The 57671-nt window shown below is 41.0% G+C and carries 56 protein-coding genes (2 of these 56 cut by a window edge); 29 read left to right on the plus strand and 27 right to left on the minus strand.

The window, feature by feature from the left end:
• From RH40_RS09175 to RH40_RS09185, 3 genes are all read left to right on the plus strand, one after another.
• Positions 1-1020, plus strand: the 3' portion of a protein-coding gene (locus tag RH40_RS09175) for an ATP-binding cassette domain-containing protein (RefSeq protein WP_009601182.1). The gene continues 636 nt to the left of window position 1, outside the view; the window shows 1020 of its 1656 coding nt (coding positions 637-1656); its start codon lies off the left edge, out of view; the stop codon is at positions 1018-1020.
• Positions 1017-2333, plus strand: a complete 1317-nt coding sequence (locus RH40_RS09180) for an HlyD family type I secretion periplasmic adaptor subunit (RefSeq protein WP_009601183.1) — start codon at positions 1017-1019, stop codon at positions 2331-2333. Before RH40_RS09175 ends, RH40_RS09180 begins: the two co-directional genes overlap by 4 nt.
• A 452-nt stretch (positions 2334-2785) precedes the next feature.
• A complete protein-coding gene (locus RH40_RS09185; protein WP_009601184.1) occupies positions 2786-3709 on the plus strand; it encodes a hypothetical protein in 924 nt (307 codons plus the stop codon).
• A 472-nt stretch (positions 3710-4181) separates the two neighbouring features.
• On the opposite strand, the gene RH40_RS09190 is transcribed toward RH40_RS09185, so the two are convergent.
• Positions 4182-5267: a mechanosensitive ion channel family protein gene (locus RH40_RS09190; RefSeq protein ID WP_009601185.1), complete on the minus strand. Its 1086-nt coding sequence runs from the start codon at positions 5265-5267 to the stop codon at positions 4182-4184.
• Between the two features lie 84 nt (positions 5268-5351).
• Positions 5352-5792: a DUF2850 domain-containing protein gene (locus RH40_RS09195; protein WP_009601186.1), complete on the minus strand. Its 441-nt coding sequence runs from the start codon at positions 5790-5792 to the stop codon at positions 5352-5354.
• Positions 5793-6084: 292 nt separating this feature from the next.
• On the opposite strand from RH40_RS09195, the gene RH40_RS09200 reads away from it, so the two are divergent.
• Positions 6085-6519, plus strand: a complete 435-nt coding sequence (locus RH40_RS09200) for an Mpo1 family 2-hydroxy fatty acid dioxygenase (RefSeq protein ID WP_009601187.1) — start codon at positions 6085-6087, stop codon at positions 6517-6519.
• Between the two features lie 70 nt (positions 6520-6589).
• Here the strand turns inward: RH40_RS09200 and RH40_RS09205 are convergent, their stop codons facing one another.
• Complete coding sequence (locus RH40_RS09205; protein WP_009601188.1) at positions 6590-8110, minus strand: DUF3612 domain-containing protein; 1521 nt, start codon at positions 8108-8110, stop codon at positions 6590-6592.
• A gap of 162 nt (positions 8111-8272) precedes the next feature.
• Here RH40_RS09205 and RH40_RS09210 point away from each other — a divergent pair, with 162 nt between their 5' ends.
• The gene (locus RH40_RS09210; protein ID WP_009601189.1) at positions 8273-8845 is read left to right on the plus strand and encodes an aldolase/citrate lyase/malate synthase family protein; all 573 of its coding nucleotides are present in this window, start codon (positions 8273-8275) and stop codon (positions 8843-8845) included.
• Positions 8846-8893: 48 nt separating this feature from the next.
• Here RH40_RS09210 and RH40_RS09215 read toward each other — a convergent pair whose 3' ends face one another.
• The 3 genes from RH40_RS09215 to RH40_RS09225 all read right to left on the minus strand — a co-directional run bounded on the left by RH40_RS09215 (position 8894) and on the right by RH40_RS09225 (position 11509).
• Positions 8894-9583, minus strand: coding sequence for a MaoC family dehydratase (locus RH40_RS09215; protein ID WP_009601190.1), 690 nt, complete (start codon positions 9581-9583; stop codon positions 8894-8896).
• Between the two features lie 381 nt (positions 9584-9964).
• A complete protein-coding gene (locus tag RH40_RS09220; protein ID WP_241209876.1) occupies positions 9965-10855 on the minus strand; it encodes a DMT family transporter in 891 nt (296 codons plus the stop codon).
• A gap of 30 nt (positions 10856-10885) precedes the next feature.
• Positions 10886-11509 carry a LysE family translocator gene (locus RH40_RS09225; RefSeq protein ID WP_009601192.1) on the minus strand — a complete coding sequence of 208 codons (624 nt, stop codon included), beginning with the start codon at positions 11507-11509 and terminating at the stop codon, positions 10886-10888.
• 340 nt (positions 11510-11849) lie between these two features.
• On the opposite strand from RH40_RS09225, the gene RH40_RS09230 reads away from it, so the two are divergent.
• The 5 genes from RH40_RS09230 (at position 11850) to RH40_RS09250 (ending at position 16746) form a co-directional block, all read left to right on the plus strand.
• Positions 11850-12899 (plus strand): hypothetical protein, encoded by a 1050-nt coding sequence (locus RH40_RS09230; protein WP_039954521.1) that lies wholly within the window; start codon positions 11850-11852, stop codon positions 12897-12899.
• Positions 12900-12948: 49 nt separating this feature from the next.
• The gene (locus RH40_RS09235) at positions 12949-13986 is read left to right on the plus strand and encodes a hypothetical protein (protein WP_009601194.1); all 1038 of its coding nucleotides are present in this window, start codon (positions 12949-12951) and stop codon (positions 13984-13986) included.
• A 395-nt stretch (positions 13987-14381) separates the two neighbouring features.
• Complete coding sequence (locus tag RH40_RS09240) at positions 14382-15431, plus strand: porin (protein WP_009601195.1); 1050 nt, start codon at positions 14382-14384, stop codon at positions 15429-15431.
• 166 nt (positions 15432-15597) lie between these two features.
• Positions 15598-16212: a fumarylacetoacetate hydrolase family protein gene (locus RH40_RS09245; protein WP_009601196.1), complete on the plus strand. Its 615-nt coding sequence runs from the start codon at positions 15598-15600 to the stop codon at positions 16210-16212.
• Between the two features lie 111 nt (positions 16213-16323).
• Positions 16324-16746 (plus strand): GNAT family N-acetyltransferase, encoded by a 423-nt coding sequence (locus tag RH40_RS09250; RefSeq protein ID WP_009601197.1) that lies wholly within the window; start codon positions 16324-16326, stop codon positions 16744-16746.
• A 40-nt stretch (positions 16747-16786) separates the two neighbouring features.
• On the opposite strand, the gene RH40_RS09255 is transcribed toward RH40_RS09250, so the two are convergent.
• Positions 16787-18496, minus strand: coding sequence for a phospho-sugar mutase (locus RH40_RS09255; RefSeq protein WP_009601198.1), 1710 nt, complete (start codon positions 18494-18496; stop codon positions 16787-16789).
• Positions 18497-19076: 580 nt separating this feature from the next.
• Between RH40_RS09255 and coxB the strand changes: the two genes are divergently transcribed.
• From coxB to RH40_RS09275, 4 genes are read left to right on the plus strand one after another with little or no spacing between them, the layout of a single operon-like run.
• On the plus strand, positions 19077-20180 hold the full coding sequence (gene coxB, locus RH40_RS09260; protein ID WP_241209880.1) for a cytochrome c oxidase subunit II: 1104 nt from the start codon (positions 19077-19079) through the stop codon (positions 20178-20180).
• Positions 20180-21838: a cytochrome c oxidase subunit I gene (gene ctaD / locus RH40_RS09265; RefSeq protein WP_039954496.1), complete on the plus strand. Its 1659-nt coding sequence runs from the start codon at positions 20180-20182 to the stop codon at positions 21836-21838. Before coxB ends, ctaD begins: the two co-directional genes overlap by 1 nt.
• A 9-nt stretch (positions 21839-21847) precedes the next feature.
• Positions 21848-22450: a cytochrome c oxidase assembly protein gene (locus RH40_RS09270; RefSeq protein ID WP_009601201.1), complete on the plus strand. Its 603-nt coding sequence runs from the start codon at positions 21848-21850 to the stop codon at positions 22448-22450.
• A complete protein-coding gene (locus tag RH40_RS09275) occupies positions 22447-23331 on the plus strand; it encodes a cytochrome c oxidase subunit 3 (protein WP_009601202.1) in 885 nt (294 codons plus the stop codon). The genes RH40_RS09270 and RH40_RS09275 overlap by 4 nt, the downstream gene beginning before the upstream one ends.
• On the opposite strand, the gene RH40_RS09280 is transcribed toward RH40_RS09275, so the two are convergent.
• Entirely contained in the window at positions 23332-23580 is a 249-nt protein-coding gene (locus RH40_RS09280) for a DUF2909 domain-containing protein (RefSeq protein WP_009601203.1), read from the minus strand.
• A gap of 16 nt (positions 23581-23596) precedes the next feature.
• On the opposite strand from RH40_RS09280, the gene RH40_RS09285 reads away from it, so the two are divergent.
• The 4 genes from RH40_RS09285 to cyoE are packed head-to-tail and all read left to right on the plus strand — an operon-like array spanning position 23597 to position 26807.
• Entirely contained in the window at positions 23597-24319 is a 723-nt protein-coding gene (locus RH40_RS09285) for an SURF1 family protein (RefSeq protein ID WP_139056869.1), read from the plus strand.
• Positions 24312-24857: a redox-active disulfide-containing membrane protein gene (locus tag RH40_RS09290; protein ID WP_009601205.1), complete on the plus strand. Its 546-nt coding sequence runs from the start codon at positions 24312-24314 to the stop codon at positions 24855-24857. The genes RH40_RS09285 and RH40_RS09290 overlap by 8 nt, the downstream gene beginning before the upstream one ends.
• 22 nt (positions 24858-24879) lie before the next feature.
• Positions 24880-25911 (plus strand): COX15/CtaA family protein, encoded by a 1032-nt coding sequence (locus RH40_RS09295; protein WP_009601206.1) that lies wholly within the window; start codon positions 24880-24882, stop codon positions 25909-25911.
• Positions 25908-26807, plus strand: a complete 900-nt coding sequence (gene cyoE / locus RH40_RS09300) for a heme o synthase (RefSeq protein WP_009601207.1) — start codon at positions 25908-25910, stop codon at positions 26805-26807. The genes RH40_RS09295 and cyoE overlap by 4 nt, the downstream gene beginning before the upstream one ends.
• A 103-nt stretch (positions 26808-26910) precedes the next feature.
• Here cyoE and RH40_RS09305 read toward each other — a convergent pair whose 3' ends face one another.
• From RH40_RS09305 to RH40_RS09320, 4 genes are read right to left on the minus strand one after another with little or no spacing between them, the layout of a single operon-like run.
• Positions 26911-27822 (minus strand): amino acid ABC transporter permease, encoded by a 912-nt coding sequence (locus tag RH40_RS09305; RefSeq protein WP_039954498.1) that lies wholly within the window; start codon positions 27820-27822, stop codon positions 26911-26913.
• A gap of 54 nt (positions 27823-27876) precedes the next feature.
• Positions 27877-28716, minus strand: coding sequence for a transporter substrate-binding domain-containing protein (locus tag RH40_RS09310; protein WP_009601209.1), 840 nt, complete (start codon positions 28714-28716; stop codon positions 27877-27879).
• A gap of 12 nt (positions 28717-28728) precedes the next feature.
• Complete coding sequence (locus RH40_RS09315) at positions 28729-29523, minus strand: amino acid ABC transporter permease (RefSeq protein ID WP_009601210.1); 795 nt, start codon at positions 29521-29523, stop codon at positions 28729-28731.
• A complete protein-coding gene (locus tag RH40_RS09320; RefSeq protein ID WP_009601211.1) occupies positions 29524-30240 on the minus strand; it encodes an amino acid ABC transporter ATP-binding protein in 717 nt (238 codons plus the stop codon).
• Between the two features lie 307 nt (positions 30241-30547).
• Between RH40_RS09320 and aroG the strand changes: the two genes are divergently transcribed.
• The gene (aroG, locus tag RH40_RS09325) at positions 30548-31603 is read left to right on the plus strand and encodes a 3-deoxy-7-phosphoheptulonate synthase AroG (protein ID WP_009601212.1); all 1056 of its coding nucleotides are present in this window, start codon (positions 30548-30550) and stop codon (positions 31601-31603) included.
• Positions 31604-31640: 37 nt separating this feature from the next.
• Here aroG and RH40_RS09330 read toward each other — a convergent pair whose 3' ends face one another.
• Both RH40_RS09330 and RH40_RS09335 read right to left on the minus strand, forming a co-directional pair.
• On the minus strand, positions 31641-32615 hold the full coding sequence (locus RH40_RS09330) for a porin (RefSeq protein WP_009601213.1): 975 nt from the start codon (positions 32613-32615) through the stop codon (positions 31641-31643).
• 434 nt (positions 32616-33049) lie between these two features.
• Positions 33050-34420, minus strand: a complete 1371-nt coding sequence (locus tag RH40_RS09335; protein ID WP_009601214.1) for a YjiH family protein — start codon at positions 34418-34420, stop codon at positions 33050-33052.
• 373 nt (positions 34421-34793) lie between these two features.
• On the opposite strand from RH40_RS09335, the gene RH40_RS09340 reads away from it, so the two are divergent.
• A complete protein-coding gene (locus RH40_RS09340) occupies positions 34794-35372 on the plus strand; it encodes a hypothetical protein (protein WP_009601215.1) in 579 nt (192 codons plus the stop codon).
• A 240-nt stretch (positions 35373-35612) separates the two neighbouring features.
• The gene (shyA, locus tag RH40_RS09345) at positions 35613-36923 is read left to right on the plus strand and encodes a peptidoglycan DD-endopeptidase ShyA (protein WP_500691344.1); all 1311 of its coding nucleotides are present in this window, start codon (positions 35613-35615) and stop codon (positions 36921-36923) included.
• A gap of 63 nt (positions 36924-36986) precedes the next feature.
• Here the strand turns inward: shyA and ppsA are convergent, their stop codons facing one another.
• Positions 36987-39377, minus strand: a complete 2391-nt coding sequence (ppsA, locus tag RH40_RS09350) for a phosphoenolpyruvate synthase (RefSeq protein ID WP_086009800.1) — start codon at positions 39375-39377, stop codon at positions 36987-36989.
• A gap of 155 nt (positions 39378-39532) precedes the next feature.
• Here ppsA and ppsR point away from each other — a divergent pair, with 155 nt between their 5' ends.
• Positions 39533-40366, plus strand: a complete 834-nt coding sequence (gene ppsR, locus RH40_RS09355) for a posphoenolpyruvate synthetase regulatory kinase/phosphorylase PpsR (RefSeq protein ID WP_009601220.1) — start codon at positions 39533-39535, stop codon at positions 40364-40366.
• Between the two features lie 17 nt (positions 40367-40383).
• Here ppsR and RH40_RS09360 read toward each other — a convergent pair whose 3' ends face one another.
• From RH40_RS09360 to RH40_RS09370, 3 genes are read right to left on the minus strand one after another with little or no spacing between them, the layout of a single operon-like run.
• Positions 40384-41166 carry a heme ABC transporter ATP-binding protein gene (locus RH40_RS09360; RefSeq protein ID WP_009601221.1) on the minus strand — a complete coding sequence of 261 codons (783 nt, stop codon included), beginning with the start codon at positions 41164-41166 and terminating at the stop codon, positions 40384-40386.
• Positions 41166-42203 carry a FecCD family ABC transporter permease gene (locus RH40_RS09365; RefSeq protein WP_009601222.1) on the minus strand — a complete coding sequence of 346 codons (1038 nt, stop codon included), beginning with the start codon at positions 42201-42203 and terminating at the stop codon, positions 41166-41168. Before RH40_RS09365 ends, RH40_RS09360 begins: the two co-directional genes overlap by 1 nt.
• A gap of 7 nt (positions 42204-42210) precedes the next feature.
• The gene (locus tag RH40_RS09370; RefSeq protein ID WP_422636335.1) at positions 42211-42999 is read right to left on the minus strand and encodes a heme/hemin ABC transporter substrate-binding protein; all 789 of its coding nucleotides are present in this window, start codon (positions 42997-42999) and stop codon (positions 42211-42213) included.
• A gap of 393 nt (positions 43000-43392) precedes the next feature.
• Here RH40_RS09370 and hutX point away from each other — a divergent pair, with 393 nt between their 5' ends.
• Both hutX and hutZ read left to right on the plus strand, forming a co-directional pair.
• Positions 43393-43917, plus strand: coding sequence for a heme utilization cystosolic carrier protein HutX (gene hutX, locus RH40_RS09375; RefSeq protein WP_009601224.1), 525 nt, complete (start codon positions 43393-43395; stop codon positions 43915-43917).
• Between the two features lie 12 nt (positions 43918-43929).
• Positions 43930-44460, plus strand: coding sequence for a heme utilization protein HutZ (hutZ, locus tag RH40_RS09380; RefSeq protein ID WP_009601225.1), 531 nt, complete (start codon positions 43930-43932; stop codon positions 44458-44460).
• A 5-nt stretch (positions 44461-44465) separates the two neighbouring features.
• On the opposite strand, the gene RH40_RS09385 is transcribed toward hutZ, so the two are convergent.
• On the minus strand, positions 44466-45887 hold the full coding sequence (locus RH40_RS09385) for an aminotransferase-like domain-containing protein (RefSeq protein WP_009601226.1): 1422 nt from the start codon (positions 45885-45887) through the stop codon (positions 44466-44468).
• Between the two features lie 93 nt (positions 45888-45980).
• Here RH40_RS09385 and RH40_RS09390 point away from each other — a divergent pair, with 93 nt between their 5' ends.
• On the plus strand, positions 45981-46898 hold the full coding sequence (locus RH40_RS09390) for a DMT family transporter (RefSeq protein ID WP_009601227.1): 918 nt from the start codon (positions 45981-45983) through the stop codon (positions 46896-46898).
• 182 nt (positions 46899-47080) lie between these two features.
• Here RH40_RS09390 and RH40_RS09395 read toward each other — a convergent pair whose 3' ends face one another.
• Together RH40_RS09395 and nadE are read right to left on the minus strand one after the other, a co-directional pair.
• Complete coding sequence (locus RH40_RS09395) at positions 47081-47629, minus strand: MSHA operon transcriptional regulator (RefSeq protein ID WP_009601228.1); 549 nt, start codon at positions 47627-47629, stop codon at positions 47081-47083.
• A gap of 232 nt (positions 47630-47861) precedes the next feature.
• Positions 47862-48689, minus strand: a complete 828-nt coding sequence (nadE, locus tag RH40_RS09400) for an NAD(+) synthase (protein ID WP_009601229.1) — start codon at positions 48687-48689, stop codon at positions 47862-47864.
• Positions 48690-48857: 168 nt separating this feature from the next.
• Between nadE and RH40_RS09405 the strand changes: the two genes are divergently transcribed.
• Positions 48858-49376 (plus strand): nicotinate-nicotinamide nucleotide adenylyltransferase, encoded by a 519-nt coding sequence (locus RH40_RS09405; protein WP_009601230.1) that lies wholly within the window; start codon positions 48858-48860, stop codon positions 49374-49376.
• Between the two features lie 30 nt (positions 49377-49406).
• Entirely contained in the window at positions 49407-49880 is a 474-nt protein-coding gene (locus tag RH40_RS20050) for a hypothetical protein (protein WP_009601231.1), read from the plus strand.
• On the opposite strand, the gene RH40_RS09415 is transcribed toward RH40_RS20050, so the two are convergent.
• A complete protein-coding gene (locus RH40_RS09415; protein ID WP_009601232.1) occupies positions 49877-51733 on the minus strand; it encodes a putative bifunctional diguanylate cyclase/phosphodiesterase in 1857 nt (618 codons plus the stop codon). The two genes, RH40_RS20050 and RH40_RS09415, sit on opposite strands and share 4 nt — an antisense overlap.
• A 110-nt stretch (positions 51734-51843) precedes the next feature.
• Positions 51844-52725: a LysR family transcriptional regulator gene (locus RH40_RS09420; RefSeq protein ID WP_009601233.1), complete on the minus strand. Its 882-nt coding sequence runs from the start codon at positions 52723-52725 to the stop codon at positions 51844-51846.
• Between the two features lie 112 nt (positions 52726-52837).
• On the opposite strand from RH40_RS09420, the gene RH40_RS09425 reads away from it, so the two are divergent.
• Both RH40_RS09425 and RH40_RS09430 read left to right on the plus strand, forming a co-directional pair.
• Positions 52838-54016: a multidrug effflux MFS transporter gene (locus RH40_RS09425; RefSeq protein WP_009601234.1), complete on the plus strand. Its 1179-nt coding sequence runs from the start codon at positions 52838-52840 to the stop codon at positions 54014-54016.
• A gap of 50 nt (positions 54017-54066) precedes the next feature.
• Positions 54067-54417 (plus strand): hypothetical protein, encoded by a 351-nt coding sequence (locus RH40_RS09430; protein ID WP_009601235.1) that lies wholly within the window; start codon positions 54067-54069, stop codon positions 54415-54417.
• A 48-nt stretch (positions 54418-54465) separates the two neighbouring features.
• On the opposite strand, the gene RH40_RS09435 is transcribed toward RH40_RS09430, so the two are convergent.
• The 4 genes from RH40_RS09435 to RH40_RS09450 form a co-directional block, all read right to left on the minus strand.
• The gene (locus RH40_RS09435) at positions 54466-55065 is read right to left on the minus strand and encodes a glutaredoxin (protein ID WP_009601236.1); all 600 of its coding nucleotides are present in this window, start codon (positions 55063-55065) and stop codon (positions 54466-54468) included.
• Positions 55066-55086: 21 nt separating this feature from the next.
• Positions 55087-56010 (minus strand): DMT family transporter, encoded by a 924-nt coding sequence (locus RH40_RS09440; RefSeq protein WP_009601237.1) that lies wholly within the window; start codon positions 56008-56010, stop codon positions 55087-55089.
• A 72-nt stretch (positions 56011-56082) separates the two neighbouring features.
• The gene (locus tag RH40_RS09445) at positions 56083-57417 is read right to left on the minus strand and encodes an MATE family efflux transporter (protein WP_009601238.1); all 1335 of its coding nucleotides are present in this window, start codon (positions 57415-57417) and stop codon (positions 56083-56085) included.
• A 135-nt stretch (positions 57418-57552) separates the two neighbouring features.
• Positions 57553-57671: the final stretch of an HAD family hydrolase gene (locus tag RH40_RS09450; protein WP_009601239.1), read on the minus strand. The gene runs 514 nt beyond the window's last position; 119 of the gene's 633 nt are visible here — the last part of the coding sequence; its start codon lies off the right edge, out of view; the stop codon is at positions 57553-57555.

Below are 57671 nucleotides of genomic sequence, written 5' to 3' on the forward strand. Positions count from 1 at the left end.
GACGAAACAACTTACTTAGAGGAAACCAGGCAAGAATACGCAGCATTATTTTCGTCGACCTTACTTTGGTTGAAGCAGGTACTTCAAGTAGGAATTTTGGCATTGGGTGCATGGTTAGTTATAGGACAAGAAATTAATATGGGGGCTATGCTCGCTGCCTCAATTCTTTTTTCGCGCGTCTTAGCTCCAATTGAACAGTGCTTCCAGTTATTACCTCAGTGGCAAAAGAAAAGACTTGCCCTAGAAAATATACTTGAGCTGTTAAAAGAACCTGATTTAGAGGCTCCCCCAGAGGTCATAGGGTCTTCGCATGACCTAATGTTAGAGCGAGTTTCGTCTTTGAATGGTGCTGGGAAAGTGTCAATGCGTAATGTTCATTTTGAATTGAAAGCTGGTCATTCGCTCGCTGTATTGGGGGAGGTTGCAAGCGGAAAGTCGACGCTTTTGAACGCCATAATAGTTCCCGAGTTGGTTCACTCAGGGAGGATAGTTCTTAATGGGGTTGAAACCAAGAATATTTCAAGAATAGAGCGAAGCAAAACGATAGGGTATATCCCACAGTCGGTCGATTTCTTTGAAACTTCAGTTTTAAACAATATCACTAGTTTCGATGTCCAAGAAAGCCGCTTCGATAGAGCTCTTGAGATATCTAGATCTTTGGGTCTACATGAAACAATCAGTCGTTTGCCACACGGCTATAATACCATGCTGACGAATCAAAACGACTTGCTTTCTCTAGGAGAGATGCAGCTTTTGTCAATCGCGCGCGCCATTTATCATCAACCTAAAATTCTTGTTGCCGATGAATTTGACTCTCACCTAGATGATATAAGTCTAGAGAAGGTACTCCACACTCTGAATCATCTCAAACAGCAAGGCACTTCTATTATTTTCGTGTGCCAGAAAAGGGCGAGTTTGTCTGTTGCGGATTGGGCCATTAATATACAAGAGGGTTCGATTAAATTTGCCGGAAGGCGTGAATCAGTGATACAAAAACTTGAGGCTGAGGTGTTGTCATGAGTAACTTAGTAAAAAAGCAAAAGTTGACTTCACGCTCATATATTGAGCTTGGTATTGTTGGGATGATACTTATCGTTTCTATAGTGACTTTTGTTCTGTTTGGCGTTGAGTTAGATTCAGCAGCTATCGCAAAAGGGCGAGTAAACGTAGAGGGTAACAGAAAACTTATTGAGCATCTTGAGGGAGGCATTGTTGACAATGTTTTGATTAAAGAAGGCCAAAAAGTAAATGCTGGAGATCAACTTATCCAACTTTCAGCAAATTCAATTCAAACACAAGTTACACAGTTAGAGTTTCGTTTACTCAGCATACAGGCACAGCGAGAAAGACTAGAATCAGAACGCGGAAATAGAGACACACTTAATTTTAGCGATGCTTTAAAGAACAAAGTCGAGCAATATCCGAATTTGATTGGAATTCTTGAGACTCAAAAATTATTATTTTTAAGCCGTTCCGAGTTGCATAACAGCGAACAGGCTGTTCTCAAGGCACGGTTTCAAAGAGTAGAGAGTCAGGAAGCGATGCTCGTTCAACAGATCGAAACGAAACAGAAAGCTTATGAACTTTTGTTACAAGAGTTTCGAATGCATGATCGACTTCTCGAAAAAGGACACTCCTCGCGCCTCAAAGCCATTGAGTTGAAGAGAAAACTTAATACTATTTCAGGCGATTTAATTAGAATTAAAGGCCAGAAAAAAGATACGCATCTTTCAAAGCTGGAGGTCTCACAGCAACAAAGTGCAAATCGAAATCGATTTATCACAGAGGTAGAAAAAGAACTTCAAGATCTTAATCGAGTAGTGGAAGAGCTATCTGAAGAACTTTCTAGGGTTAAGGAAATTCTATCTCGCACCTCAATCCGAAGCCCATATAGCGGAAAAATCTTGGGGCTTAAAGTATTCAGTAAGGGCGATGTAATTTCACCCGGGGAGACCTTGATGCAGATTGTCCCAGAAGATGGTCGGATGGTTATTAAAGCCAATCTTCATCCGGACTATATTGATGAAGTGGTACCCGGGCAAAAGTCTATGGTTCGTTTGTTATCATATAACCCACGTAGTGTACCAATGATTGAAGGTGAAGTGGTCCATATTGGGGCAGATAGATTGGAAAGTAGTGATTTATCTAGTGGTGAGTTGTCAGGATATGAAATTAAAGTGGTTCTTAATGCAGACGAGATTGCAGCACATCCCCAAATAGGCTTATATCCCGGAATGCCAGCTGAAGTATACATCACACTACGTAAGAGGACGCCATTTGAATATTTAATCGAACCCATATCTATTGGATTAATGAGATCGATGAAAAGATAAAAATTGGCTCAGAAAGAAAATCGCTCTAACTTTAGAGCGATTTTTTTATTAAAAAAAACAATTCTGAAATTTCTATTTTTATAAAAAATTATAGTTGTTATAAAATGTAAGTTCGTATTAATAAATATTTTACCTGACTTTGAGTTGCATATGCCGATATAGAAAATGTTGTAGAGTTTTTACTTTATAAAGGCCAAGTATATGCTTTTTTTATGATACATTACTCAAGTTATTATTATTTTTTATTTTTATGTTATTTTTTTAACAATAACCAGACAAACTGAATAAAATAAAAAGATAAAAAATATTTCGTAGCAATGTGAATTTTTGATTTGTATTAAAATCGAAACAAGATAACTGTAGATTATATTTAGATTTATCAGTAGCATTGTGTCGGGTCTTAAATGACTCAAAACTCTTAACTAATTATGGATATAAGTGAGATTAATAATATGACTATACTTTTCGGAACAACAAATCTCGATGGTTCAGGCAGCTCTTTGAATTTAAATGAGTCTAATGCAACTGAAGTAAATGAATTTGATTTTTTAAATACGAAAGTCTATCAGAGTCTGGATGGTGAGGTTTCGGCAACAACGTTAGATACATTTGGATCGACATATATTGAATCCTCAAAATGGAATAAAGAAGGATTTAAAGAAGTAAAGCTCGATGCTGATGAAAATAAAATAGCAATTAAAGATATTGTTGATGTAAATATTGTTAATCAATCAACTACGGGTGTATCAGATATTGAAATTACCAACGCTAAACGTGGTTTTATTGATACGTCTGGAGTATCTAGTAATGATAATATAGATATTACTGTCAAATCTAATTCAATTAACTGGTCAAATAAATTTGATATAGATACAGGAGCTGGTAATGACTCAGTAACTTTGAGAAATGGAGAGAACTCTCAGTTTACTAGTTTTGATATTAATATGGGAGAAGGTAACGACCGTGTTGATATTTCAAATATGAAAGATGCAGCTTTCTCAGGCCAAGAAAGAATCATAGATGGTGGAGAAGGCTTTGATTCAATCATTTTAAACAATGATGAGAGCAACAGTTTCTCAGGCTTTGAGGTTGTTGTTGCGGGTGATTCAGCGTCTTGTATCGAGCTTGGTAATGCGAGGTTAGAAAAAAATGGATCTGATATGGGTTTGATCGTATCCGGCTTTGAACACATTGACCTAGAGTCAGACATGCAGGTTGCCCAGGTCACTGAACTATCTGATTCTCAATCTGAATATCTTTCATCAAATGGTATTGCAACGGATAGTTTCCTCGCATACACGGTGACGGATACATCTTCTGGCAGTTCAGATAGCTATGTGGTATTCAGTGATACTGAATTTGGTTCTGTATGTTAATTACAATAGATGTGCTCAAGTACTTCAGAGGTTTAATTAGCGGAAGATGGACTGAGCTTATGGACAAAACTATGATTTTAAAAATTGAGTGCGATCCAATTAAAAGTCCATAGTAGAGCCCATAAGCTGAGGTAGCTAACCATATATAAGTCTATCATTGACACTATTTGATCGTCAAACAACTTGGCATAACTAGCTTATTTTTTGGGTGTTTTTCTGAATAGCGCACGGGGGTGTGCGTCTTTCGAGTGGACATCTTGAAGGTGAGCTAACAAAAGAAGTCTCATATTACGGATTTATTATTTCGTAATATGAGACTGATATTAAAGCAACCTTTAGTTGCCAGGTTAAGCGGGAAACAACTGGTCAGAATAAGCCCGCTAACGTTTGGTATTGGCTTCTTTTTTAAATATGACTCTATGACAACACTCTGAACCCTATATCTCTATGCCACCAGAGTATTTAATATATTTTATGTCTCAGAAGATTGAAAAAGGGTATTTGCCGAATCTATTTGGACGCTATGTGTAGGAAGTGCTATCTCTGCTCCATGTGAGTGAATTATTTTTCCTATATCCAATAGAACATTTTGTTTGACCTCATGATACTTGATCCAGTTCGTTGTTTTTGTAAACGTGTATATCAATAGCGTTAAAGAAGATGGAGCGTAACCATCAAAGTTAACGATAAGAGTTTGACGTTGATCAATTTCTGGGTTTTGACTTAACATATCTCTGATTTCAGAAACAATGCGATCCACTTTTCTCTCATCTTCATAGCGTAACCCAATGTTTTCCTTGATTCTTCGGTTGTGCATTCTGGAAGGGTTTTCTACAACGATACTACTGAAGACAGAATTTGGGACATAAAGTGGTCTTTTATCGAAGGTTCGAATTATCGTCATTCGCCAACCAATTCTCTCAACAGTTCCTTCAATCTGGCGATCCGGTGAGCGAACCCAATCCCCAACTTTAAAAGGGCGGTCGAAATAAATCATCATTCCACCAAAAAAGTTAGAAAGTAAGTCCTTCGCGGCAAGGCCGACTACCAAGCCCCCGACACCTCCGAAAGTGAGGAGGCCTGATAAACTCAGTCCCAAGGCCTGCATAGCCGTTAAGGCACCCAAAATGATAAAGAATAATCGTGATACTTTGGCAATTGCTTGAACCGTGGTTTCGTCACGATTACTACTTTTTAGTATGTATTGTTCAACATTGTTGATGAATCTCATCATAATCCAGATGAACGTAGCGATCATTATTAAGAGTTTGAGTGAACCAATCCAAGCTGTTTCGAGATGATCTTTTAGTAAAAAAGTGACCGAAATAGTTGCAGGCCACACCCATATGAGAGCGCTAATTGGCATTTTTAGTGCTTCTAGGATTAAATTATCCCAGTGGAATCGGGTTTTATCGACTAAGATTTCTAACCGGCTAAAAAGTATACGCCAAATGATCCAAGTTACTAAACTTGCAACAGTGATCATTAAAACATTGGAGTCCCAAGTCTTGACAGAGTCTAGGAGAGATTGAGGAAGAATATTGACCAGCTCGTTCATAATACGCTTTAAGATTATTCATTAAATCAACAAGTATACTTGTCGGCAAAACGTCAAACCAGTAGAAAGTCAGGTTTTTAAAGTTTATTTGTTGCCAAAGTGCTCGGCCAGCGCATTCCGGCGACTCGTTGTTGAGCCTGCGCTATGTGATTTAACAGTACCCTCATATCCCTCTTTAATAAAACTTTGGGTCATGTAGTCTGGTGCTATACGTTTTAATCTGGGTGAATTATGTGTGCCTGCTATTTTATAAATAGAGGAGCCATCTCCGGTTTCAATGGTTACTTGTTTGCCATCGAAGTCGAACTTTGTCGCGATCAGACGCTGATTACGAAAAACACCGTCTGAATTTAGCACTAATATTTCGGTTTGATAAGAAGGGACTCCAAGTTCGATCCACCGCCCATAAACATGTTTTGGGTGAGTATAGTCTTGATAGCCGAAATAGATTAAGGCACCAAATGCAATAGCGAGTGATGAAAAGGTAAAAATTGCTGCAGTTTTTAGAAAGTAATGTTGGGTCATAATTCTCTGCAACTCAGGAGTAGAAAAGTCTTAAGATTTGGAATTATCCTCTAGTTTGCGAGGGAATGTCAATATTGTTACCGAATGAAGTTCACAATAAAGAATGTAAAACTTGTTGCTTATATAAGTTCGCCAGAGGCCGTATATTTTTAAAATAATCATTAGCTGCCTAATCTACATATATTTGTATTACTTAAGCTAGCTTTATACCTCGATAAAGTGACCGTCACCGCAACATATAAGCAGCAGTCGTGCTATAGAAATAAAAACATCAAAAAAAAATGGTGGCACAATGAAAGATCTATCTCAATGGTTGGAAGAATATGGAGAGAGTCATCAAAATCCCATAAATCAAAAAATTCATAAAGTTGCGGTACCGGGTATTTATCTGTCAATTGTAGGGCTTTTTTGGTCTATACCAAGTGTTACAATGTTTGGAATTAGTGTAAATTGGGTGTGGCCTGCTGCTTTTCCTGTGCTCATTTTTTACTTGAGGCTCTCTCTGAGTGTTTTTCTCATGATGTTTGGTTTCACTTTGGCGTGTATATCGTTGATTTGGTGCTTAGAACTAATGGAAATACCAATTTTTACGGCATCATTAGGTTTTTTTATTTTCTTATGGTGCCTGCAGTTTATTGGTCATAAGATCGAGGGAAGAAAGCCTTCTTTTATTGAAGATGTTCAGTTTCTTCTTATCGGACCCATTTGGACCTTTCGTCAACACTGACCTTTAACAACTAGAGCCATCGGATACAATTGTTTGTGCTGGTCGGGTTATAAAGAAAATGTTTTCACTTCTAATCCACCTTACACTCTCCGTAGCAGCTTGGTTTTCTGGGGCAGACAATTCCTCTTGAGCATATTACTCGAGCATCTGTCATTACACCTCTTTCAATCCAGTTTATGTTAAGAATTTTAGCTACCGTAGTTAGCTCTTTTTGGATATGTGGGGGAATCTGAGCTCCTCCTCCATTAGAGACACATAGTGACTGAAGTTCTTCCGCTAATGTATTTGCATTTCCGCCCTGAGCGTCAATAGCAGGGTTGAGATCTATGCCAGCACACAAGACACGATTATTACCAGCAGGATCGGTGACATTGATTGACTCACAACAATAAATACGAGGTTCGTTGCCAACATTAAGTATGGATACCTGCGCAGAGCTGTCAGCTTGTGGTTGTGATAACTTTCGAAACACTGCCCAATGCTGACATGGATCGCTTACAGTTCGCATATTACCCCATGGCAGTGGAATACCATTTCCTCTATAAACCGCTTTTAACTTGTTTTGACCGTATGCATCAAAATAGTGCCAATGTGGATAAGGGGATACAACCGTCATTCTACGCATCGCGACCGAAGGTGAAACTCCCGCTTTTTTATGTACGCTGATCTCGTATCCATTTCTATCCAAGAGTTGACGAAAGGGGACTTTGGGGCAGAGCAGTGCACCTGCAAAAAAGCTCGATTCAAAGTCTCGCCATGCTTGTAAAATATCTTGCGAGTTTAGTTCAGAAGAATGTAAAGATAGTGGGCTGTTCTCCCAACTATTGGCATGGCCTACGGTCAATATGTTTTTCAAACCCTCCTTATTGTGCAGTACACAATGTCCAATATAGACGGCTAGGTCATATTTAAGTCTTGTCGGATAGTTCTTCAAAACATCGTTAAGAAATATACGTCCAGGGGGCTCAAAATAGGATGTTATGACTTGTTTAGCACTGATACCAAGTTCATCAGTGACATCTTTTGGAGCTTTGGACACCCAGCTAACACTGAGACCCAATGTCTTAGCAATATTTATGAGGTCTTCTGTAGAAAGATTTAAACGTTTGAGACCAATATCTTCGGCAGCACGTTCTAAATCTGGAAAGTGATTTTGGTTTTTTTCTTGATGGGCTCTGATGAGTAGGTGAGCAAATTGGCGCCCAGTAATGCCCGTCTGTGATAGCATCTCCGGGATAGCAATTTGTAGAATATCATCGGAAAAGAGGAAACTAGGTTCGAGCGCTATACCATTGATCCCTCCCCTGTTTCCCTTTAATGGGATGATATCTGCCTGTTCGGGCTCATCATCAAGAAACCATTCAGGTTCTTTCTGAAACACATCTGCAATAACCTCTAACATGTCGATACTAGGTACGCGTTTTCCCCTTTCAATCATAGATAAATAAGATACTGAGGGGGCATTTTCTGGATTGACTCGAATACATCTTGCTGACAAGTCCTCCATCGTAAGGTGATTACGTTTGCGCAAATTTCTGATTTTTGTACCTAGAAAATGGGATTGTCTGATTAAGCTTTTTGACACTGGCATTTTGTAAAATTCACATTGTAAAATTTTTGTTGTGAAATTGTAGTGAAAAAGGCGCTAGTATACAAAGTATGCAAGGTCACAATTTAATAAAATTGTGAAACTTAAGTGTGATTAAGTTGACGCTACATGTATCTATCTGCAAGCTACCATGAGGGATGACCAATGAATACGCTGACATTCGATAAGACAAAAATTCAAAATAAAGAACAGCCATTTATTGCAGACGCTGTCTTTGCAGTAGAAGCAATAAACTCCGATCATGTGATAGAAAAGCAAACGAAGGTTAAGCAGCTTTTAGATGAACTTTTTCCGTTGGAATCGGGGTCTCACGAAAATGTTACATCTTATGTCGTTGATTATCATCATGTTATGGCATATTTTAAAGACGGGTCACACAGTGGGTTAAAATATCCAAAGCAATTCATTGCTTATGAAGGTGAGAAAGAAGAACCTTGCTCACTATTGCTAAGAGATGGGGTAGGTAGTCACGTTGAAATCTCACTCGGTAAACATAAAGGTACTGGATGTATTGAACTGGTTGAAATAGAGGATATTCAACTTGAAACTTGTACTACATTATCCAGCGATGCACCTCATATCTCTGGCGTGAGACATTGGATAAGTTTATTGAAAGGCGATGGAAAAGGTTTATCCAATGCCTGTAATGAAGAAAAAGAATACACGGCTAAAAGTGGTGAGGACTATCAACTAGAGCGATATTACGTCGTAAAATAGTGGTTATAAAAAAGGATGCGTAGTCGCATCCTTTTTTGGAGACTCATTTTAAAAATGCAATTGAATGACGGAAGTGACGATTGCCGCAGGACGACGTACTCCTTCAATTTCGACTCGGATTTCTCTCTCAATTTCTAAGCCTTTCTTAATGGGAGAAACACTCTTCAAAGTGCTAACGGCACGCAAGCTATTATTTGCTTTGACCGGATATGGGAATCGCACTTGGTTAAGGCCAATATTTACAACCATCTTCGCCGTTGGAAAAAGACTCTTATCCGGATCTACGCTGTCTGTTAGTTTTGGAAGGAGTGCGAGTGTCAAGAAGCCGTGGGCAATAGTTGTCTTGAACGGTGACTCTTTTTCGGCTCTTGCTGGGTCTGTGTGGATCCACTGCATATCTTCAGTAACTTGACCAAATTGAGATATTCGATCTTGTGATACAAAAAGCCAATCACCTGTGTGGATAACTGTATCGATTTTATCTTGTAGCTCATCGAACACTCTTTGTGCCTCAGGCTTCAAGCTTATCTCTTGTGGAGCTTCATCATAATCTTGTACAGCATCATTCACTGCATCTGAATGAAAATCTCTCAAGCGTGTAAACAGGTGGCGGCTATTCGCTTTATTAACAATTTCTCCCCAATACTCACGCACGACGGGAGACATCCGCTGCATGAAGTCAGAAGAATACTTGTTATTAGGTTGACCACGATGTTTAAACAAGTCAGCGACTTTCATAAAAACCCCAGATTTAGTCGAATTAAAACAGATAACTATCCAATTTTGAATTAGTTCACAGAATAGTGCAATTACTTTCGGGCGTACACTTGTTGTCTGAGATGTGATTTTTAATTAAAAATCATGAGCTTATCAATAAAACACTATTTTATTTAATTGGAGCTTAGTAATTAATTAATGCTGCTTTTGTGAAGTATTCTTGTTCGATATACGTCGTTACCGATGTTCAATTGAGATAACTGGCCCTTCAAACCGCTGCCTTTCCTGTAGAGCAAGCCATCCTCGTTGAACCTAGCATCTTGAGGTTAATTGGATATACGCACAATTGCAGACTTTGTTTCGCTTTGTAGATGGAGCTATTGAGACGAGAAAATCTGGGTTCTAGCTTTTTACCGTGCTTTTACCCACAACATTGATAACCGCTCCTGCGATGATAAAACCCGCACCAATATAGGTCCAATAAGATGGAATTTCATTAAATACTAATACGCCGATCAAAGCGGAAAAAATAATTTGGATATAAGAGTAGCCAGATGCCTTTCCTGCCTCTTGTGTTTGCATTGATTTCGTGAGCCCATATTGCCCAATTTGTGTAAATATACCAACGAATAGCAATAAAATGGTGATATTGAAATTTGGCCAAACAAAGTCTGACCAAACTAAAAATAGCGATATTGGTAGAGCCACTAGAGGGAAATACATAATGATGACCGAGCTATCTTCGCTCTGACTGAGTTTTCTTACTATGACATAAGCAACGGAACTGCCTAAAGCGCCAATAAGTGCCATTAAAATACTGAATAATGGTAAGGCTGTGTTGGGGTCTAGACTTGGTTGCATGATTAATCCAAGCCCTATTAGGCATAATATTATGCACACCATAGTAGAAGTGTGGATTTTTTCTTTAAGAAACAATAGACCAAGAATGGCGGTAAATACTGGATGGGTATATTGTAAGAGTGTCGCTTCTGCAAGTGGTAAGGTGGTCACAGAGTAGTAAACACACATCAGAGCAAGTGTCCCGATAACCCCTCTCAGGAGTAAAAAAGGTTTGTTCTCGCCCCACATTGGGATACCTTTCCTCTTAACATCTACATAGCTAATAACAAAAGACACTAATGCTCTAGCTGCGACAATTTCCAATACAGGTATGCCGAATTGACTGACATATTTGACACAAGCAGACATCATGGCAAAGCCTAAAGCAGAAAGAACCATGAACTTTACGCCTTGTGGAATCATGTCGTTAGTGTGTTTCAGCTTCTGTATCATAGTTAACGCTTATTTTAACGTAAATTTCATTTATGGGTTGAGTGCGAGATAAGATCCTACCGCGATCATAATACTGCCAGAGCCAAAGTTAAGAGTACGGTAGGCTTTAGGCGTTTTTACTAACTTTGAAAGCCGTGCAGCCCCGAGTGCAACTCCCATCACACCTATAAAGAGTGCCAGACTTGCCATAACAGAGACTAAGGTAATGTCAGAATAGGATAAAGACGTTAAATCCATAAATGAGGGTAAAAATGAAATATAGAATAATATGACTTTTGGGTTGGATGCAGAAATCAAGAAGCCTTGCACAATACCGGAGAAAAACGCTGATTTTACGTTGGCGTCACCAGTCTCCAAGTCCTCAGGATCAAGTCGTGAATTTATTAATTTCCACCCTAAGAAAACCAAGTAAGCAGCGCCTAAGTAGCGAATAACGTTAAAGAGAGTTGCCCAATTGTCTGCAATGGTTGTTAGCCCAAAACAAGCCAACAAAAGATACAAAACATCACTTATTATCATTCCTAACGTTAAACCTATACAGCTTTTTGAGCCAGACACTAAAGCTCGCGAAATAATAGCAAATACTCCAGGTCCTGGAGTAATGCTAAAGATTAGCATCGCTATGAAAAACGAAAGTGCAGTCTCAAATGTCATCGATAGTACGTAAATTATTAAATAGTGAGCAAACACTATCACTATTTTATAAAATTTAAAAATTGTGTTTGATGAGTCCAAGCATACACATGTGCGCCGTAATTCATAATCGATAAAAATAATATCTATTTTTTGTATTAATTCATATGAAATCACATAACTGCCCAACAGAATATTATTTTTCTAATCAAGTGCAAAACGTAATACGAGATGATTTGATTAAATATTACCCTAACACCCACTCTATGTAGCAGGCAAAGCCGCTTTTTGATGTTTGAAGTTTTGCTTGTGGCTCTAAAGTTGACCAACAACATTTATGGAAGAAAAGGTTGATAACGTCATGAAAATAAACATAAGAGTATTTGTTTTACTGGTGGGTTTAGTATTTAGCTGCTTGAATTACGCTGCCATAGGAGACTACAAAGTCGTAGTTATTCATGGTCTCCAAGCCGACCAATTAAAATCTATGCCAGATGCAGATCAGGTTAAGGCTGAAGGAGAGGAATATTGGCAAGAATACTGGTTGCAGTACGCTGATGAACGTATAGACTGGCCTGCTTACGAAAGAGTTGAAGAAAAGATTGCTGTTGATTATATCTGGCCGAAATTACAACAATTCGCTCAAGATAGGTTATGCAATCCAGGGTGTATATTAGTGACTCACTCAGCTGGTGATCTTATTGCAAGGTACTTGCTCGACAATCAGGAGAACTGGCTCACTAACGCAGGCCTAGAGCCTCTAAATATTGTTGCAACTTACGACTTTGCAGGTGCAGGCGGTGGATCGGAGCTGGCTGACATTGTATTGAATATTATTGAAGGTGGCGGTGCCGCAAACAGTGCAATGCGCTTTGCTATTTCGCTCTGGCTCGGGCAAACGCCAACAAAAGAGAACTCTGGTGTCTTGAATGACTTGAGAGTAGCGAACGCTCGTCAGCTTGCAAAGTTATCGGAACACAGGATTCCAAGGATCCGTTTTGTTGGAAATGGCAGTGATTTCTTAAATGCTACTTCTCTCTTCTTACCTGGGAATGATGATGGTGTCGTTGCTGCACATTCTACTTGTGGTGCTGCCGTTCCTGACCAATATGACAGTTGCTCAGAAAATTTGGCGATGACAGGAAAAATTGGCAGCCAAAAGAAGGGAGTGACGAGTTTTATGCCTTACCATTATCCCTTAATAATGGGGGATAAATACAGTCATAGTGATGTAGTTCATGCCATTCATAAAGGAGTGGTGACTTCGGTTGTAAATAATGTTCAGCTAGGTAATGGAGAATCAGTTGGTGTAGAGACCTATCAAGAAAGTGGTTGGTGGGGTAAGAAATATTTGTTCGTAACGGATTCGGATAAACATACTATGTCAGAGTTGGTCACGACTCTTAATTGACAACAGGGCCCGGCCAAGGAACTCCTTGGCTTTCTTGAGGGAGTATTCAATGAATAAAAAAGCGGGTTTCTTTTGCTTGGCTAGTTTTTGTTTTGTGGTAGTGCTTCTTTCAGCAAACAGAGAGATAGAGTCTGAGCCGCAAGTGGAGAAGCGATTATTCGAAAAACTCGATATATCGTCACAGCCAGAAGTGGTAACTATCGAGCCTGAAAAAATTGCTGACCAAGCCGAGGGTGATAAGGCTGAGCAAGAACCTATTGCTAAAGCTATGGCACAGATGGCTCTAGTACATGAGCGGACATTTGAATATCCATCCTACTCAGAGCCAATTTCTGATCCAGACAGCCCGTACTTAAATTGGAATCAGTTTATTGAGGTGGCGATCCCCATTTTAAACGGTGAGTTTATCGCGAGTCTCAATATGGAAAAATATCGTTATTTTTATTCTGAGCCTATCAATCTTGAGCTGAAAACGAATGCAGATTTTATCCATGCAACGCTCGACGCTGTATCAGTCTCCACTCATGAGGTTTTAGGCTCCTATCTTTCCGATAAGGGTCAATGGCAAGTGTATCCTGATCGAGATTGGCCAGAGGAAGTACGTTTTATTGCACGGTTAGATTCAGAACAAGGCTCAGATATTGTTAGTGCTGATATTCGCATCTACAAGTCAATTGCTCAGTTGGTCTCTGTGGGACAAAGTTTTGCCGTTGGTCCTGATATGACAGTCCCTATAACATTAAATGTTGATGAGGCTGGTATCTATAGGTTAAGAGCAAACCTTTATAATGTCGACGGTCAGCCAATAGCCACCCTAGTGCAGAAGAAGAGGCTTGCCGTAGGTGAACAAATTGTAGAGTTAAAGGCATTCAAGGCAGTTTTACCAAATGGTGTATCTGATTTGGAATTGAGACATTTTATGATCGAGAGAATGTCTGGTTTTCCGGGGCAAAGAGCCGGGTATGGTAATTCTGGTTCAGGTCATTATCAAGTCGGGTCTTTTGATTCTGATTCTCTCACGGATGAGCCTTACCAACCTTCTTTACAAGAACAAAAACAAGCTGCTTTTTTGCGTAGCCTATTATAAGACTATCGATATTTTTGTCGCCTTGATTGCAAGAATATTGCATAAATCTTGCTCCAATATTGTTCGCATATCCTGATTAAATTAATGATAAAAAGATTATTTTATCAGACATATTTTCAATGCTTTATTAAAAAGTTCCGTCTAAAATTCCAAAAATGTGACAATTATCACACTGTTTTTTCTGGGTCAATAAATACAAAAGAAATATATTAGAATCAATGGCTTACTTTCCTAAAAAACCAGTTGGAGTGACGCTGTGACAGTTAAATTATTCACATAATGTGGAGAATTGCGTCCATTTTTAGTTTTTCCGTACTACGTTTTAATTATTCGTTCAGACTTTAATCTTTAACAGGTTAAATCGGACTTATATCAACCAAATACGGACGATGGATATGAACATTAAATTCTTGGCTGTCTCGATTGCGGCAGCAGCATGCAGTACTCACGTTTTCGCAGCAGAGATATATAACAGCGAAGGAACAACACTCGCTTTAGGTGGTTATGTAGATGTAGGGGTCGGTGAAAAAGGTGCCGATGATGACGTTGAAGTACATTCTTACTCGCCCCGTTTAAATATTTCAGGTATGAAAACGCTCGACAATGGTATGACGGTTGATGCTAAAGGCGAGTGGAGTATTAATTACTTGGACGGAGGTAAGAACACCTTCAGCACTCGTTTAGGGTACATCGGGGTCACCGATGAAATGCTGGGGCGTATGGTTGTCGGAACCCAGTGGTCACCTTATTACGATGTAGGTGGGGTGGCAGATATGCCGATCGCTTTTGCCAACGACTTCCTCTATGCGGACCACTACTTTGTTGGTTCGGCGAGAGCAGACAAAATGGTCAGCTATCGTAATAGCATGATGCTCACAGATGATGTAGAGGTCAGGCTCGGGCTCGGCTGGCAAGGTAAGAACACTGATAAAGGCAAAGCGGATGGTAAAGACAGCCGTATGCAAGCTGCACTCTCAATCGAGGCGATGGGAGTCACTTTAGGGGCTGCTTTTTCTGACGGCAAAGTTAATATCAACGCGAGTGAAAAAAAGTCTGCTGAGTCCACTATTTTCTCACTTAATTACGGCAGCTACGGGGAAGGTATTTACCTAGCTGGGGTTTACGGAACAAATGAATATTTTGGTAGTCTCGCTGCTACTGATCCTAACGCGGCTTTTACTAAGGTGTACTCTAAAGAAACCAAGCAAATGGAAGCGCTTGCTGCCTACGGTATGGATAATGGGTTAAACCTTAGTGTTCACTATGAAAGAGTGGACAATGAAGAAACCTCTAAGAAGGTCTACAGTAATACATCTATAAACGCCGAGTATGAGTTAGCCGCTGGTTTTGTTGCAGTCGCAGGCTATAAAATTGACTTAGGTGACGATGATCCTACCACTGAAGATGACAATAAGTGGACAGTTGGAATGAGATATTATTTCTAATAAAGAGTCATCGTAAAGTAGCGCCTACCTTTAAAACGGTGGGCGTTTTGCATTTTTCTGCTGATATTTTGGGCGATGCTTCAGAGTTTGAATGGTTTTTTTACCAACAAAATAGTAATTTATCATAAACTGAAATGCTCATTTGGCTCAGCTGCAGGGTATAACAATGTCATTGGTGAAAATTTTACAAGCTCATGTTGAACCAACAAAAATTTTATGTGTTGGTAGAAATTATCACGACCATATCAAAGAACTTTCAAATGCTGTTCCTGAGCAGATAGTGGTATTTTCTAAACCAAACAGCGCAATTTCGGACGTTCTTAACTCCTTTCACCAAGAACCTATCCACTACGAGGGCGAGATTTGTTTTATTGTGCAAAATGGTCAATTATCTGCGGTAGGCCTTGGGCTAGATCTTACTAAGCGAGAGCTACAGAGTAAGCTCAAGAGTCAGGGGCTTCCTTGGGAACGAGCCAAGGCATTTGATGGGAGCGTTTTATTCAGTCGTTTTATTCCACTAGATGGTATTGATATCCACAACCTGAGTATTGAAGTGTTTATTAACTGTGTGAGGGTGCAAAAAGGAGCAGTCAGCCAGATGATATACTCTCCACAAGTAATCCTCGAAGAATTAAAAAGCTTCACCACGCCATTTGACGGAGATATTATAATGACAGGAACCCCTAGTGGTGTTGGGGAAGTTCAATCAAAGGACGTGTTTTTGCTCCGTCTAAAAGAACATGATAACACTCTGATAGAAGTTGAGTGGGTTGCTAGATAAACTTAGTAAAGCAACGCTTCTGAGTGCCTTTGATTCTATTGAAAGTTCATATAAGAAGCTAGGATATTATTATCAAAAGGATTTTGGTTATTTAGGTAGGAGGCTTTTCACATGAATATTCAATTTGCATTAAACCCCCCTAAGAATATAAAAGATCTTATTTATAAAGGGCTGAGAAGGTTCAATCAGAAACACCTTCCCGATGAAGAGATTTCCAATTTTGCTTGTTTTGCGGAGAGCGAAATGGGAGAAATTGTAGGTGGCTTAACAGGAGAAGCTCTTTTTAATAAAACCCTATTTATCGAGTTTTTTTGGATTGAAGAAAGTTCCCGAGATACTGGTGTAGGTACCATGCTAATGGAAAAAGTAGAGCAGCAAGCCGAGTCCATGGGAATCACAGGCCTTTATCTGGATACCTATAGTTTTCAGGCACTTCCATTTTATTTGAAACTGGGTTTTGAAGAAGTCGGACGATACAAGAATTTTCCAGTGGATGGTGTAGATAAAATTTTTCTACAAAAAAAACTCAACTAATGGGTATCAGCCCCACAATGCTGGTGGGGCTAAGTTGTCATTAAAGCAGGCTATGTTGGTGCTCTGAGATAAGCATACTCATGGACTCGGATGCTTTATCCAAAACTGTGTTTAAGGCTTCATCAGGTGCAAATGGTTCTACAACTTGATAATAGCACTTTAGCTTGGGCTCAGTTCCTGAGGGTCGTACAATAACCCTAGCACCATCTGAGAGGTGATAAACCAGCACATCACTTACCGGAAGCTCGATCACTTCTGATCTCCCATCCGAGAAAGTTCGTTTTAAAGTCTTTAGATCTTCAATAACCTCAACTTTTCGACCAGCAATCGTCAATGGCGGACTGTTACGCAACTTTTCTCCAACAGCAGGCAACTCAGGATCGAGAGCAATGCTTCGCTGGGAATTTAAGTAAACACCATGCTCACGGTATAAAAGCTCCAGTTGATCCCATACGGTTTTATTTTGCCCTTTGAGTTCACTAGCTAATTGAACAAAAGCAAGTAATGCTGAGAGCCCATCCTTGTCCCAAACTGTTTCACCAATTGCATATCCAAGTGCTTCTTCATAGGCAAACAAGAAAGGCTTATTGTCCTCTTTTTTGCTCATTGCAACGTTAGTTAGCCATTTAAAACCTGTGAGAGTTTGATAATAATCTGCGTTATTTGACTGGGCAATTTTCTCGAGTAATGTTGATGAAACGATGGTATTACCAACGAGTGGGCTTGTTTTATCACATCGAGTAAGTAAATACTGCGCCAGTAGGCAGCCGACTTGATCTCCTGTTAGCATTTGGTAGTCGCCGTTAGGTGTGCGGGCAGCAACAGCGAAGCGGTCTGCATCAGGGTCATTAGCACATGCAAGATCGGCCTGGCGTTCTTTGGCTAGAGCAATAACCATATCCATCGCACCGGGCTCTTCGGGGTTGGGGAAGTTGACCGTCGGAAAGGTCCCATCGGGCATACTTTGTTCAGGCACGCTATATACTTGAGTAAATCCATTATCATTTAGCAACTGCTCAGCCATTTTTGCTCCAACACCATGCATTGCAGTGTAAGAGAGGCTTACAGCACGGTGATTTTCCGTCTGATTGACCAGTAAAGGTTGATTATTGATGGCTTGTCTATATTGATCGAAATAATCTTCTTTGAGCCACACCAAAAGATTTTTCTCTTCGGCAGTTTCTAGAGGCATCATGGTAATTGGAAGTTCAGAGGCATCCTCAATTTCCTTTGCGATCCCACTATCGTGTGGCGGTATAATCTGAGCACCGTTCTCCCAATACACTTTGAAACCGTTATATTCTGGTGGGTTGTGACTCGCTGTGACAACGATAGCCGCCGCGGCATTAAAATGCTTTATACCAAACGCTACTATGGGTGTTGCTGCTTCTGTTGCGGTTAGAAATACTTTAATTCCTTGCTGAGTAAGAACACTCGCCGCATCGTGGGCAAAACGTTTGGAGTCAGTTCGGCCGTCGTAACCAATAACAACGCCTCGTTGGGCTGCATTGGATAAGGTTTTTGTTAAATAGTGCCCCAATCCAGTTGCTGTTTCTTGAATCACTAAGCTATTCATCCGGTTTGGCCCACAGCCTACTTTACCACGCAGGCCCGCTGTACCAAACTCAAGACGTTGACTGAAGCAATCTTTGATCGTATCTACAGCATTTGAATCAATCAGCTGTTGTAACTGTGCTTTAGTCGCCGAATCTGGATCTCGTTGTAACCAGCGAGAAACTTGTTCCATCATTTCTACCTTCCTGTACTGAGAGTACTTTAAAACTAACTGCCCATTTGGGGTTGATGCAACCCCAGAGAATAAAGAGTAACTTTTTTATGACTTGATTTAGAGGCTCACAGGAATGCAGTGGGCTCTGAGCTATTACTCATACCAATCCTTGTGTCTCTGGATCTTGTAACTAATAAACCAATCTATATATTCAATGAGTGCGATATACCCAATCAACTTCAGGTTTACTTAGTTGAACTAAAAATCTAAGAGCTGCTCGGGCATCGTGTAGATTCTAATTTGAATTTTGCATCATTTGCGAGAGCGCAATCGCTAAACTTTATTTGTGTAGGCTACCCCCCCATTTTTAGTGTGCCTTTCTTGCACAATTTCCAAACTCAAACTACAAGTTATTAACATAACATAATCAAAATAAGTACTAATTTAACAATTCTTCAGTCCAACGACGCATTGATGTTTTTTTAATTTTTAAGCTTGGTTTCGGTAAAGGTATCAGCATCACCAGTGATGACTCTGAGAGAGGAGAGATCTTTTGAAAAACGAGCGAATATTATTCTGGCAATCAATCAGTTTCTCCGGCGTGTTTTTAACCAGTTCGGCTTGTGCTGAATCAAGTCAGTACAACCTCCCGGTGGGTGTTACAGACATAAGCCAGCAGGTTTACGACTTGCATATGCTTATCTTTTACATTTGTTGTGTGATTGCAATCATCGTTTTCGGTGTCATGTTTTATTCGATGTTCTATCATCGAAAATCTAGAGGTGCAGTTGCAGCGAACTTTCACGAGAGTACAAAAGTCGAAATCGTATGGACTGTCATTCCGATTCTCATCTTGGTTCTTATGGCCATACCAGCGACCAAAACTTTGGTTGCGATGGAAGACACTTCTCAATCCGACCTAACGATAAAAATAACAGGATCTCAATGGAAATGGCATTACAGTTATTTCGGTGAAGATGTTGAATTTTTCAGCTTGTTATCCACGAGTCAGGAAGAGATTGAGGGTAACGAGGTAAAAGGCGAAAACTATTTGCTAGAGGTGGACAATCCGTTAGTGCTACCAATAAACAGGAAAGTCAGGTTTTTAATGACTTCTGATGATGTTATTCATTCTTGGTGGGTCCCCGATTTTGCCGTTAAGAAGGATACTATTCCCGGCTTCATCAATGAAGCTTGGACTAAGATTGAAGAGCCAGGTATTTATCGAGGGCAATGTGCAGAGCTCTGTGGGCGCGCACACGGTTTCATGCCGGTTGTTGTTCAAGCATTAACTGAAGAGAATTATGAACGCTGGTTGAACGACAAGAAGCTTGAAATTGCACAGGCAAAGCGCGAGGCCACTGCGTCATTATCTGCATCACTTTCACTGGATGAGCTTATGGATGCGGGACAAAAAATCTATCTGGATCGTTGCGCTGTTTGTCATCAAGCTGAAGGGGGCGGTATACCTGGAGCTTTTCCAGCGATTACAGGCAGCAAAATCGCAACAGGAGACACTTCAAGCCACATAGATATCGTTGTAAATGGTCGTGCAGGTACCGCAATGCAAGCTTTTGCAAATCAGTTGACTGATAAAGAAATTGCGTCTGTTGTGACTTACCAGCGAAACGGGCTTGGGAACCAAGTTGGAGACCTTGTACAGGCGTCAGACGTTAACTCATTCAAAGCGTCTAAGGAGGAGTAATGAAGACATCAAAACCTGAATCTATCGTTGAAGACAAAGTGGTTTCTGCTCCTGCTTCTGATGCTGAAATTGGGCGAATGAATAGTACTATAGCCATAGAGGTAGATGATCACGATCATAAACCAAGTGGGATAACACGGTGGCTATACTCTACTAATCATAAAGACATAGGTACGCTGTACCTGTGGTTCAGCTTCATTATGTTTTTAACGGGTGGGGCGATGGCTATGATAATTCGCGCTGAGCTTTTTCAGCCCGGACTTCAGTTAGTCGAACCTCAGTTCTTTAACCAGATGACCACAGTTCATGGTCTGATTATGGTGTTTGGTGCAGTTATGCCAGCTTTCACTGGGCTGGCAAATTGGATGATACCTATGATGATCGGTGCGCCTGATATGGCGTTGCCTAGGATGAACAACTTAAGTTTCTGGATACTTCCCTTTGCATTTTTGATATTGCTGGCGTCCTTATTTACCGAAGGGGGAGGGCCTGACTTTGGCTGGACATTCTATGCGCCACTCTCCACAACCTACGCACCAGATAGTACAGCTTTATTCGTTTTTTCTGTTCATATTATGGGGATCAGCTCAATCATGGGAGCGATCAATGTCATAGTTACAATTGTGAATATGCGCGCACCCGGAATGACATGGTTTAAATTACCTATGTTTGTTTGGACTTGGCTGATCACTGCATTTTTGCTGATTGCCGTAATGCCTGTTTTAGCTGGTGCTGTCACCATGGTGCTAACAGACAAATATTTTGGTACTTCATTTTTCGATGCTGCTGGAGGTGGAGACCCTGTCATGTTTCAGCACATTTTTTGGTTTTTTGGTCATCCAGAAGTATACATTATGATATTACCATCTTTTGGTATTATTTCGGCCATTATACCCGCGTTTAGCGGCAAAAAGTTGTTTGGCTATCATTCAATGGTTTATGCAACCTGTAGTATAGCCTTGCTGTCTTTCCTGGTTTGGGCTCACCATATGTTCACCACGGGCATGCCTGTGTTTGCTGAACTGTTCTTTATGTATTGTACTATGCTCATTGCGGTACCTACTGGGGTTAAGGTGTTTAACTGGGTCGCGACAATGTGGCGAGGCGCAATGACCTTTGAAACGCCAATGCTGTTTGCTATTGCTTTCATTATTCTCTTTACCATCGGCGGATTATCCGGATTGATGTTAGCGATCGTGCCAGCCGATTTTCAATATCACGATACGTACTTTGTTGTCGCACACTTCCATTACGTCCTTGTGTCAGGTGCTGTGTTTTCAATAATGGCGGCGGCCTATTATTGGTTGCCTAAGTGGACCGGCCACATGTATGACCATAGGCTCAGTTTATGGCATTTCTGGTGTTCGATGATTTCGGTCAACCTACTGTTTTTTCCGATGCACTTTCTGGGTTTAGCCGGAATGCCGCGACGAATACCAGATTACGCTATTCAATTTGCAGATATAAACCAAATTGTATCAATCGGAGGCTTTGCATTTGGACTTTCCCAATTAATATTCCTCTGGGTTGTGATTAAATGCATCCGAGGGGGAGAACGAGTAGGTGAGAAACCATGGAAACGAGCGGATGGATTAGAGTGGACAGTTCCAAGTCCTGCGCCTCATCATACATTCTCTACACCTCCTAAGTTGGATTAGGAGGTCAGGATGCAAGACCAAAATACCATTAATCAAAAATTAAGTCTCAAGCTCTGTGCTGCGGCACTGGTGATGTTTGGTTTTGGCTTTGGTTTGGTCCCATTATACGATGTGATGTGTGATGCTCTGGGTATCAACGGTAAGACTAATAGTGAATCTGTTGCACAGCCACAAGGAATGATTGCCGACACATCAAGGACCATCACGGTTGAATTTATGGTTCACAATAATAAAGGTGTGCCGTGGAAATTTACCCCATCACAAACGACGATGGAAGTGCACCCAGGTGAGGTGATTCATACCTCGTATTACGCAAGAAACTTATCGCAACGGCAAATTGTTGGTCAAGCGGTGCCCTCTGTTTCCCCAGGAGAAGCAGCATCGTATTTTAACAAGATTGAATGCTTTTGTTTCAGCCAGCAACCCTTGGAAGCTAAGCAAGATGTAGAGATGCCTTTAATCTTTTACATCGAACCTACGATACCATCGACAATACATACGCTTACCTTGTCGTATACCCTCTACGATATCACTAAAGATGTCGACACCACCAAAACAGCAAACTTATCGCCCATCGATTTAGGTTCTAGTGTTGAAGGAGTCACCCAATGAGTTCAAAACACCAATCTTATTATGTACCTGCACAAAGCAGCTGGCCAATTGTTGGTGCCATATCTTTGTTCTTAATTGCCGTTGGTGCTGGACTAACAGTACAGGGAATGAATGAGGAAGGTGAGAGCAGTATTTTTGCCCATTTAATATTACTGGCGGGTTTTTTGTTTCTTTTGTACATGTTTGCAGGCTGGTTTAGTAATGTTGTATCTGAATCGATGAGTGGTGTGTACTCTGCTCAGTTGTCGCGCTCATTTCGTCAGGGAATGAGTTGGTTTATATTCTCTGAAATCATGTTTTTTGGAGCTTTTTTCGGGGCATTATTTTACGCGAGATTTATCAGCGTTCCTTGGTTAGGAGGAGCTGGGAATAATGCTATGACACACGAGGTCATATGGCCCGCCTTCGAAGCGTTGTGGCCTTTGACGGTAACACCAGGTGGAGAAACAACTACCGCGATGTCATGGAAGGGGATACCACTAATTAACACAATCTTACTATTGGCTTCGTCTATTACTTTACACTTGGCTCATGTGAATTTAGAAAAAAATCGACGTATGGCACTGATAGTATGGCTAGAGATTACCATTATCTTAGCGATGTTTTTTCTCTACTATCAGGGTGTTGAATATGCTCATGCCTATCAAGATTTAGGCCTGACGCTCCAGTCTGGTATTTATGGTAACACTTTCTTCCTATTAACAGGGTTCCACGGGATGCACGTTTTTTTAGGAACAACCATTCTTATTGTGCTGCTTGCACGAATAGCTAAAGACCATTTTACTCCCAAAGATCACTTTGCTTTTCAAGCGGGGAGTTGGTACTGGCATTTTGTTGATGTTGTTTGGCTATGTTTGTTTGTCTTTGTGTATGTCCTTTGACTAATAGGGCCTGACATTAGGCTCTAGGAAGCCACTCAGGAGAGCGACGATCATAAGGATTACGGCGAGTGCTGAAAGGAACACGCGCCTACCTAAGTAGTAGCTCATGGGTTTATTGTCTTGAGACTGTTCTTCATCGTTTTCGGTATCAGACCCATCATTTTTGACCATTTCGAACATCGCTCTGGCGAGATTGAAGATAATAAAGATGAGCATAAAGACTAGGAGTACTTTGAAAATTAATACCATGGTGAAGTCCTTTTTAATGCGATTTTATAATAGAAAACTTGCAGCGGGTGCACTAGTAACTGTGGTTGTGTTTTCCATATTGATCAAACTGGGACTGTGGCAGCTTTCAAGATCAGAAGAGAAAGTACAGATGGAACAGATGATGACACAAAGGGCGCAGCAACCTCCGATACAATTATCACATCTGACAGATGAGGCTATTGTAAATCCCAATGGTTTGATAGTTCAGTTGGAAGTTTTGCCCTTAAAAGAACACTATATTTTGCTCGATAATCAGAGCTTCAATGGACAAGTGGGTTATCTTGCACTTCAGTTGGTAAGGACAGAGGGCCATCGTTTTATTCTCTTTGAAGTTGGCTTTATCCCTGCACCTAGATTGCGCGACGTATTACCTGTTGTTCAATGGCTGGAACAGCCGTTTGCGTTTACAGGGAGGCTTTACCGTAAATCTGAGAACCCACTGAGTAAAGAGCTGCTCCTTGAGGAGGGGAGTCCGAGTCGCATACAAAATCTTAATATTACTCAGTTGTCTGCTCATTGGAACACTCCCATTGAACTTTTTGTCGTACAACCTATTGAGGAAAACTGGCGTTATCCTCAGCCATGGCAGCCTATACCCCTAGGCTCAGAGAAGCATTTGGGGTACGCGGTTCAGTGGTTTGGAATGGCAACAGCGTTGTTTTTTTTCAGTCTGTTTCTGTTATTCCGCTTACTGAAACAAGGAGGTATTCATGATTAGTGCTACTAACAAAGGAAGAGTGATCTTCCTTGGTATGGTATTACTGTTCGTATTGCCAGCAATCATTGCGAAAGTAGTCTTAGATAAAAATTGGTATCAAAGTGGCGTGACCAATTACGGTAAGCTTATCGTTCCTGCGGCTTCGTTTCATTCTATGGGCCTGAGTGATCCTTTCCAAAGTGAGTGGAAGTTGGGCTATGTGGTTCCAATTCGCTGTCAAAAGATGTGCGAGCAACAAATACACTTATTGCAGCAAAGTCATATCGCTTTGGGTAAAAACCAGAGCCGAGTGAGGCCGATTCTAATATTTACACCTTCGAGTGATGATTACGCTAAAAAGCATGAACAGCTTTCTAATGTGAGTGTTTCTTCCCAATTTGAAAATGTCGTCCAAAGTGGTGAGTTGGTGATTGTCGATCCATTGGGGCAACTCGTAATGCGTTACCCCAGAGTGTCTTCTCAAAATAATATGATCTCTCAGAGTAAAGGTGTACTGGCAGACTTACGTAAGTTACTCAAATTATCTCGAGTTGGTTAACCTTTACTAGGGAGAAAGTACTATGAATTTAGTCAATCTCGTAAGATTTAGCCTCGTACTAACGGTTGTTGTCATTGTCTTGGGCGCCTATACTCGGCTGGCTGATGCAGGACTCGGATGTCCCGATTGGCCGGGATGTTATGGCTCTTTGAGTGTACCGAATCAACACGATGAAATTGCCTTGGCTCAGGCTTTATACCCATCTCTTGTGATCGAGACAGATAAAGCTTGGTTAGAGATGATACATAGATATTTTGCAAGTTCATTGGGATTACTTGTTGTCTGTATTTCTCTCATGGGTATAGTTTCAAGACAGCTGTCCTTTGTCTGGGCAAGCATGTTAACAGGCATCGTTATCTTTCAAGCAGCATTAGGTATGTGGACCGTAACTATGAAGCTTATGCCAATAGTCGTCGTCGGGCATTTATTGGGTGGCTTTACGTTATTTACTTTGCTTGCATTAACTCAATGGAGACTATCATCACAATTTCCATTTAAGATGTCACCCTCGGGTTTAATTAGGACAAAATGTCTGGCTCTTGTGGCACTGTTTCTTGTTGTCATCCAAATCGCCCTCGGTGGCTGGACTTCCTCTAACTATGCTGCACTGATGTGCACCACTCTTCCGATATGTGAGGGTAACTGGCAAAGTTATTTAAACTTTGCACAAGCCTTTCAATTAATTCAACCTACAGCGGAAACCTATGAGTTTGGGACTCTAGACTACTCTTCACGTATGACCATCCATATTGTTCATCGAGTTGGCGCCTGTGTGGTTTCGCTATCTGTCATCCTGCTCGTATGGAGTTTATGGAAGCGACGGGAAGTAGCACTCAGAAATATGGCTAAATCCTTATTAATCGTACTTATTATTCAACTTTCTTTTGGAGTGGCGAATGTCGTTTTGAGCTTGCCAATGATCATTGCGGTTGCGCACAATATCGGCGCAGCGGTGTTGCTTCTTGTTATCTGTAGGACAAACTTTTTAATATGGGTAGCCGCCAAACCTTGTGCTTATCCAAGTGGTGAGATGGAAAAAGGAGTCAATCCATGAGTAAGTCAATCACGTTAGCACAAGAAGAAACAATGCCGCTATGGCGCTGTTATCTCGCATTAACTAAGCCTAAAGTTGTGGCGTTAATGTTATTAACTGCTCTTGTTGGCATGTGTCTGTCGAATCCAGACACTTTCTCTGTGGAAAAAGCATTGTTAGGACTTTTCGGAATTGGATTGATGGCTGGAGCGGCTGCATCACTCAATCATCTTATTGATGAGCGTATTGATGGAATAATGGAGCGTACGCATAAGCGGCCTCTGCCATCGGGTCGACTAAAAGCTAACCACGTCATTGTCTTTGCAACTATATTGGGTTTAACAGGCTTTATTACACTTTTCATTGGGGTTAACCAACTCACAGCCTGGCTTACATTTGCAAGTTTAGTGGGATACGCGCTTGTCTATACCATGTATTTAAAACGAGCCACGCCTCAAAATATTGTTATCGCTGGTATAGCAGGGGCGATGCCACCTCTTTTGGGTTGGACAGCATTGACTAATGAATTGCATGCTCATGCATGGATTTTGGTAATGATCATCTTTGTTTGGACTCCACCTCACTTTTGGGCTTTATCCATCCATCGTTATCAAGACTATGCAAAGGCAAAGATACCAATGTTGCCAGTCACACATGGCATCGAATATACCAAAACATCTATCTTACTTTATACGATCTTACTCGCTGTTGTATCTATGCTTCCATTCCTTATCGGTATGTCGGGTTCGCTTTATTTGTTTGGGTCAACATTACTCAGCGTGGGGTTTATTTATCACGCATACAAGTTGAAATACTTGCCCACGGATCGGTCGGCGATTGAGGCATTTAAATTCTCTATCTATCATCTAATGCTATTATTTCTCTTTTTGTTATTTGATAACTTTTTTGTTATCTAGGAAAATAGGCCACATAATGGATAGCTTTTGTTCAGGCTTTTGACTTTGCTGGTAGAGTAAGCAAGTCTCGCTGAAATTAATATCTTGTGGTTAATTGGGTTTATTAACTTTTTAAATAACGACGACTCTTTTTCTCTAGCGATTTAAAAGTAACCGACAAAGAGAGACACAGCAGAAAATAGAATAGGCCAATGATCAACCAAATTTCGAAAATAAGCCCAGATGAATTGGCAATTTCAGTACCAACGAACGTCATCTCTTGAATCGAAATAAGTGAGACGATGGAAGTATCCTTAACTAAAGAAATCGCTTGTCCTGCAAGCGTTGGAGTGACAGAAGCAATGACTTGGGGTGCTATTATGTAGCGGTATTTGACCCAATTAGATAAACCAAGTGAGTCCGCTGCTTCCCATTGGCCTTTTGCAACCCCATCGAGTCCAGCGCGAATAATTTCGGCAATATAAGCTGAGGATAGAAAGCCCACACAAAGCACCCCTGAAAGCAGGTTTTCCCAAAGGTTTGGAGGGCCGAAAAATATGAGTTGCCAAGAACTTACTTCATCAGTGTTATCCCTCAATAAGCTATCTAGCCCTAATGCTGGGACAAGTTGGCTTGATACAAAGAAATAAAATATGAATATGAACACCAGTGGTGGAATGTTACGTATGAGATGAACAAATATACTCGCAGGTATTCTTAAAAATGATAGGGACGAGCGACGAGCGACACCAATTATAATGCCTAAAGTGAATGCGAGTAGTATGCCGAAGATACTGATACGAATAGTGGAAATTAAGCCTTGAAAGAAATAAGGCAAACTTCCGTTTGAGCTAGAAACAAAGATCAGATCAAAGGCCTCATGCCAGCGCCAATGATAATTAATACCGACCGAAGATCGATAATAGAGCCAACTGACAAAGGTAGCTATTACGGCTATCAGTATTATATCGAGCCGATTAAACAGTGGATTTTTTAGTGAAGTCTTATGCCTATTCATGAAGCTGACTTTTCTCATTATCAAAGTAAAATTTGTAAAAGGATGCCTCGCGGTATTGGCGAGGCAGTAAACTTATTGGCTTGCGGTCATTTGGTTCTGCCAATCTAAGGTTGAAAACCAATATTCATAACGTTCTTCTAACCAACCGTCTTTGGTTCGCTCAGCAATCCATTGATTGAAAAAATTTTGTTTATCGCTTTCTCCAAGCCGCACAGCGAAAGCTTCATTGCCTTTTGAAAGACGCTGCCCAAAAGGAAGGAAAAGCTGGTCCTTGTGCCTGATTGTTTCGAATTCAGGCTTCGGGCTTGAGGCAATTACAGCGTGCGCATTCCCGTTTAGGACTTCTTGGAACGCTTGTGAGTCATCATCAAACTGAAGAATTTTAGCTTTTGGGAATGTCTCTCTTGCCACTTGAACCGTATATGCACCTCTTCGAGCTGCTATTTTTATCCGTCGAGAATTAAAATCAGCCATTGATGAAAATCCATTCGCAAGTGCTTTGTTTGCCGCTAACTGTACCCCAGAATGTGAATAGGGGACTGAGAAAAGGATGCTTTTAGAACGCTCAGGGGTAACACTCATTCCGCCGATTATGACATCAAACTTTTTAGCCAAAAGAGCAGGTATGATACCGTCCCAAGCTGTCGGCACGAATTCCACTTTCCAGCCAGAATCTTTTGCAAGCCTCTTGGCAACATCAATTTCGAAACCGATAAGGTCGCCTTGTTTGTTGCGCATTGCCCAAGGTACAAAGGTAGACATGCCAACTCTTATGGTTCCACGTTCATTTATTTTATCTAGGTTGGGTGTTGTCGTCGCGAAACTAGGAGAACAGACCAATACGGACACTGTTGCTGCAAGAAAGGCTAATTTTCGTATAAGAGCATTAAGTTTGATTCTGAAATTTTTCATTCTAGATCCCTATTATTGCGCGCGCCAATGAGAGCCGAGCTTTGTTTCTAAAATTGATGATACGGCTGAAAGCGTTAATGTTAGCCCTAGATAGATTGCAGCAACAGTGAACCATATCTCAAATGGCATTGCTGTTTCTGATACGATGTTTCGTGCTTCGGTAGTCAGGTCAAAAATAGCCATTACGCTTACTATTGAAGAATTCTTTACCAAAGAAACAACTTCATTAGCCAAAGGAGGTAATGTACGTTGAATGACTTGGGGTAGGATCACATCATAGAAGGTAAAAAATCGATTGAGTCCAAGAGATTTCGCTGCTTCGTATTGACCCTTAGGAATGCTGTTGAGGCCTGCTCTAAAAACTTCGGCCGTATAAGCACCTTGGAATAAAGCCAGCGCTACAATTGCTGTAGTAAAGCGGTCGAGCCCAATGATCGGGCCAAAAACAAAATAGAGTAGGTATATTTGTACCAGTAGGGGAGTATTTCTTATTAATTCAACGTAAAGCAATGCGATCCCTCTGCCAACTCGTGAGCTGGAGAGTCTTAAAAGCGCCGTAACCATACCGATAAGAAGTGTAAATAAAAGACTTATCATAGATATTTTAATTGTCACGGTCAGACCATCGATGAGCTCGGCGGGCCACCACTGTCCATCTTCATAAAATGCGATGAAGTCTGGGACGCGCTCCCATTGCCATTGATAGCCCATTGAGTTTGCTCCAGAAGACAAAAGCCAAGCTAAGCCAGCGAAAAGCACGAATATTTGCAAGGCTGCAGATAATACAGGTTTGATTAACTTTTTCATTTAGTGGCTCAAAACCTGATCTAGGAAGGCACGAGTTCTCGGGCTTTGCGGGTGTTCAAATATTTCACTCGGGGTACCGACTTCAATAATTTCACCTTGGTCCATGAACACGACTCTATGCGCCACTCTCTTGGCAAAGCCCATTTCATGAGTGACGCACATCATAGTAATGCCATCTTGTGCAAGGTCGGTCATAACGTCTAATACTTCCTTAATTGTTTCTGGATCGAGAGCTGATGTTGGCTCATCGAATAAGAGAATGGATGGCTTCATGCACAAGGAACGTGCAATTGCGACTCTTTGTTGTTGTCCTCCCGAAAGCTGTGAAGGGTATTTATCTGCTTGATCTTTAATATTAACTTTGGCTAAAAAGTGCAGAGCTATATCCGTGGCCTCTTCTTTTGAAAGGCCTAAGGTTCTTATGGGAGATAGCGTTAAGTTTTCAAGCACTGTTAGGTGGGGGAACAGGTTGAAGTGTTGGAATACCATCCCAACTTCACCTTGGTTTTGCTTTTTAGGAAGGCGGCCTAGTACATGTATATGCCCTTGTTCGACCTCCTCCAATTGATTGATGGTTCTAATTAATGTTGATTTACCTGAACCAGAAGGACCACATATGACAAAGATTTCGCCTTTCTTAACATTAAGATTGATATTCTTTAAGGCGTGATAGTTTCCGTACCACTTCTCGACATTGTTAAACTCTATGGCATTCATATCCAATCGTTCAATTCATTATTTTTTATTGTCATGCACTAAAGATATCATAGAGGAGTAAGTCGTTGCGACGGAAAAATATTTTCTCTGAGACTGATCCATTAGTAATTGATTATAGGTGTTAATTTTTTTTTACAGAGGTTGTAAATTGTAAAGTTAGGTGAAATATTGCCTTTTGATTAAAAAAGTGCTTGCAACCTTGGTTTTTGATAGATAAGTTACATGGAAAGAGACAATCGTGTTCGTAGGTTTTTAACTTACTCACCAATACGTCGTTGAGCTGTAGATAGATAGGAAGAAGTAAGCAATGTTTCAAACTGATGATGTAAGAATTAATAAATCCAAAGAGTTGTTACCCCCAGTCGCTGTTTTAGAGAAGTTTCCGGCAACCGAATCTGCTTCTTCAACTACCTTTCGATCTCGAGAGGCGATAACCAATATTCTCAAGGGTCAGGATGATCGTCTGCTTGTTATAGTTGGACCATGCTCCATACACGACACTGAGGCAGCGATAGAGTATGGCAAACGCCTCAAAACGTTGCGCGACGAACTCAATGATGACTTGGAAGTGGTTATGAGGGTGTATTTTGAGAAACCCCGCACTACGGTTGGCTGGAAAGGGCTAATTAATGACCCCTACCTTAATGATACTTTCAAGATTAATGATGGTTTGAGGATTGGTCGCAAGCTCTTACTTGATCTCACTGATATGGGAATGCCTACAGCAAGCGAATTCTTAGATATGATTTCTCCGCAATATGTGGCAGACCTCATTAGTTGGGGAGCAATCGGCGCGAGGACAACAGAGTCTCAGGTTCACCGTGAACTTGCATCTGGGATCTCATGTCCTGTGGGGTTCAAAAATGGTACTGATGGTAATATAAAGATTGCGACAGATGCCATTCGTTCAGCAAGCTCTTCACACCATTTTCTTTCAGTGACAAAATATGGGCATTCGGCCATTATTGAAACAGCAGGAAACCCTGATTGTCATATCATATTGCGGGGCGGAAAAGAGCCAAACTACAGTGCTGATCATGTAGGTGATATTAAGCAGCAACTTGCTTCATCTGGTCTAGCAGAAAAAGTGATGATTGATTTCAGCCACGCAAACAGCGCTAAGCAATATCAACGTCAAATGGCCGTTTCTGATGATGTATCTAACCAGATTGCTGGCGGTGAGCAAGCCATATTTGGTGTGATGATAGAATCACACCTTGTCGAGGGAAGACAAGACCTAGTTGACGGAAAAGCCGAAACTTATGGCCAGTCTATCACTGACGCGTGTATTGGTTGGGAAGATACAGAAAAAGTATTACGCCAGCTTGCCTCTGCTGTCAGAGAGCGCCGAGGAAATCGATAACTTCTCTACAGTCACAGGCTTTAGCCTGTGACTGTAGCTATAAAAAGAAAGCAACTCCTATCCCGATATTCACCTGATTTGAACCCACCAGAGGGTCAAGATGGTTAAGCTCGACTTGAACCGCTGACCAATCATTGATTTGGTAAGAACTCCCCAAATAAAGGTTGTGTTTACTCTTTTTGTCCTTTTGAGGTTGGATTTGAATCACAAATTCATAGCCACTAAACAATGTTAGCTCTTTAGTCCACTCCAACCTGCCAGCGATGGCAACAGCGTGTGTGTAGGTTAAGTCTTTTTGATTTCTAGTCTCTTCACTTTTATTAAAATAGTAAGTTGAACCTAAACCTATATCTCCGCTGCTTATGATAGCTGTTAAATGAGAGTAGATGGACTCTTTCTGATAAAGGTTGTTTTGAGTTTTAGTAGCCCCAACACCACCTCTAATGGTTGTATCAGCCAACTTTAATTGACCAAAAAACTCGTGTAATGATTGGTCTTGTTGATTGTTTTTTAGACCATATGTCATGTTCAACGAAAAGAGTTCATTGCTGTAAACATATTTTAGTGTCTCTCTTTTCGCCCCGATTAAGTTAAGGTTTGACTGCCCGCCAAAGATTTGCGAAAAATCAACGCCATTTAGATTCTCTGATGAAGTAGTGTGTTTTCCATAAGTTAACGAACCAAATGACTCTTTTCCTACTCCAAAGTAATATTGTGAAATCGAGAATTGATCTTCGTTTCTCTCTTCGTCGACTTTGACTTCAGCCTCTGTACCTGATGATATAAAGGTTGAGTCGGTAACAAAGTACTTAGCTTTTAGTGCAAGGTCAGAGTCACCAAAAGAGAACTCATTTTTTTTTCTATTGCTCATTAGTGCTTTTGCGTGAATCTTCCCACTTGTTGCGAGATAGGCTCGCTCATTATCGATGAACTCGAAGGCGAACAAAACAGGTGAAAAAAATATCGATAAAACTATGAGGCTTTTCAGTTTTCCTAATGTTCCTTTGTCCATCTCTATCCAACATATTATTCAGTTTAGAATCATCGCGTAATAACTACACTCAAACATCAAGGTATTATTTGGGTGTAAAAAACTTGAAGCAGAATAATAAGTTAGATTTACTAATAGGTAAGTCTTATCTTTGAGATAATGGATTTTTTATCAAAACTAAGATCTTTTCTTTGAATGTAGATAGCGAAGAATGTTTAACAAATGATGTAAGTATTCAATTGGCGTTAGGGTGTTAGGTTAAATGAAAATAATTTGTTTTCTGAGGATGAGCTATCAGGCAGACTCATTGTCAAATCGCATTTAAATCACTCGCTATTGCAGCGTGTTATCTCACTGGTATCCGATTTCTTTATAAGGCCTAGAGAACTGCGTTGAAGTTACTTTGGTGGATACAGCGGTGAAGAACAGTACCTTTGTTCTTCACCGCTTCTCAATCAGAAGATAAGGTGAGCCATTGCGGCAATGACAGGTAATGTAATGAGTGTTCGAAGGATAAATATGGCGAACAGTTCAAAAATATTGACGGGTATTTTACTCCCGAGTAGCAGCGCACCGACTTCTGACATATAGATTAGCTGAGTAACAGACATAGCTGCAATTACAAACCGTGTCATCTCGTTGTCGATTGAAGCGGCTAAAATCGCCGGAATAAACATATCGGCGAAACCAACAACGATGGTTTCAGAAGCTTTGACTGCCTCCGGTATGCCAAGCATCTCTAAAAAGGGAATAAATGGCTGACCTAATGTGCTAAATAGCGATGTGTACTCAGCAATAACTAAGGCGATTGTACCTAATCCCATGACAACCGGCAGAACGCCAAATACCATATCTATTGCATTGTGAACGCCTTCTTTGAAAACACCTTTGAATGACTTAACTTGAGATGATTTCTTTAGAGCTTGCTCCATACCCCAAGAGAAAGTGGAGTGACCTACCGGGATAGCATCAGCATCTTGAGCGGGTTTTGAGCCATCAATAAAGGTGTTTTTCTTCAGGCTAAGTGGAGGTAAACGTGGAATGATAATAGCAGCTACTATACCAGCAAGACACACTGTACCGTAAAAAGGTAAGAATAGATGTTCTAGATTGACTTGTGCTATCACAACTAGACTGAATGTAATCGATACAGCAGAAAACGTTGTGCCAACTACCGCAGCCTCTCGTTGTGTATAAAATTTATTTTCGTATTGTTTACTCGTAAGTAGTATGCCGACCGAGCCATCGCCCAACCATGAGGCCATACAGTCAATTGCACTTCTTCCCGGTAAGTTAAATACTGGACGCATCACTTTACTTAATAGGGTTCCGAACAGCTCAAGTAGTCCAAAGTTGAGTAACAGAGGAAGTAGTAACCCTGCGAAGATAAATACCGAAAAGAGTGTCGGTAGAAGCCCTTCTAAAACAAGTCCGCCAGTATTTTCTTCCCATATCGCCTTTGGACCGATTTGGAAGTAGGTCATAACTACCGCAGCCCCCCCAATTAGTCTGACACATAACCATAGCATGTTTGGGTTGAACAACGCGTTTAAAAAGGCATCGTTGGCTATAATTGACGGTGTGTGAAGTTTACAAATTAATGACGTGAACGCCATAAAAGCAATAATTGCTGTGATGAGGCTAACCATATGGTCGCCCAATAGTGCCTGAATTGATTTTGCCAGCACGGCAACGGGTATGGTTATGTCTCCATCATAACTAATTGGAGCCATGAACAGGAAGAGACCGATAATAGAGGGGATAAGGAACATCCAAAAACTGCTTTTGTTTCTCGGTTGTTCTGCTGACTGAGCACTATTTTGCATACATTTCTCGAATTACTACTAGTTAAATATCTATCACCAGCATGAGCTGGATATATATTCACTAAACTTCCATATATTATCAAACGGGCAAGGTTAACCGTTTCATTGCTTCCTTGCAATACTATTCAATAAATTATGCTAAATATTCAAAATAAAACATTGAATATTTTTAATTTAGTGGCTAAATGTGTCGAGGATGTTAATTTGTTTATCTTAATGTTTCAAGGGAGAGAAGCACATTATTTACGTTTCTGTTAAGTCAGAGGTTAACAGCTTGAACTTAATCACGTGCTGAGTTTTTTGTTTTAGTCTTTGTTTGCTTGTATCTTTAATAAGAGGTTACTTGGGTATATAGGTCTAAAAATCATACGCTATGAGAATTCCTCTAATATTGTCACTACCTATCATGCTGTTAGTTGCTGTCATAATCGCGGCAGTATATCGGTTGAGTATTGGTGATGAAGTGATCCTGACAAAGTTTTCCAACCAGACGAATACCAATGATGTTGTGATGTTATCGCTGTTTCAAATAGAGACACCTAACAAATGGGTAATAGAGGTACCAAGGCGAGCTGTTCGTACTTTGGTGGACTACAACCCAGTCGATGAAACAGTATATGGCATTTATCGATATGGTACGGTTAGTGGTCAAATTTCTATTTTGAGCAATCACATAAAGAAAATAGATAGTTCAACGTTCTTTTTCTTTTTTGATGTGGTTGAAAAAGATCAGAGTAAGACATACGCGGCACTTGCTTTTTTTGATGAAATGAGAAGACGGCTATTCAGCGATCAAGCTCTCTTATTAGGGAGTGATATTGTGATTGAAAAGGTCCATTATGATGAAAAAGACATCATTTTGATAGATTTTGAAACTGTAAGTGAGCCAAACATAGATCAATCACTCCGAGTGGCTATTTTGGATGGCAAAACTTTAGTGAAACACAATTAAAAGTTTATGACCGAATCATAATTGCCTGAGTAGGTGTTACTGAGTTAGATCGGCTTAAGAGGTATTGATAGGCTCAATTTATGATGCCGAAGCATAGAAGAACTAAGCATTAATCACTAAAAAATGCCAATTACACTAGTTCTTTTGTTTTTTTTGCTAGTAATTTTGCATTGAAAAGGTGACAAGTTCTATATAAATACGTACTCTTACGCTTTTGTTTAATACGATGCAATAGGTCACATGGTGCTGTCGACACGTTTGAAATCTAGATTCCAAGGGCTGTCAAGATCGAGGAAGATCATGGTATTGAGTATTCCTGTTCTTCTCGCTGCCGTTATATCAGGCGCTCAAAAAAATGACAGATATCATAAAACGATTGAACTGTCTCTCCCAGACTCATCCCTAGCTTTAGAGTCTTCTCCGACCAATGAGTCGTCATACCACCACCCTGATTATGAGTATGTCATACAGAGAGGAGACAGCTTAAGCAAAATTTTTGAACAGCTGGGTTTTGGATATAGTGACCTAATGAGGATCATGGAAACCGATCTCAATTATCTCGCTCTAGATACATTAAGACCAGGGAATACTTTGCGCTTTTGGCGAGACGACAAAAATACCCACCTAGAGAAGATGGAACTTGAGTTTAGTTTGGTTGACAGGGCGGTTTACCAGCGACTAGATGATGGTAATTATGAATTTTCCGATATAAAAATTCCGGGAGAGTGGAAATCTTTTCCTCTGGTAGGTCAGATAAAAGGCAGTTTTTCTCAGTCTGTCAATTCTATGGGGCTTGGAAAGTCGGAAATAGAGCAAGTAGTTGGTTTGTTGAAAGATAAAATCAACTTCGGTCGTGATTTACGTGCTGGGGACAAATTTGAGGTCGTTCAATCTCGCCAGTTTGTTGGTAACACCTCAACAGGTAATACAGAGATCCAAGCTATTAAGATATTCAACCGTGGACAAGTTTATTCGGCGTATTTGCACAGCGATGGCCAGTACTACGACGAAAATGGCGACAGTCTACAGCGAGCTTTCCAAAGAGAGCCTGTAAATGGGCGTTATCGAATGAGTTCTGGTTTTAACCCAAGGCGTAAGCACCCGGTCACTGGAAGAATCTCACCTCACAACGGAACAGACTGGGCGACTCCAACTGGAACACCTATTGTTTCGACAGGTGATGGAGTGGTTATTATGACTCGAAAGCACCCGTATGCAGGTAACTATGTTGTTATAGAACATGGCAGTCGATACAAAACTCGTTACTTACACCTCAGTAAGATCCTTGTTAGAAAAGGTCAAAAAGTATCGCGAGGCCAAAGAATAGGTCTATCTGGTGCGACGGGTAGAGTCACTGGACCACACATACACTATGAACTCATCGATAGAGGCAGACCAGTCAATGCGTTAACCGCAAATATTCCAATGGCTCAGTCTGTACCAAAAAGCCAAATGGTCGAATTTGAGCGTAATCGCTATAAAATGGATAAAATGCTTAAAGTTAAAGAAATTGAGCTTGCTCAACTTGAAGGCGGTAACGCTTCGGGATAAAAAGTATCCATTAAAAAGGCCTCCATATGGAAGCCTTTTTAATCCTATTAGCGCTAAGTCCGATTAGTTCTTAGTGACATTGCCCAGCTTTAGCCAAGTGTCGATCACTGTATCTGGATTGAGTGATACTGAGCTTATTCCCTGTTCCATAAGCCACTCTGCAAGGTCGTCGTGATCAGAAGGGCCTTGTCCACAAATGCCCACATACTTGCCTGCTTTTGTCGCCGCGTCGATGGCCATTTTTAGCAGCGCTTTAACAGCAGGGTTTCTCTCATCGAAAAGATGAGCAACATCACCAGAATCACGGTCGAGTCCTAAGGCAAGTTGCGTCATATCGTTTGAACCGATTGAGAACCCATCAAAGTATTTTAGGAACTCATCGGCAAGAACTGCATTCGATGGAAGCTCACACATCATAATCACTTTTAAGCCTTGATCGCCACGACGTAAACCAAACTTCGCTAGTAAGTCAATAACAGAGGCTGCCTCACTTGGTGTGCGTACGAATGGGATCATGACTTCCACATTTTTCAGCCCCATTTCGTTTCTTACGCGCTTGATTGCTTGCGTTTCTAATTCAAAGCAATCTTCAAATACAGGGGAGATGTATCTAGACGCTCCCCTGAAGCCAAGCATTGGATTCTCTTCATGAGGTTCGTAGTCTTTACCACCGACAAGGTTACTGTATTCATTAGACTTGAAGTCTGACATGCGTACGATAACTCGTTTTGGCCAGAATGCTGCAGCAATGGTTGCGATGCCTTCGGTAAGCTTACTGACGTAAAAATCGATCGGATCATTGTACCCGCGAATACGCTGGCGTATTTCTTGTTTTAGTTCATCTGATTGATGCTCGAAGTTTAGGAGTGCTTTCGGGTGAATACCTATCATTTTATTGATGATGAATTCTAACCGAGCTAAGCCGACACCCTCATTAGGGATTTGAGCAAAATCAAATGCGCGATCTGGATTGCCGACATTCATCATGACTTTTGTCGGTAATAATGGAAGTTCATCAACAGAAGAGCGCTTTACCTCAAAATTAAGGTTACCATCATAAACATAGCCTGTTTCTCCCTCGGCACAAGAGATGGTAACTTGCGATCCATCTGTAAGGCTACTCGTGGCATTACCACATCCTACAATTGCCGGAATACCAAGCTCTCTTGCGATAATCGCCGCATGACAAGTACGACCACCACGGTTTGTTACAATCGCGGAGGCTTTTTTCATAACTGGTTCCCAATCCGGATCAGTCATGTCTGTAACAAGAACATCACCTTCTTGAACAAGAGACATTTGGTCGAGAGAGTCAACTAGTCTCACTGGTCCAGAGCCGATGCGCTGGCCGATTGCTCGACCTTCAACTAAAACGTCTGCTTTATTATTGAGCTCATATCTTTCGATAACATTTTTTTCGCTTTGTGAGCAAACGGTTTCTGGTCGAGCTTGTACGATGTAAAGCTTTCCATCTATACCATCCTTCGCCCACTCAATATCCATTGGACGTTGATAATGCTGTTCAATAATGATGGCTTGCTTTGCTAGTTCAGCAATTTCATCGTTATTTAAAGAAAAGGTTTCACGCTCTTCTTCTGAGGTATCAATAATGCTTACCTGTTTACCGATCTCTTGGTTATCCGAGTAAATCATTTTGATTTGTTTTGAGCCGAATGTCTTCTTCACAATAGAAGGATGGCCGGCTTCAAGTAGTGGTTTATGTACATAAAATTCATCTGGATTGACTGCACCTTGTACAACCATTTCACCTAGTCCCCAAGACGAGGTGATGAATACTACTTGATCAAAGCCTGATTCTGTATCGAGGGTAAACATGACTCCAGAAGAGGCTTTATCAGAGCGAACCATGCGCTGTATACCTGCTGAAAGGGAAATACCTCTATGATCGAAGCCCTGATGAACTCGATACGATATAGCGCGGTCATTAAATAGTGATGCATAAACATGCTTAGTTGCTTCTAGGACCGCGTCGATTCCTTTTACGTTTAAGAAGGTTTCTTGCTGGCCCGCGAAAGAAGCGTCGGGAAGGTCTTCAGCGGTAGCAGAAGAACGTACAGCTACCGAAAGCTCCTCATTATCATCGATGAGTGTTTGGTAATTGCTTCTAATATCTTGTTCTAAATCTTGAGGGAATGGGGCCTCAAGAACCCATTGACGGATTTTTGCACCAGTTTTACGCAATGCGTCAACATCTTCGACATCTAATTCATCAAGTAATGCATGGATTCGGTCATCGAGTCCTTCAAAATCAAGAAACTGATTAAAGGCATAAGAGGTGGTAGCAAAACCATTGGGTACAGAAACCCCAGCATTTGATAGGTTAGAAACCATCTCACCAAGTGAAGCATTTTTTCCACCGACTTTATCGACGTCATCCATCGATAGGCCATTGAACCAGAGGGTATTTTTTTGCATGTCTTTCTCCAGAAACATTGCAGTTTTGTAGGGATTTGGGCAAACGATTACTTAAACCTTCAAAAATTTTTAACAAATTATCAAAGGTGTGGGGGCGGTAACAGCAACCCGAGTTTTATTATCGCTATTATGCCTGTTATCTTAATCAAAAGAATTTTAAATTTTAAAAAAAAATGAAAATTGATATTCAAAGTCGTGATGTGTTCTATGTTTCTGATGGCACCGCAATCACATGTGAAACAATTGGACATGTTGTTCTAGGGCAATTTCCTTTTAACGCCAATGAAAAAACGTTCCCTTTTGTTGAATCGAAGGAAAAACTCGAAGATTTGTTAAGAGAAATTGAGATCTCATTTATTAAAAATGGAGTAAAGCCGCTCGTTTTCTTCTCCATGGTCATTACAGAGTTGAAAGAGGCACTCTTGCAGTCAAATTGTTATGGCTACGATATCCTTGGTAGCTTGGTACAGCAAGTAGAAACCGATATCCAAATCGCGCCAGTACCTCAATTGCAGCGCTCTCGCAGTGTAAGCAAAGACTCCGACACATATTTTGATCGTATTGCAGCGATTGAATATACCCTTGCTCATGACGATGGAGTGACCTTAAAAGGCTTGGAAAAGGCGGATATTATTTTGCTAGGTGTATCACGTAGCGGTAAAACACCGACTAGCTTATATATGGCGATGCAGTTCGGCTTGCGTGTTGTAAATTATCCTTTTATTGATGATGATCTATCGCGTCTGCGGCTATTACCCGAATTCGAGATTCATCGTCACAAGCTATTTGGCCTGACTATCGATCCTCAGAGATTAACGGAAATCAGACAAAACCGTTTGGCAGGAAGTGATTACGCAAGTAATGAACAATGTTTGCACGAATTACAAACCGTTGAAGCTCTTTTTCGACGTGAAGCGATTCCCTATATCAATACTTCTTCGCTTTCAGTAGAAGAAATTTCAACTAGGGTACTTGAGAAAGCGGGTCTGAGACGAAGGTTGTTATAGTTTGAGTAAAACTTTGGTTATTGTTCTGGGTAAACAACTGGGAACCCTAATGTGGGATGTGCATTGACTATCGATTTATAACCATAAACTTCTTCAATCATTTGGGGAGTTAATGCTTGCCAAGGAGAGCTATCACAGGTGATTTTTCCTTGATGTAAGACAATCAATCGATCTGCGTATTGCGCAGCGAGATTAAGATCATGCAGCACAATGACCACTGCTGTGCTCGATTCTTTGGCTAAATTGCGTGCTATTTTGAGTGTGTTATGTTGATGGGCAAGGTCGAGAGCGGACGTAGGTTCGTCGAGCATGAGGATCTTTTTTTCCTGCGCGCTATCTAGCTGGACTAGTACTCTAGCGAGATGGACTCGCTGTTTCTCTCCTCCTGAAAGTGATGGGTAAAGTCGCTCGCTGAGGTGAACACAATCTGTCAACTGCATATATTTTTTTGCTAGTGATTGGGTTTTGTTTTTAGTAATCTTTAGAGGTATTGCCCCCATTTCGACGACCTCTCGCGCAAGAAAAGGAAAGTTGAGTGTGCTGTGCTGAGGAAGCATAGCAATATGTCTTGCGAGCTTTTCAGGTTGCCAGCTATCTTTATGCTGTCCAAAGTAACAAATTTCGTTACTGTTTCTAATCTCTCCACATAACAACTTGAGTAATGTGCTTTTCCCTGCGCCATTGGGGCCCAATAATGCGGTAACTTCGCCAGCCTTCATTTCTATATTCAGGTTGTCAAGTATCAACCTTTTTCCATAGTGATAAGACAGGGCGTTGACAGATAATACAGTACCAGACATTAGGTCATTCTTCCTTTCTGTTTGTAGAGTAAATATATGAAGAAAGGCGCCCCCATTAGAGCGGTAATAATGCCTACAGGCAGTTCGGCTGGGGCGACAACGATACGAGATAGCATATCAGCTAAGGTCAAAAGCAGGGCGCCAAGAAAAGCAGAAATAGGCAGTAACCTGCGGTGATCTGGGCCAAACATCATTCTTCCTAAGTGTGGTATCACTAGTCCAATAAAGCCGATGACACCGGAAATGCTAACACTTATGCCAACACCAAAAGCAGTCATCAATATCAAGTATCGCTTGAGTTTTTGGACAGGGATCCCCAAGTGACTGGCCTCTGCTTCACCGAGTAAAAGTGCATTTAAGCTCTCGGCATTATTAAGAAAATACCACAAGAGGAATATCAGAGTTATTGTGCATAGGCCGATACTTGGCCAATCTGCTGCAGCAAGAGAGCCCATAGACCACAAAGAGATATCCCGTAATTGCTGATCATCGGCAAAAAAGCTCAGTGAGTTTATGCCAGCTCCCGCTAACATTGTTATTGCAATGCCAGCCAAAAGCATAATACTCACCGATGTGCCGAACCTGCTGGTGCCTATTCTGTAGACAACCCAAGTTGTAAGAGCACCGCCCATAAACGCGAACATAGGTAGAGCGATGAGACTGGTCACTTGAGCAGAAACTAAGTTTAAGTTTGTGAAGGTAACAATGGCAAACCCAGCACCCAGCATCGCGCCCGCAGAAACGCCTATTATGCCGGGCTCGGCAAGTGGGTTTCTAAATAACCCCTGAGTGACGGTGCCACAAATTGCTAAAATAGCACCAATCAGCATGCACAAAAAGGTTCTTGGTAGACGTATTTGGTGAATAACAATATCGATATGTGGGGCAACGTTATTCCCATTTAGCAACAGACTATTAATACTATCAAAGGCGCTTATCTTCATCGGTCCAACAGTAATAGAGCTGATGCTAATAATGGCTAGAAGCAGGCAAAAAAAGCCAATAATCGAGCGAGTGGATAGATTGCGGAAAAACATCTTGTACCTATTGAATTAACTTATTGATCCGAAATGCTTCCGACAGGCTTTTCAAACCAAGCCCGCCGACAAGTGCGTGCCCATCAATCACAATGAATTGTTTGTTTTTTCCGGCTGGTGTTGCTGCGAGTAATGGCATTTTTTTCAATACATAGTCCGCGCCACCCATTTCTTGGCTGCTGCGCCCACTGATTAAGATAATATCAGGTTGCATTTCTACCATTGCTTCAGTTGATATGGGTTTGTAGGATTCGATACTTGCTGCTGCGGGGTTAATTCCTCCAGCCAACTCAATGATTGCATTTGGTGTTGTATTTGCTCCTGCCACATTCGCTGGCCTTCCTTGATGGATCAAAAGAAATAAAATCTTCTTTTTGGGTATTTGAGAATGACTTTGTTTGAGCTGGTTGATTTTGTCAGTGACTTGCTTCTTTAGTGGCTTAGCATTTTGGGTAGCATTGGTCAGCTTGGCAATTTGGTCGATGCGCTGTAGAAGTCCTTCTGCTGTGGGTTCAGTATTGACAACCTCGACCTTCATTCCCGCAGCTCTCAATTGATTTAGTGCTGTGGCTGGGCCCATCTCATTTGAACCAATAAGTTGATCAGCATTTAGTGCAAGCATCCCCTCAGCAGAAAGCCTGCGGTGATAACCAATTGATGGCAGTGCTCCAGGATTAGATATTTGACTGGTTTGGTCGATGGCAACTAACTTTTTTTCTTGCCCGAGAGCGACAATAAGTTCTGTGACCGAGCTCCCTGCACTTATTATGCCTTCATTCGCGGTACTAACGGGCATGTAGAAACCGAGCAGGAGAAAGGTGAGAGTGGTGAAAAATTTTTTCATATTGATTTACTTGACCATTGCGCTCAACTTACAAAATTTGAGCCATCTTGCTAAATCAACTTTGCTCGATTTAGCACTTTTCACTAGATTGTTAGGTAACGTAGGGAAAATCGCATTTGAAACCTTTATCATCTGAAGAAAAAGTGGATCTGTTTTGAAAGCCAAATTCCCCACTGCTTTTGATGATATTGTTAGTAAATGACTCAGATTTCATCCTAGGGGTGATTATCCATCATAATGCAAATAATATCAATTATCATTTGCATTACCATCTTTGGGCATTTATGATCAACTTTATATTTTCTCTGGCGTATATATAGACAAACAACCTAGAATCGAGTTTTTATGGAAACGATAAAACAACAGGTAGCTGATTTACTCGATCAGGAGCCGACACTTTTACCCGCTGAGATGGCGACTCGTCTCAATATTTCAGAGTACCAAGTTGTTTCATCACTGCCCAAGGCAATGGTTGCGATTCTCGACGGGGGTGCCGCTCTGACTATTTTTGAACGACTCGTTGGCTTTGGACCCGTCATGACAATCATGCACTCCTTTGGTTCTATTTTTGAAGTGAAGGCCCCATTTCCTAAGGGGAAGGTCGCCCATGGCTATTATAATCTGATGGGGAAAGAGGGAGAGTTGAATGGACACTTGAGCCTCGATAGAATTAAAAATATTGCCTTGGTAAGTAAGCCTTTTCGTGGGCGTGAAAGCCACTATATAGGATTTTTTTGTGAGTCGGGGAATAACATCTTTAAAGTATATTTGGGGCGTGATAAGAAACGAAACCTTATACCATCCCAAGTCGAATTGTTTAGAGAGTGGCAGCTTAAAGCTCAAACGAAACAGTTTGAAATGATAGATTAGGAGAGATAAATCGTGGATTCACAAGTCAAGCAAGAGCGTTTACAGGGAAGGTTGGAACCCGAGATTAAAGAATTTCGCCAACAACGGAATACTCTTCAGTTAGCAACGGTGGGTGCCGATGGTCGACCAAATGTTAGCTATGCACCCTATGTGCAAAATCAGGAAGGCTATTTTATCTTGATTTCAGAAATCGCGCGACATGCTCAAAATCTCAAAATCAATCCGCATGTATCAATCATGATGATTGAAGATGAATATGAATCTCAACAAATTTTTGCCCGTAAACGTCTTACTTTCGATGCCGTTGCAGTCGTAGTTGAAAGAGATTCTGAGCAATGGTCGCGAACCATTCAGCAGATGCAGGATCGTTTTGGAGAAGTTGTCGAGGGCTTGAGCCAGCTTCAAGACTTTATTTTGTTTAATCTAACTCCTGAACAGGGATTATACGTGAAGGGTTTTGGTCAAGCTTATCAGGTCTCGGGCGATGACTTGGTGGATTTCTTACATTTAGAGAAAGGCCATACAAAGGTTTCCAATAACTAGCATTGTCAGTCGCGCAGCTGCGCGTCGATTAGCTCTACTAATTGATCTAGGCCGCTTTTCCAGTGCGAGTTTAACATGTAGTTTGAACAGGAAAACCTAAGGCAATGTTTATACTGTCCAGATGTTGCGAATAGATGGCCTGGCAAGATACTTATCCTTTGTTCTCTTGCCTGTTGATAGGCAGCCAAACCATCAAAAACTTTTGGTAATTCCAGCCATAGCAAAAACGAGCCTGTAGGAACTGTTAGCTGATAATTTTTATACAGATAATGACTTCTATCTAGGCGCTGGGTTAGCTCTTCATAAAATGTTTGCATTGCGTTTTGATAGTAGCGGTTCATTTTTTTCACGTGGCTTCGATACCGTCCACTTTTCAGGAAGTCAGCGACGGCTGATTGCATTAGGTTCGTACTTCCCATGGTGTCACAAAATAACTGTCTTTCAATCACTTCTTGATACCTACCAGCAATAACCCAACCAATCCTGAGTCGTGAGTCTAATACTTTAGATAGTGAGTTGATGTATATGACACGTTTGTTGCTATCTAACGCGTGTATTGGAGGTATCGGCTGATTGAAGCCAAGAGCACCAAAAACATCATCTTCGATAATGGGTATATTGTTACTGACGCGGAGTAGTTCTATTCGTGCGTTAAGAGGCATCTGCGCACCTGTGGGGTTCATAAAATTGGGCGTGACAAGAACAGCACTAACATCCCATTTGTTGATCGCATTGCTTACAGCACTAACATCAATACCTGTAACAGGGCTACTACTTATCTCGATAACCTTTAACCCTAATGACTCCATTAAGAGAAGGTTTCCAAAGTAACATGGTGACTCCACAATGACAGTATCCCCGGGCTTTGTCACCGCTCTTAATGCTAAGCTGATCCCTTGCTGTGCTCCATGAGTAACCGTAATTTCGTGTTGAGAAACGGTCAATCCAAGATCATTACTGAGATTCTTGAACTGATAAGTGAGTTCTTGATTACCTGGAGGAAGTTGATAATGGCTGTGGGAGTGTGTTTGGCGTCTACTGTGACGTCCAATTTCAGCGTAGAGACTATTGATTGCAGGTGTCGATATGTTTGGGTGTGCAGTACCTAAATTTAAACGTTCTTCGGGTGATGGTTTAGCAAGTACGTCTTTACACATAGAGAGCAAGCTGATAGAACGAGGTATCGAGTTATTGCTTGGCTTCATTTTTTGGTAGACAACACGGTAGCCTGAACGTGCGTTGGCAGTGATAATACCTCGTGCTTCTAACGTGTGATAAGCCCTTATGATTGTATTTTTACTTACACCTAACTGCTGACTTAGTTGACGAATAGAAGGCAGCTTCTCGTCATGTTGCCATACCCGCGAATCGATTCCTTGCCTTATATAATCGATGACTTTTGTATATTTACATTGTTGTTCCGCCAATCTGTACCCCTAAAAACATCTATTTCTGTATCTTAACTGATTTTCTGTACCTATTAGAGTACGGCTTAACAGAAAAATTTCTAGGGAAAAACTATGGCAATTCGCATTATACCATTCATTTTTGTTCTGTTATGGGCCTCGGGCTTTATAGGAGCCAGATTTGGTCTTGCATACGCCGAACCTGCCACTCTGCTTCTTATCAGAATGGTCGCGACTACATTGGTATTTACACTTTGTCTTCTACTTGTTCAGCGTAACACACCGGATGTAAAACAGATTTTGCATTCTTGTGTTGTTGGTATATTGATTCATGGGTGTTATCTGGGTGGGACGTTCATGGCAATATCAATGAATATGCCAGCGGGTTTGGCTTCCTTATTAGTTGGGCTTCAGCCTATTCTCACGGCATTGGTATTAGTTGGCTGTAACAAGAAAAAATTACAACCTACTCAATGGGTCGGGCTTTTAATTGGTTTAGTGGGGATCGCATTTGTACTCAGTGGAGATTTAGCCTGGGGCTCTAGTGGCTCTAAGTTAATTGCGGTAGCCATGAGCCTTGTAGCCTTGTGTGGAATTACATTCGGCACGCTTTATCAAAAGCATTTTTGTCAAGGTACCGATATTTTGTGGAGCACTTTGATTCAGTATATTGCTGCGAGTGTTTTTTTTGCCCCGTACGCTCTGCTCTTTGAAACTATGTCAGTTCAATGGGATGTTAAACTATTGATGGTATTAGCATGGTTAGTCTTTGGCCTGTCATGCTGTGCCGTGTTGCTTTTGCTATATATGGTTAAGCATGGTGCTGCTGAAAGCGTTGCTTCCATTTTCTATCTTGTTCCTCCAGTTACCGCAATTCAAGCTTGGATCTTATTCGATGAACATCTTGATTGGTCTGCTGTATTTGGATTTATTTTGGCGGCTCTCGCTATTTGCTTGGTTACTTTAACCAAGCCATCTCAAAATGCTGGGCTTAGCGTGAATGAATTGCCTTCAGACAAGACAACGGTTTGAAGATTTAGTCATCTAAATTAAGCTAAATCGTATACTTACGGATGAGCCGTAATAAACTTGGCTTTTATAACCTATCACTGGCCTATTTCTATCTTTATTAGAAGCAATAATTCTGTATTTATACGACTTACTTATATAAGTTAAAAACTCAATATGGCGCAGATAAACTGCGTCTTGAAAAACTAAACACTTGAGTGCTTTACAAAGTAAGGGTTTTTATATTTCTTAGGGTTGCCAAGTTCAGAAACAACCAGTTTATTCCAAAGAGCGACATCGAATTCAGTTTTAGGAAGCGATGGATATAGAGTTTCCGCTTCCTCCATAGCATATCTAATAAACTGTTTCTTTTTGATTTGGTTGTATTTTCTGGCGACTCTATTATGCTTTGAAATAAATTCTTCTTTATAAGCTAATAGCCCAGGCTCTGCTTCTTCGAGTGGTAAGCGTGAGAGATAAATACGTTTGTAAGACACTTTTCTGTCCATCATTGTGCGCATTGCAGTTTGTATATATTTGCCATGATGGGTTATAGAAATATCCTCTTTATCAAATAATTGTACTGTCCAGCCAGTTGGAAAGAAATTAGGCTTTTTGTACTGTTTATTTCTTACCTCAATGGCTTTGTGCATAATTAGATCAGACGTACCGTTAAAAGTCTGTTGCCACTTTCCAATGCGGATTTGTATAGCCGTCGGTAAGCGATAAATATTGGTAAATTTATCTTGTTCCATATTAAATTACGCTAAATAACACTCGGTGAATAACAGAGAGGGTGGGTAAGCCAAACTCGCTCCACTGTGATAGTCAATCACAATTTACGCTCTAGTCTAGTGAAAAGTCTCTTCGGTATCTAGTATGTTTGGTCAATATTTAGTAAAGAATATGAATATATGCAGAATTACAAGTGTTACAGAGGAATTAAGCCAAAGGCTGTCATCCTCCATAACTTCGCAATACGGGTAATTAGTCGTAAATAGTGGGTATTGGTTTGCGTTTATGCTGTGTTGCCTGATATATGTCGATAAGTTTTTGGGTTACGTCCTTTGCTACTGGCCGCCCCTCTAAGAAATCATCGATCTGATCATAAGTTACACTAAGTGCGTCTTCATCTGCTTTTTGAGGCACTAGCTCTTCTAGATCGGCGGTCGGTGTTTTATTGACGAGCAAATCTGGAGCGCCTAGCTCCGAAGCTACTTGACGGACCTGTCTTTTATTTAGTCCAAAAAGAGGGGCTAAGTCACACGCACCGTCACCGAACTTTGTATAAAAACCAGTAATGTTTTCTGCAGAGTGGTCAGTACCAAGAACAAGTCCTCCGACATACCCTGCGATTTCATATTGCGCTATCATTCGAGAACGAGCTTTTACGTTACCTTTGACAAAGTCGATTTTAGATTTGTCTATCTGGAGCAAGCCATTTGCTTCGAGAGCGTCATTACTGGCACGGTGCAGTCCATCTACACCGTCTTTTATGTTGACAGAAATTGAGTGTGTGGGCTGTATAAACTTAAGAGCGATTTGAGCTTCTTCTTCGTCTTTTTGCTCTCCATAGGGCAAGCGAACCGCAATGAATTGATATTCAGAATCTGCGCTCTCATTTAATTCATTAACAGCGAGCTGGGCGAGTCTCCCACAAGTTGTAGAGTCAACACCACCACTGATTCCTAGAACGAGACTCTTACAACCTGACGTAAGAAGTGTTTGTTTTATAAAGTCGACACGTCTTGCTATTTCAAATTTTGGGTCAATTGAGGGGAGAACGCGCATTTCGTCGCGAATTAACTGTTCCATTGTGTGTTTCCTTCCCATGCTTGATACGCATTTGCGTAAACTTCAAGGGTGTTGATTGCAAAACCTTGACCGATAAGGTTAGGCTACTGTTTAAATTAGCTATATCATACCGCAAATAGGGTTTCAGAAAATGAAGATTAACGTTTTCATACGAGAGTTTTGATAATTATGAGCAAAATAGCAGTTTTTGGTAGTGCTTTTAATCCGCCTAGTGTTGGGCATAAGAGTGTCATTGATAGCCTTACTCACTTTGACCAAGTCCTATTGCTTCCCAGTATATCTCACGCTTGGGGCAAACAAATGCTTGATTATGATTTAAGGTGTGAGTTAGTTGATGCATTTATTCAAGATCTCAATCTTAGCAATTTGGTCCGCTCAACGGTTGAAGAGGAACTATATAAGCAAAGCGGAGAGCCGGTCACGACTTTTGAGGTTTTGGCTCAATTGGAGCAAGACTACGGAAATTCGACGCTGACTTTCGTTATAGGTCCAGACAACTTATTTAAATTTAATAAGTTCTATAAGGCTGACGATATAGTGAAAAGGTGGTCACTATTGTGCTGTCCAGACAAAATCTCGGTTCGAAGTACGGATATAAGGAATGGTCTTAAGAAACAGAATGATATTTCGAGTTTAGTAACCGAGAAAGTTTGTCAGATGCTTGTTGAAAAATCATATTATACTTAAAGGTAACATGGTTTTACGTCGGGGTGCCCTATGTTGAAAGAGGATGTGCTATTTAGCTTGGCGTTACTAGCTCCTGACGTAAGCTGTGACTCTCATAGATTCTCCACCAACGATGATAACTCTCAATATCATATGCTTATGCAACAGTGCCACCAACCGCAATTAAATAGTAAAACCAATGAGCTTATGTATGCTGATCGCGTATATCAATTTCCTAACGGAGGGTTGGCGGAACCATCTTATTGGTTGGGCTGGCAGTCGGAACAGCAAGTAGACCCACTATTGTCACACAGTCTCTCTTTTAGTCATTTTGGTATCGGGTTTTGGCTTTATGATGAGAGCTCGGACAGTAATGAGTTGAGCGCAATTATTGAAGATTATGGTATTCAGGTGAGTGTTGGCCTCGGGAAATCTGAGGTGGGTGCGGCAAGAGTTCGTTTGGACTATCGTTGGCATGAAGACTATTCAGGGGATATTATCATGCAGCTTGATCTGCCCTTTTAATCTTGTACATGGACTATGTTGTTACGCAAATGACCAATCTTTTCTTTTTGTAATCTTATTATTTCTTCTGCTATCTTCGGTTGTGAAAAAAAGTACCCCTGAATTCGGTTACAACCCATCTTATAAAGTTTATCAAGGGTTACCTTATCTTCTACACCCTCTGCTACCAATGCAACATTGAGTTGTTTAGCAAGTTGTATAATCAGCCAAACCACTCTTTCTGCCGAGCGACTGCCATGCATATTTTTAATGAAAGTTGCATCAATTTTGATGCAGTCTATTGGGTACCTATGTATGTAGTTCAAGCTCGAGTAACCAGTACCGAAATCGTCCAACGCAATTTTAAAACCAATAAGACGTAACTTAGTTAAAACTCTTTGAATTTCTTCAGTTTGAGAAAGTAACACCGTCTCAGTGAGCTCAATAGTAAAGTCCTCAGGAGCGAAGTTATAGGGTTTGAGAGCGTTGAGAAAAGACTGGAGGTATTGGTTGGACCTATTGAGCTCATGAGCTGAGCAGTTAATACTCAGTTTAATCTTTCTGCCCAGTTCTGTTTGTAGTTTGAGTTTTGCTTTACATGCCAGTTTTATAATATGTTCACCTAGCTCGACGATCAGTCCAGACTGTTCTGCAGCTTCGATAAATTCTACAGGAGAGATGGGGCCTAAGGTGGAGCTCTCCCAGCGCGCAAGCACTTCGAAATAATCCCACTGCTTATCGGGTTTACCGACGATAGGTTGTAATACAACGTAGATTTCGCTGTCTTCCATAATCTCTTTGGCTAACTCATTTCTGAGTGAGTCAATAACTAATGCTCGCCGATAATACTGTTTACTCAAATGCGTATCATAGCATTGTACATTGAGGTAGCGTGATTGCTTGCAGTCTTTGAGAGCAAGGCTTGCATTGTGAATAAGTTGTTCCGCAGTCGAACGGTGATGACTGTTACCAGCGAGACCAATTTTAATATTGAATTTTATATTATGAGCAGGATCCTTATATCCGGATTTGAAACTTTTCAATATTCGGTTGCAGAGTGTTATTGGATTTTTGGAGAATGTGATGAAGGCAAATTCATCGCCAGCTATCCTAAACGCTAGGTTTTTGTCTTCAATAGTGTTTTGTATCGTCTCTGCGACGAATTTTATTACTTGGTCACCGATGTAATTTCCATATAAATCATTTATGTATTTAAATTTTTCTATATCCACATAGGCCAGTGTAAAGTGGTTTTTCTCGGTGAGTTGTTCAAGCTTTTCTGAGAGTGAGATACGATTGAATAAACCAGTAAGCTTGTCATGAGAGGTCTCATAGCTCAGTTTAGCATTGAGGTCTTTGGAAAGAACGGAGAGCCATTTTACTCTCAGATTATTTGCAATAATTTGAGCATAGAGGTGGTGTTGGTTAACTACATTTTGATTCTGCTTAGTCGTCATTGATGATGAAAATGTTGATAAAATAAGACCTAACGTATGCTGGTCAGTGGACTTTATAGGTATTGCTATATAGGCTTGAATTCGATCATTATTGAGGAAAGGTGGGGTGTTTTTTGATGTCAAAAAACATAACTTGCCAGTAGCAAATTCACGACTTTCTTCTATTTCAAACTGGCCCTTTTGACGACTAACGGGCACTAGTTGACTTTGCTGTGCCCCAATTTTTACGTCCGAGCTTGCAAGAAGTGTTACGCACGCTGTTGTTGGGTCAATCTCAATAACGCTCGTACAGCTAGACTGAGTACAGCTGTGGAGATTTGAGACTGCTTTTTGTAGTAGCTCTTTTTCAGTAGAGCTGAGGAGGCCATTAAGCGCCTCTAGAGTCAGCGACTCTATTTGTGATGTTGTCCTAGCCATGACGAGTAACTCACTGTTATTCGTGACTCATGCCACTTATAGTCTTAACGTTACTTTACAAATATGGACTTTGATGCATATAAATGCAAACTTATTTTAGAACGAGTTGTTTAATTTTGCTTAGCGAGCCGTGTTTGAAGGTAATCAAGGAAAAGCTTAGTGCGCGTGTGTTGATAGTCAAGTTTGGGGTAATAAGCATAAACTGTCGATTCATCCACGGTTATGTCAGGAAGTATCCTGATTAGTTTACCCGCCTTGATGTCCTCTATTATCATAGCATCATTGCTCAGCAGTAACCCCATACCTGATTTTGCTGCATGGAAAAGTGCCTCTGGGTTGGTTGTAACAAAGTTACCGTTAAGAAGTATTTTCTCACCTGAAATTAGCGATATTTCTCTTTGAATCGTTTCTCCCCAAATAAGTAATTTGTGAGCGGAAAGTTCCTCATGGCTTTTTGGTTCGCCGTGTAATTTTACATATTCGGGAGAGGCATAAAATCCGACTTTTTGCTTGAATAACGGTGTCGCTTTGAAGCTTAGTGAATTGAGTTGTTCGATTTCTCTACTGATAAAGAGATCCAACGTTAAACTCGGCAGTTCACCGGGTGGCGTTGTGACGAGATGAATTCTTATATCTGGGTAGGCTTGTAGAAAATCATTCAAATATTGAACAAGGAATTTTGAGCCTATTGTCAGGGTTGTACCGATCTTTAAAACCCCAGCTGGTGTTTGTGAAACTGAGCGTGTTTCATCAATGATCGATTGCCAGTCATCTAATTGTGCTCGAGCACGCTGATAAAATAATGCACCTTCCTCAGTTTGTATTACCGAACGGGTGGTTCGCTTCAACAGTTGTACCCCAATTTTTTCTTCGAGCCAATGAATTCGCTTGCTGATAGCAGAACTGGTGGTGTTCATTCTCCGGGCAGCCCCATTAAAACTGCCTTCATCAACTACATTTACATAACTTTTGACACTTAATATCCAGTCCATCAGAATCTCCTGATTGCTTCCAGTTGGGAACTAATCCCTTTCAATTTTGGTATATTATCATTTTTATTAATTCCTCTTAAACTGTATTAGTCGTTTTTGAGGAGACATCAAGATGAAAAAAATGCCCATGTTTCTGGCTATGATGGTGATCATCACAGGTCAAGTAGGAGTCAGTATTTACTTACCTGGCTTGCCGATGATGAGCAAAAGTCTGGATGTGTCCTCAGCAGAAGTGCAGACTTTAGTGACCATATTTCTGGTGGGCTTTGGCTTGTCTCAGCTGATTTATGGTCCGCTATCCGATGCCATTGGTCGCAAGCCAGTATTTATCATAGGCCAAAGCATTTATTTACTCGGCACATTGCTCTGCATTATTTTTATTCACAACATCGATGTTCTTATCATTGGCAGGTTAATTCAAGGCTTAGGGGCCGGTAGTTCATCGGTGTTAGGCCGAAGTATTCTTAGTGATAGCTATGATGGAGAGCAACTGGTTAAAGCACTTTCATTAATTTCAGTAACGGCCTCTATAGTCCCCATTGTTGCACCAATACTCGGAGGATGGCTAACTTTCTATCTAGGTTGGGAAAGTATATTTTTATTTGTTGTCATTTATCTCACGGCAATTTTCATATTAGGTTATTTTGCGCTTCCAGAGACTCTCAGCCAGAAAAAACAGGTTCCTCATCCTTACTTGATGGTTAAAACATACAGTAAGTTACTACTAAATAGGGAGGTGGTAACAAGTGCGAGCTTTAACTGGATCAATTATCTTGCAAGTGTTGTTTCATTGTCTGTGATGCCGTTTCTTTTACAGCATGATTTGGGCCTATCGGCTATGCAATATGGCACTGTCATGATTATACCTTCAGTGGGGCTTTTATTGGGTGGCATCGCGCTAAATGTACTTAATCTATATCTAGATCAAAAAAGGTTATTGTTTTTATCCTGCGTGATCATTTTATTTTCGGGCTTTTGGCTTGTCATTTCCAAGTTTTCAATCACTAATTTAATTGTTTCATACACTATGCTGGCGATTGCTCAGGGAATTGCATTCCCGCTTTCTTTAAGTATGTTACTTGCAAAAAATAAGAATCAAGCAGGCGTTATCTCTGCTTTTTCTGGTGCGGTACAAATGTTTCTGGCGGGAGTGGTAGGGGCTGGAATAGTTAAATACCTAGTTTATAGCCAACCAGCTTTAGGTGTTTTGTACGTGTTGGCTTCTACTGTAATGCTTTTTTCTTTGTACAGCTCTAGAGCGAGACAAAAAACTGAACAAGAGTTTGCTTGATAGGAGGGAGAAGATACAATGTGTCGGAGAATTATTCTGAGAGTATATCAATGGAACAAAAAGCATTTGAAGTTTTCATTAAAACTTTATGTGAACAAAATAGCCTTCCTCTTGCGCTAGATATGTTGCAATCTAGCGAAGATCTTGAGATCGCCGAAGCAGCCCGATCCTTGGTTGGACAATTCTCGGCAGCAGAAGTGGATGGGAAAAAACGCATTTACCACATATCACTTCATGAGAATGATGAAGGAGAACAGCAAGAATTTGTTGAACATATTATGGATGAGGGGGATGACCTCATACTGTTTGTTGCTTGGTTTTTTGAAGTGATGTTTGAGATAAAAGGCAAAGATATATACCAAACTGCTGGGAAAACTTACAAGCAGCCGAAACGAAGTTAGGGAAAAGAGGATGTATTCAGGGACTCTGTTACATCCTTTTGAGTTGAATTAAAGAGAGACGACATTGTCGGGTGTTTTCTTGAGTTTTTGTTCTTCAATATAGTTAGAGAGCTTATCAGCCCCACCGATATACTGACCATCTAGCCAAATCTGAGGAACAGTAACAGGCGTCTTTTCCCCTATGATCGCTTTTACTTCTGGGATCATGCGATAAAGTGCTGCGGCATCTTTTACAACATCAAAATATTGATAGCTGATGTTCTCTTCATCAAGAAGCTGTTTTGCTTTGACGCAGTGTGGGCACGTGGATTTCCCGTAGACAATATTCCCTTTCAGCGTATCTTTTTTAACCCACTCTTTTATGATGGATTGAATCAAAACCCCTCTATTTAGCGCTTCCCCTTGACTAATGACATTCTCTCCCACCATGACAATAGGAGCATGCCAAGCTCCTTTTTTAAGTGGCTCCCACCAGTTGGAGAGCCAGTCTTTTACTTCAAGCTCTATCGGAATTCCATTGAGTTCAGTGTTGAATGTGTCTTCTAGAATGTCCTTGGTAAGAGTACATTCACCACAAGGAATATTTACCTTAAATGGTCCCCAACTGCCAGCCCATCGATAAAGCGTGACTTTTATTGATTCTGTCATAGAGTTATCTCCTTTATAAACTTATGACTCATTAGAACGGCTTTCGGTGAGATTTCTTTCACTTTGATCAAGGTTTCTACTTTCCCATCGGGTAATGAAAGCGACTGAGGCAATGATGATTCCAGCGCCAAGCCACAACTTCCCGGGAGGTACCCAGCCGAAGACGAACCAGCCTGCCAGCACATTTAGTGGGAGCTTTGCATGGTCGAACGGCTGGATAAAGGAAGCATCAGCAACTGAGTAGGCTTTGACGACTGCCCATTGCGCTATAGCTGTCAAAATACCTGCAACAATTAATATTCCCCATATATTAAGACCGATGGGGGTTTGCCATTCTGGAATTGCGAGCAATAGATTAAAGGGAGTAATCAGCAGCAGAAGGTAGACCAACATAGTCGATGGAGAATCCTGTGTTGACAGCTTTTTTACCATTAGAGCATAGCAAGCCCAAAAGAATGCAGCGCCAATGGGTAACAAAGTAGCCCAGCTAAAATTATCAGTCCAAGGTTCAAGGATGATCATTGCGCCGATAAAGCCACTGATGGTCGCTCCCCACCTTGCCAGTCCGACCTTTTCTTTTAAAAAAAGACCAGAGCCAATAGTTGCAAACAAAGGCGACGTCATTAGTAGCGCAATTCCTTGCCAAATGGGGACGGGGTAAGCCAGTGCCCAAAGCCATAGCTGAATGCCGATTACAGCAAGAAAAACCCTAATAATGTGCAGTAGGAGGTGGTCAGTTTTTAATGACTCTCGAATGCCCAATGATGTTAAATAAGGGATGATCACAATCAATGCAATCGCATACTGAATCAAAGCCACTGATGTTGAAGATAAGCCAAAGTTGATACTTGCGATTTGCACTAAGCTATTGACGACAGCAAAGGTTAAGCCTGCGCTTAGCATCCATGCTGCTCCTTGAATTGGGTAATGCTTTTTATGGTCCATGGGCTCTATTTCTAAAAAATATCATGTACGGTTGATTGATGTTGTAGCCATCGTTTTTGACTCTGAGTAACCCTATACCACAGTTTCACACTCAATTGCTCGAATGAGTGATTGATAGGCGAGCCAAGATGAGACACCAGCGAGAATATTGCCAAAAAAAGCGCCCCAAAATATACCAACGATTCCGGAAAAATACTGTCCTACCCATAAACACGGCAAGAAAAACACAAACAGGCGCAAGATAGAGATCATGAGCGCATAATAAGATCTTCCAAGAGCATTGAACGTCGATACCATGATCATACAGATTCCTAATGGGCCCAAGCTAAAAGGAACAATGCTTAAGTGCAAATGCAAAATACTTTCAACAGCCGAATCACTGGTCATTAATGGCGTTAAGTATTGTGATGCAAAAAGCGATAAACAGGCAATACCGAATTGAAGTAATAAAACAAATTTACATGCCATTTCAACCAGTTTACGAATCTCTGTGTATTTTTTTGCTCCCAGTAATTTTCCGATCATAGGAGGAAGTGACATTGTGAGAGCAAGAACCGCGATAATAACAAAGAACTCGAAGCGGGAGCCGAGAGCCCATGCTGCAACTGCTGCTGTTCCAAATCCAGCAATTAGTTTGGTGGCGAGCATTGATGATAGCGGAGGTAGAAGCTGGCTTACCATGGCTGGTCCCATGATGCTTATTAAAGAGCGCACACTTTGTAATAGATTCAGTGTTTGCCAATTAAATGTTACCCATTGTCGCGTGACTAATTTGGGCGATATCATAATGATACCAATGATAAAAGAGATAATAGTTGCTATTGCAGCACCATTAATCCCCATATCAAGGGTAAAGATAAAAATAGGGTCTAAAACTAAATTCGTGAGACTTGTTGTGACCATGATACTTCCCGGTAGCAGTGTGTTACCGTTTGCACGGGAAATGCTGTAGAGGAAATACAAAATAGCACCAACCCAAGCGCTGAATAGCCAATATAACCAGTAGGTATCAACAATAATAAATACTTCCTGAGGGGCATTGAGTAAATCAAGAAGTAGCGTTCGGGATAAGTAGAGAAGCAGACCAAATACACCGACACCCAGAGCGCCCATCACCAGGACTAATCCTCCAAGTTGTTTAGCGAAAAATACTTTTCCGGCACCAAGTGCCTTTGCAATCACAGCAGTGGTTGCTATTCCCAAACCAACTTGGACACCGATGAGAATCATTTGGATTGGTAGTGTGAAGCCCTGAGTTGCCAAAGGTAGTACACCAAGTTGTCCAATAAATGCGCTGTCAACTAATTGAAAACTCATCATAGAGAACATGCCAAACATCATTGGCCATGTCATGTTAAATAGTTGTTTACCCAAAGATAAGGGTGGTGTTTTGTCATGTGTATTCATATTGTGAGCTTGAATGAACGGTTAGACGTCGTTCGAAGAGGTTTGTAGGGGCAGCTACGGTTTCCTTTTCACTACGTTCGGTACCAATGCTGTGCCTACATAGAATGCGCAGCGCTTTCGTCTGGAGAGCGAGGTTTAGCTCGCTCGGCTCGTCTCAGAGTAATAATGTGTATCAAAGAGTTGTTCGATATCGTGAAGGTGCTCAACAACGAGTGATGCTGACGAACTATACAACTTTTCCTCACCATGTGTCA

It is taken from the genome of Vibrio caribbeanicus ATCC BAA-2122 (assembly GCF_000165125.1).
In the GTDB taxonomy this organism is placed as follows: Bacteria; Pseudomonadota; Gammaproteobacteria; order Enterobacterales; family Vibrionaceae; genus Vibrio; species Vibrio caribbeanicus.

What these genes read in the sequence shown, in the direction of transcription:
- cyoE (WP_009601207.1), top strand. Translation starts at nt 25,908, where the DNA reads ATGAGTAAGTCAATCACGTTAGCACAAGAAGAAACAATGCCGCTATGG.
- hutX (WP_009601224.1), top strand. Translation starts at nt 43,393, where the DNA reads ATGGAAACGATAAAACAACAGGTAGCTGATTTACTCGATCAGGAGCCG.
- RH40_RS09365 (WP_009601222.1), bottom strand. Translation starts at nt 42,203, where the DNA reads ATGTTTTTCCGCAATCTATCCACTCGCTCGATTATTGGCTTTTTTTGC.
- RH40_RS09415 (WP_009601232.1), bottom strand. Translation starts at nt 51,733, where the DNA reads ATGGCTAGGACAACATCACAAATAGAGTCGCTGACTCTAGAGGCGCTT.
- RH40_RS09320 (WP_009601211.1), bottom strand. Translation starts at nt 30,240, where the DNA reads ATGAATGCCATAGAGTTTAACAATGTCGAGAAGTGGTACGGAAACTAT.
- RH40_RS09200 (WP_009601187.1), top strand. Translation starts at nt 6,085, where the DNA reads ATGAAAGATCTATCTCAATGGTTGGAAGAATATGGAGAGAGTCATCAA.
- RH40_RS09185 (WP_009601184.1), top strand. Translation starts at nt 2,786, where the DNA reads ATGACTATACTTTTCGGAACAACAAATCTCGATGGTTCAGGCAGCTCT.
- RH40_RS09390 (WP_009601227.1), top strand. Translation starts at nt 45,981, where the DNA reads ATGGCAATTCGCATTATACCATTCATTTTTGTTCTGTTATGGGCCTCG.
- RH40_RS09295 (WP_009601206.1), top strand. Translation starts at nt 24,880, where the DNA reads ATGAATTTAGTCAATCTCGTAAGATTTAGCCTCGTACTAACGGTTGTT.
- RH40_RS09395 (WP_009601228.1), bottom strand. Translation starts at nt 47,629, where the DNA reads ATGGAACAAGATAAATTTACCAATATTTATCGCTTACCGACGGCTATA.
- RH40_RS09315 (WP_009601210.1), bottom strand. Translation starts at nt 29,523, where the DNA reads ATGAAAAAGTTAATCAAACCTGTATTATCTGCAGCCTTGCAAATATTC.
- RH40_RS09435 (WP_009601236.1), bottom strand. Translation starts at nt 55,065, where the DNA reads ATGACAGAATCAATAAAAGTCACGCTTTATCGATGGGCTGGCAGTTGG.
- RH40_RS09425 (WP_009601234.1), top strand. Translation starts at nt 52,838, where the DNA reads ATGAAAAAAATGCCCATGTTTCTGGCTATGATGGTGATCATCACAGGT.
- RH40_RS09440 (WP_009601237.1), bottom strand. Translation starts at nt 56,010, where the DNA reads ATGGACCATAAAAAGCATTACCCAATTCAAGGAGCAGCATGGATGCTA.
- RH40_RS09405 (WP_009601230.1), top strand. Translation starts at nt 48,858, where the DNA reads ATGAGCAAAATAGCAGTTTTTGGTAGTGCTTTTAATCCGCCTAGTGTT.
- RH40_RS09370 (WP_422636335.1), bottom strand. Translation starts at nt 42,999, where the DNA reads ATGCCCGTTAGTACCGCGAATGAAGGCATAATAAGTGCAGGGAGCTCG.
- RH40_RS09195 (WP_009601186.1), bottom strand. Translation starts at nt 5,792, where the DNA reads ATGACCCAACATTACTTTCTAAAAACTGCAGCAATTTTTACCTTTTCA.
- ppsA (WP_086009800.1), bottom strand. Translation starts at nt 39,377, where the DNA reads ATGTTTCTGGAGAAAGACATGCAAAAAAATACCCTCTGGTTCAATGGC.
- RH40_RS09360 (WP_009601221.1), bottom strand. Translation starts at nt 41,166, where the DNA reads ATGTCTGGTACTGTATTATCTGTCAACGCCCTGTCTTATCACTATGGA.
- shyA (WP_500691344.1), top strand. Translation starts at nt 35,613, where the DNA reads ATGGTGCTGTCGACACGTTTGAAATCTAGATTCCAAGGGCTGTCAAGA.
- RH40_RS09190 (WP_009601185.1), bottom strand. Translation starts at nt 5,267, where the DNA reads ATGAACGAGCTGGTCAATATTCTTCCTCAATCTCTCCTAGACTCTGTC.
- RH40_RS09270 (WP_009601201.1), top strand. Translation starts at nt 21,848, where the DNA reads ATGCAAGACCAAAATACCATTAATCAAAAATTAAGTCTCAAGCTCTGT.
- RH40_RS09335 (WP_009601214.1), bottom strand. Translation starts at nt 34,420, where the DNA reads ATGCAAAATAGTGCTCAGTCAGCAGAACAACCGAGAAACAAAAGCAGT.
- RH40_RS09235 (WP_009601194.1), top strand. Translation starts at nt 12,949, where the DNA reads ATGAATAAAAAAGCGGGTTTCTTTTGCTTGGCTAGTTTTTGTTTTGTG.
- RH40_RS09330 (WP_009601213.1), bottom strand. Translation starts at nt 32,615, where the DNA reads ATGGACAAAGGAACATTAGGAAAACTGAAAAGCCTCATAGTTTTATCG.
- RH40_RS09285 (WP_139056869.1), top strand. Translation starts at nt 23,597, where the DNA reads ATGCGATTTTATAATAGAAAACTTGCAGCGGGTGCACTAGTAACTGTG.
- RH40_RS09280 (WP_009601203.1), bottom strand. Translation starts at nt 23,580, where the DNA reads ATGGTATTAATTTTCAAAGTACTCCTAGTCTTTATGCTCATCTTTATT.
- RH40_RS09240 (WP_009601195.1), top strand. Translation starts at nt 14,382, where the DNA reads ATGAACATTAAATTCTTGGCTGTCTCGATTGCGGCAGCAGCATGCAGT.
- RH40_RS09210 (WP_009601189.1), top strand. Translation starts at nt 8,273, where the DNA reads ATGAATACGCTGACATTCGATAAGACAAAAATTCAAAATAAAGAACAG.
- RH40_RS09250 (WP_009601197.1), top strand. Translation starts at nt 16,324, where the DNA reads ATGAATATTCAATTTGCATTAAACCCCCCTAAGAATATAAAAGATCTT.
- ppsR (WP_009601220.1), top strand. Translation starts at nt 39,533, where the DNA reads ATGAAAATTGATATTCAAAGTCGTGATGTGTTCTATGTTTCTGATGGC.
- RH40_RS09225 (WP_009601192.1), bottom strand. Translation starts at nt 11,509, where the DNA reads ATGACATTTGAGACTGCACTTTCGTTTTTCATAGCGATGCTAATCTTT.
- RH40_RS09180 (WP_009601183.1), top strand. Translation starts at nt 1,017, where the DNA reads ATGAGTAACTTAGTAAAAAAGCAAAAGTTGACTTCACGCTCATATATT.
- RH40_RS09230 (WP_039954521.1), top strand. Translation starts at nt 11,850, where the DNA reads ATGAAAATAAACATAAGAGTATTTGTTTTACTGGTGGGTTTAGTATTT.
- aroG (WP_009601212.1), top strand. Translation starts at nt 30,548, where the DNA reads ATGTTTCAAACTGATGATGTAAGAATTAATAAATCCAAAGAGTTGTTA.
- RH40_RS09245 (WP_009601196.1), top strand. Translation starts at nt 15,598, where the DNA reads ATGTCATTGGTGAAAATTTTACAAGCTCATGTTGAACCAACAAAAATT.
- RH40_RS09220 (WP_241209876.1), bottom strand. Translation starts at nt 10,855, where the DNA reads ATGATACAGAAGCTGAAACACACTAACGACATGATTCCACAAGGCGTA.
- nadE (WP_009601229.1), bottom strand. Translation starts at nt 48,689, where the DNA reads ATGGAACAGTTAATTCGCGACGAAATGCGCGTTCTCCCCTCAATTGAC.
- RH40_RS09290 (WP_009601205.1), top strand. Translation starts at nt 24,312, where the DNA reads ATGATTAGTGCTACTAACAAAGGAAGAGTGATCTTCCTTGGTATGGTA.
- RH40_RS09305 (WP_039954498.1), bottom strand. Translation starts at nt 27,822, where the DNA reads ATGAGAAAAGTCAGCTTCATGAATAGGCATAAGACTTCACTAAAAAAT.
- RH40_RS09420 (WP_009601233.1), bottom strand. Translation starts at nt 52,725, where the DNA reads ATGGACTGGATATTAAGTGTCAAAAGTTATGTAAATGTAGTTGATGAA.
- ctaD (WP_039954496.1), top strand. Translation starts at nt 20,180, where the DNA reads ATGAAGACATCAAAACCTGAATCTATCGTTGAAGACAAAGTGGTTTCT.
- RH40_RS09215 (WP_009601190.1), bottom strand. Translation starts at nt 9,583, where the DNA reads ATGAAAGTCGCTGACTTGTTTAAACATCGTGGTCAACCTAATAACAAG.
- RH40_RS20050 (WP_009601231.1), top strand. Translation starts at nt 49,407, where the DNA reads ATGTTGAAAGAGGATGTGCTATTTAGCTTGGCGTTACTAGCTCCTGAC.
- RH40_RS09430 (WP_009601235.1), top strand. Translation starts at nt 54,067, where the DNA reads ATGGAACAAAAAGCATTTGAAGTTTTCATTAAAACTTTATGTGAACAA.
- RH40_RS09275 (WP_009601202.1), top strand. Translation starts at nt 22,447, where the DNA reads ATGAGTTCAAAACACCAATCTTATTATGTACCTGCACAAAGCAGCTGG.
- RH40_RS09205 (WP_009601188.1), bottom strand. Translation starts at nt 8,110, where the DNA reads ATGCCAGTGTCAAAAAGCTTAATCAGACAATCCCATTTTCTAGGTACA.
- RH40_RS09445 (WP_009601238.1), bottom strand. Translation starts at nt 57,417, where the DNA reads ATGAATACACATGACAAAACACCACCCTTATCTTTGGGTAAACAACTA.
- RH40_RS09310 (WP_009601209.1), bottom strand. Translation starts at nt 28,716, where the DNA reads ATGAAAAATTTCAGAATCAAACTTAATGCTCTTATACGAAAATTAGCC.
- RH40_RS09340 (WP_009601215.1), top strand. Translation starts at nt 34,794, where the DNA reads ATGAGAATTCCTCTAATATTGTCACTACCTATCATGCTGTTAGTTGCT.
- RH40_RS09255 (WP_009601198.1), bottom strand. Translation starts at nt 18,496, where the DNA reads ATGATGGAACAAGTTTCTCGCTGGTTACAACGAGATCCAGATTCGGCG.